This window comes from Acinetobacter sp. UBA6526 (assembly GCF_002434875.1).
Lineage (GTDB): Bacteria > Pseudomonadota > Gammaproteobacteria > Pseudomonadales > Moraxellaceae > Acinetobacter > Acinetobacter venetianus.
Map to the genome: position 1 here is coordinate 1 of NZ_DJLC01000101.1, position 57,671 is coordinate 57,671.

General features: G+C 38.8%; 62 protein-coding genes, 1 tRNA gene and 1 other RNA gene (1 of these 64 running past the window's edge). 27 read left to right on the forward strand and 37 right to left on the reverse strand.

The annotated features are described in order from the left end of the window. Together B4237_RS06390 and B4237_RS06395 are read left to right on the forward strand one after the other, a co-directional pair. Positions 1–474, forward strand: a 474-nt coding sequence (locus B4237_RS06390; protein WP_286942235.1) for an OmpA family protein, incomplete at its 5' end; no start/stop codon positions are given. A gap of 325 nt (positions 475–799) precedes the next feature. Then, positions 800–1,000, forward strand: coding sequence for a hypothetical protein (locus tag B4237_RS06395; RefSeq protein ID WP_023012442.1), 201 nt, complete (start codon positions 800–802; stop codon positions 998–1,000). 39 nt (positions 1,001–1,039) lie between these two features. On the opposite strand, the gene B4237_RS06400 is transcribed toward B4237_RS06395, so the two are convergent. Continuing rightward, on the reverse strand, positions 1,040–1,438 hold the full coding sequence (locus B4237_RS06400) for a MerR family transcriptional regulator (protein ID WP_278596190.1): 399 nt from the start codon (positions 1,436–1,438) through the stop codon (positions 1,040–1,042). 98 nt (positions 1,439–1,536) lie between these two features. Between B4237_RS06400 and B4237_RS06405 the strand changes: the two genes are divergently transcribed. Together B4237_RS06405 and B4237_RS06410 are read left to right on the forward strand one after the other, a co-directional pair. After that, a complete protein-coding gene (locus B4237_RS06405; protein ID WP_286942239.1) occupies positions 1,537–4,254 on the forward strand; it encodes a heavy metal translocating P-type ATPase in 2,718 nt (905 codons plus the stop codon). A gap of 159 nt (positions 4,255–4,413) precedes the next feature. Beyond that, positions 4,414–5,652: a putative solute-binding protein gene (locus tag B4237_RS06410; RefSeq protein WP_278596192.1), complete on the forward strand. Its 1,239-nt coding sequence runs from the start codon at positions 4,414–4,416 to the stop codon at positions 5,650–5,652. 82 nt (positions 5,653–5,734) lie between these two features. Here the strand turns inward: B4237_RS06410 and B4237_RS06415 are convergent, their stop codons facing one another. From B4237_RS06415 to B4237_RS06430, 4 genes are all read right to left on the reverse strand, one after another. Then, a complete protein-coding gene (locus tag B4237_RS06415) occupies positions 5,735–5,974 on the reverse strand; it encodes a hypothetical protein (protein WP_278596193.1) in 240 nt (79 codons plus the stop codon). 231 nt (positions 5,975–6,205) lie between these two features. Then, a non-coding RNA gene (gene ssrS, locus B4237_RS06420) (6S RNA) lies at positions 6,206–6,387 on the reverse strand. 90 nt (positions 6,388–6,477) lie between these two features. Beyond that, on the reverse strand, positions 6,478–6,765 hold the full coding sequence (locus B4237_RS06425; protein WP_019384983.1) for a cell division protein ZapA: 288 nt from the start codon (positions 6,763–6,765) through the stop codon (positions 6,478–6,480). 2 nt (positions 6,766–6,767) lie between these two features. Then, positions 6,768–7,322 carry a hypothetical protein gene (locus B4237_RS06430; RefSeq protein WP_007483593.1) on the reverse strand — a complete coding sequence of 185 codons (555 nt, stop codon included), beginning with the start codon at positions 7,320–7,322 and terminating at the stop codon, positions 6,768–6,770. Positions 7,323–7,388: 66 nt separating this feature from the next. Here B4237_RS06430 and B4237_RS06435 point away from each other — a divergent pair, with 66 nt between their 5' ends. From B4237_RS06435 to B4237_RS06455, 5 genes are all read left to right on the forward strand, one after another. Beyond that, a complete protein-coding gene (locus B4237_RS06435) occupies positions 7,389–8,021 on the forward strand; it encodes a UPF0149 family protein (RefSeq protein ID WP_004880840.1) in 633 nt (210 codons plus the stop codon). A gap of 63 nt (positions 8,022–8,084) precedes the next feature. Then, complete coding sequence (pepP, locus tag B4237_RS06440) at positions 8,085–9,404, forward strand: Xaa-Pro aminopeptidase (RefSeq protein WP_061518859.1); 1,320 nt, start codon at positions 8,085–8,087, stop codon at positions 9,402–9,404. 463 nt (positions 9,405–9,867) lie between these two features. Next, a complete protein-coding gene (gene ubiH, locus B4237_RS06445) occupies positions 9,868–11,079 on the forward strand; it encodes a 2-octaprenyl-6-methoxyphenyl hydroxylase (protein ID WP_278596194.1) in 1,212 nt (403 codons plus the stop codon). Beyond that, entirely contained in the window at positions 11,076–12,308 is a 1,233-nt protein-coding gene (locus B4237_RS06450; RefSeq protein ID WP_278596195.1) for an FAD-dependent monooxygenase, read from the forward strand. Before ubiH ends, B4237_RS06450 begins: the two co-directional genes overlap by 4 nt. 173 nt (positions 12,309–12,481) lie before the next feature. Beyond that, positions 12,482–12,730, forward strand: coding sequence for a hypothetical protein (locus B4237_RS06455; protein ID WP_004880831.1), 249 nt, complete (start codon positions 12,482–12,484; stop codon positions 12,728–12,730). A 32-nt stretch (positions 12,731–12,762) separates the two neighbouring features. Here B4237_RS06455 and B4237_RS06460 read toward each other — a convergent pair whose 3' ends face one another. Beyond that, entirely contained in the window at positions 12,763–13,212 is a 450-nt protein-coding gene (locus B4237_RS06460; protein ID WP_007483587.1) for a MerR family transcriptional regulator, read from the reverse strand. 61 nt (positions 13,213–13,273) lie between these two features. Here B4237_RS06460 and B4237_RS06465 point away from each other — a divergent pair, with 61 nt between their 5' ends. Further along, entirely contained in the window at positions 13,274–13,915 is a 642-nt protein-coding gene (locus B4237_RS06465; protein WP_023012433.1) for a cation transporter, read from the forward strand. Positions 13,916–13,929: 14 nt separating this feature from the next. On the opposite strand, the gene B4237_RS06470 is transcribed toward B4237_RS06465, so the two are convergent. Both B4237_RS06470 and rsmI read right to left on the reverse strand, forming a co-directional pair. Next, positions 13,930–14,304 carry a hemin receptor gene (locus tag B4237_RS06470; RefSeq protein ID WP_278596196.1) on the reverse strand — a complete coding sequence of 125 codons (375 nt, stop codon included), beginning with the start codon at positions 14,302–14,304 and terminating at the stop codon, positions 13,930–13,932. A gap of 22 nt (positions 14,305–14,326) precedes the next feature. After that, positions 14,327–15,169: a 16S rRNA (cytidine(1402)-2'-O)-methyltransferase gene (rsmI, locus tag B4237_RS06475; protein ID WP_004880821.1), complete on the reverse strand. Its 843-nt coding sequence runs from the start codon at positions 15,167–15,169 to the stop codon at positions 14,327–14,329. A gap of 16 nt (positions 15,170–15,185) precedes the next feature. On the opposite strand from rsmI, the gene B4237_RS06480 reads away from it, so the two are divergent. The 4 genes from B4237_RS06480 to B4237_RS06495 are packed head-to-tail and all read left to right on the forward strand — an operon-like array spanning position 15,186 to position 18,195. Next, positions 15,186–16,127: a penicillin-binding protein activator gene (locus B4237_RS06480; RefSeq protein ID WP_278596198.1), complete on the forward strand. Its 942-nt coding sequence runs from the start codon at positions 15,186–15,188 to the stop codon at positions 16,125–16,127. A gap of 6 nt (positions 16,128–16,133) precedes the next feature. Further along, the gene (locus B4237_RS06485) at positions 16,134–16,550 is read left to right on the forward strand and encodes a YraN family protein (RefSeq protein ID WP_007483580.1); all 417 of its coding nucleotides are present in this window, start codon (positions 16,134–16,136) and stop codon (positions 16,548–16,550) included. A gap of 58 nt (positions 16,551–16,608) precedes the next feature. After that, entirely contained in the window at positions 16,609–17,319 is a 711-nt protein-coding gene (locus B4237_RS06490; RefSeq protein WP_004880814.1) for a BON domain-containing protein, read from the forward strand. A 3-nt stretch (positions 17,320–17,322) separates the two neighbouring features. Next, positions 17,323–18,195, forward strand: a complete 873-nt coding sequence (locus tag B4237_RS06495) for an alpha/beta hydrolase (RefSeq protein WP_019384972.1) — start codon at positions 17,323–17,325, stop codon at positions 18,193–18,195. A gap of 19 nt (positions 18,196–18,214) precedes the next feature. On the opposite strand, the gene nudC is transcribed toward B4237_RS06495, so the two are convergent. From nudC to dnaQ, 3 genes are all read right to left on the reverse strand, one after another. Next, on the reverse strand, positions 18,215–18,967 hold the full coding sequence (nudC, locus tag B4237_RS06500) for an NAD(+) diphosphatase (RefSeq protein ID WP_019384971.1): 753 nt from the start codon (positions 18,965–18,967) through the stop codon (positions 18,215–18,217). Then, complete coding sequence (locus tag B4237_RS06505; protein WP_004880808.1) at positions 18,967–20,613, reverse strand: hypothetical protein; 1,647 nt, start codon at positions 20,611–20,613, stop codon at positions 18,967–18,969. The genes nudC and B4237_RS06505 overlap by 1 nt, the downstream gene beginning before the upstream one ends. Before the next feature lie 128 nt (positions 20,614–20,741). Next, positions 20,742–22,097, reverse strand: a complete 1,356-nt coding sequence (dnaQ, locus tag B4237_RS06510) for a DNA polymerase III subunit epsilon (protein ID WP_278596199.1) — start codon at positions 22,095–22,097, stop codon at positions 20,742–20,744. Between the two features lie 284 nt (positions 22,098–22,381). Here dnaQ and B4237_RS06515 point away from each other — a divergent pair, with 284 nt between their 5' ends. The 7 genes from B4237_RS06515 (at position 22,382) to B4237_RS06545 (ending at position 33,231) form a co-directional block, all read left to right on the forward strand. Next, positions 22,382–25,624: a LysM peptidoglycan-binding domain-containing protein gene (locus B4237_RS06515; RefSeq protein WP_278596200.1), complete on the forward strand. Its 3,243-nt coding sequence runs from the start codon at positions 22,382–22,384 to the stop codon at positions 25,622–25,624. A 7-nt stretch (positions 25,625–25,631) separates the two neighbouring features. Beyond that, positions 25,632–27,473 (forward strand): extracellular solute-binding protein, encoded by a 1,842-nt coding sequence (locus B4237_RS06520; protein ID WP_278596201.1) that lies wholly within the window; start codon positions 25,632–25,634, stop codon positions 27,471–27,473. Positions 27,474–27,537: 64 nt separating this feature from the next. Then, a complete protein-coding gene (locus tag B4237_RS06525; RefSeq protein ID WP_278596202.1) occupies positions 27,538–28,608 on the forward strand; it encodes a microcin C ABC transporter permease YejB in 1,071 nt (356 codons plus the stop codon). Next, a complete protein-coding gene (locus B4237_RS06530; RefSeq protein ID WP_278596203.1) occupies positions 28,608–29,618 on the forward strand; it encodes an ABC transporter permease in 1,011 nt (336 codons plus the stop codon). Before B4237_RS06525 ends, B4237_RS06530 begins: the two co-directional genes overlap by 1 nt. Then, on the forward strand, positions 29,596–31,179 hold the full coding sequence (locus B4237_RS06535) for a dipeptide ABC transporter ATP-binding protein (protein ID WP_278596206.1): 1,584 nt from the start codon (positions 29,596–29,598) through the stop codon (positions 31,177–31,179). The genes B4237_RS06530 and B4237_RS06535 overlap by 23 nt, the downstream gene beginning before the upstream one ends. A 111-nt stretch (positions 31,180–31,290) precedes the next feature. Beyond that, positions 31,291–32,535, forward strand: a complete 1,245-nt coding sequence (locus B4237_RS06540) for an NADH:flavin oxidoreductase/NADH oxidase family protein (RefSeq protein WP_278596204.1) — start codon at positions 31,291–31,293, stop codon at positions 32,533–32,535. 147 nt (positions 32,536–32,682) lie between these two features. Then, positions 32,683–33,231 carry a DUF2726 domain-containing protein gene (locus B4237_RS06545; protein WP_278596205.1) on the forward strand — a complete coding sequence of 183 codons (549 nt, stop codon included), beginning with the start codon at positions 32,683–32,685 and terminating at the stop codon, positions 33,229–33,231. A gap of 64 nt (positions 33,232–33,295) precedes the next feature. Here B4237_RS06545 and B4237_RS06550 read toward each other — a convergent pair. From B4237_RS06550 to pyrC, 3 genes are all read right to left on the reverse strand, one after another. After that, positions 33,296–33,371: transfer RNA gene (locus B4237_RS06550), tRNA-Glu, on the reverse strand. A 19-nt stretch (positions 33,372–33,390) separates the two neighbouring features. Beyond that, positions 33,391–34,056, reverse strand: coding sequence for a ribonuclease T (gene rnt, locus B4237_RS06555; RefSeq protein ID WP_026094137.1), 666 nt, complete (start codon positions 34,054–34,056; stop codon positions 33,391–33,393). Continuing rightward, positions 34,041–35,075 (reverse strand): dihydroorotase, encoded by a 1,035-nt coding sequence (gene pyrC / locus B4237_RS06560; RefSeq protein WP_019384961.1) that lies wholly within the window; start codon positions 35,073–35,075, stop codon positions 34,041–34,043. Before pyrC ends, rnt begins: the two co-directional genes overlap by 16 nt. Positions 35,076–35,237: 162 nt before the next feature. On the opposite strand from pyrC, the gene B4237_RS06565 reads away from it, so the two are divergent. Further along, a complete protein-coding gene (locus B4237_RS06565; protein WP_278595582.1) occupies positions 35,238–36,500 on the forward strand; it encodes a diguanylate cyclase in 1,263 nt (420 codons plus the stop codon). A gap of 50 nt (positions 36,501–36,550) precedes the next feature. On the opposite strand, the gene B4237_RS06570 is transcribed toward B4237_RS06565, so the two are convergent. Continuing rightward, positions 36,551–37,777 carry a L,D-transpeptidase family protein gene (locus tag B4237_RS06570; RefSeq protein WP_004880784.1) on the reverse strand — a complete coding sequence of 409 codons (1,227 nt, stop codon included), beginning with the start codon at positions 37,775–37,777 and terminating at the stop codon, positions 36,551–36,553. A 194-nt stretch (positions 37,778–37,971) separates the two neighbouring features. Here B4237_RS06570 and hemE point away from each other — a divergent pair, with 194 nt between their 5' ends. From hemE to B4237_RS06590, 4 genes are all read left to right on the forward strand, one after another. Beyond that, on the forward strand, positions 37,972–39,045 hold the full coding sequence (hemE, locus tag B4237_RS06575) for a uroporphyrinogen decarboxylase (protein ID WP_278595583.1): 1,074 nt from the start codon (positions 37,972–37,974) through the stop codon (positions 39,043–39,045). Positions 39,046–39,086: 41 nt separating this feature from the next. Next, positions 39,087–39,881 carry a DUF817 family protein gene (locus B4237_RS06580; RefSeq protein WP_278595584.1) on the forward strand — a complete coding sequence of 265 codons (795 nt, stop codon included), beginning with the start codon at positions 39,087–39,089 and terminating at the stop codon, positions 39,879–39,881. A gap of 179 nt (positions 39,882–40,060) precedes the next feature. Beyond that, on the forward strand, positions 40,061–40,531 hold the full coding sequence (locus B4237_RS06585) for a DUF3015 family protein (RefSeq protein WP_007482736.1): 471 nt from the start codon (positions 40,061–40,063) through the stop codon (positions 40,529–40,531). 148 nt (positions 40,532–40,679) lie between these two features. Then, positions 40,680–42,560: a DUF4105 domain-containing protein gene (locus tag B4237_RS06590; RefSeq protein WP_278595585.1), complete on the forward strand. Its 1,881-nt coding sequence runs from the start codon at positions 40,680–40,682 to the stop codon at positions 42,558–42,560. 100 nt (positions 42,561–42,660) lie between these two features. Here B4237_RS06590 and B4237_RS06595 read toward each other — a convergent pair whose 3' ends face one another. The 6 genes from B4237_RS06595 to trpD all read right to left on the reverse strand — a co-directional run bounded on the left by B4237_RS06595 (position 42,661) and on the right by trpD (position 47,138). Beyond that, positions 42,661–43,026: a cupin domain-containing protein gene (locus B4237_RS06595; RefSeq protein WP_278595586.1), complete on the reverse strand. Its 366-nt coding sequence runs from the start codon at positions 43,024–43,026 to the stop codon at positions 42,661–42,663. Positions 43,027–43,177: 151 nt separating this feature from the next. Beyond that, positions 43,178–43,726 (reverse strand): GTP cyclohydrolase I FolE, encoded by a 549-nt coding sequence (folE, locus tag B4237_RS06600; RefSeq protein WP_019384954.1) that lies wholly within the window; start codon positions 43,724–43,726, stop codon positions 43,178–43,180. Positions 43,727–43,816: 90 nt separating this feature from the next. Then, on the reverse strand, positions 43,817–44,506 hold the full coding sequence (locus tag B4237_RS06605) for a Smr/MutS family protein (protein ID WP_278595587.1): 690 nt from the start codon (positions 44,504–44,506) through the stop codon (positions 43,817–43,819). 154 nt (positions 44,507–44,660) lie between these two features. After that, positions 44,661–45,137 (reverse strand): GNAT family N-acetyltransferase, encoded by a 477-nt coding sequence (locus B4237_RS06610; protein WP_278595588.1) that lies wholly within the window; start codon positions 45,135–45,137, stop codon positions 44,661–44,663. A gap of 141 nt (positions 45,138–45,278) precedes the next feature. After that, positions 45,279–46,079 carry an indole-3-glycerol phosphate synthase TrpC gene (gene trpC / locus B4237_RS06615; protein WP_278595589.1) on the reverse strand — a complete coding sequence of 267 codons (801 nt, stop codon included), beginning with the start codon at positions 46,077–46,079 and terminating at the stop codon, positions 45,279–45,281. A 9-nt stretch (positions 46,080–46,088) separates the two neighbouring features. Beyond that, positions 46,089–47,138, reverse strand: coding sequence for an anthranilate phosphoribosyltransferase (trpD, locus tag B4237_RS06620; RefSeq protein WP_278595594.1), 1,050 nt, complete (start codon positions 47,136–47,138; stop codon positions 46,089–46,091). 264 nt (positions 47,139–47,402) lie between these two features. Between trpD and B4237_RS06625 the strand changes: the two genes are divergently transcribed. Further along, complete coding sequence (locus tag B4237_RS06625; RefSeq protein WP_278595590.1) at positions 47,403–48,197, forward strand: MOSC domain-containing protein; 795 nt, start codon at positions 47,403–47,405, stop codon at positions 48,195–48,197. A 73-nt stretch (positions 48,198–48,270) separates the two neighbouring features. Here B4237_RS06625 and B4237_RS06630 read toward each other — a convergent pair whose 3' ends face one another. From B4237_RS06630 to B4237_RS06705, 16 genes are all read right to left on the reverse strand, one after another. Further along, positions 48,271–49,632, reverse strand: coding sequence for an L-cystine transporter (locus B4237_RS06630; protein ID WP_286942260.1), 1,362 nt, complete (start codon positions 49,630–49,632; stop codon positions 48,271–48,273). A gap of 332 nt (positions 49,633–49,964) precedes the next feature. Then, positions 49,965–50,549 carry an anthranilate synthase component II gene (locus tag B4237_RS06635; RefSeq protein ID WP_004880761.1) on the reverse strand — a complete coding sequence of 195 codons (585 nt, stop codon included), beginning with the start codon at positions 50,547–50,549 and terminating at the stop codon, positions 49,965–49,967. Positions 50,550–50,665: 116 nt separating this feature from the next. Then, the gene (locus B4237_RS06640) at positions 50,666–50,932 is read right to left on the reverse strand and encodes a hypothetical protein (protein WP_278595592.1); all 267 of its coding nucleotides are present in this window, start codon (positions 50,930–50,932) and stop codon (positions 50,666–50,668) included. Positions 50,933–50,934: 2 nt separating this feature from the next. After that, positions 50,935–51,573, reverse strand: coding sequence for a hypothetical protein (locus B4237_RS06645; protein ID WP_286942286.1), 639 nt, complete (start codon positions 51,571–51,573; stop codon positions 50,935–50,937). Continuing rightward, positions 51,570–51,962 (reverse strand): hypothetical protein, encoded by a 393-nt coding sequence (locus tag B4237_RS06650; RefSeq protein WP_286942287.1) that lies wholly within the window; start codon positions 51,960–51,962, stop codon positions 51,570–51,572. The genes B4237_RS06645 and B4237_RS06650 overlap by 4 nt, the downstream gene beginning before the upstream one ends. Continuing rightward, a complete protein-coding gene (locus B4237_RS06655; RefSeq protein WP_286942290.1) occupies positions 51,955–52,308 on the reverse strand; it encodes a hypothetical protein in 354 nt (117 codons plus the stop codon). The genes B4237_RS06650 and B4237_RS06655 overlap by 8 nt, the downstream gene beginning before the upstream one ends. A gap of 9 nt (positions 52,309–52,317) precedes the next feature. Beyond that, positions 52,318–52,542 (reverse strand): hypothetical protein, encoded by a 225-nt coding sequence (locus B4237_RS06660; RefSeq protein ID WP_286942293.1) that lies wholly within the window; start codon positions 52,540–52,542, stop codon positions 52,318–52,320. Beyond that, complete coding sequence (locus B4237_RS06665; RefSeq protein WP_286942296.1) at positions 52,542–52,766, reverse strand: hypothetical protein; 225 nt, start codon at positions 52,764–52,766, stop codon at positions 52,542–52,544. The genes B4237_RS06660 and B4237_RS06665 overlap by 1 nt, the downstream gene beginning before the upstream one ends. A 58-nt stretch (positions 52,767–52,824) precedes the next feature. Further along, entirely contained in the window at positions 52,825–53,484 is a 660-nt protein-coding gene (locus B4237_RS06670) for a hypothetical protein (protein WP_286942298.1), read from the reverse strand. Further along, a complete protein-coding gene (locus tag B4237_RS06675; RefSeq protein ID WP_286942300.1) occupies positions 53,484–54,356 on the reverse strand; it encodes a recombinase RecT in 873 nt (290 codons plus the stop codon). The genes B4237_RS06670 and B4237_RS06675 overlap by 1 nt, the downstream gene beginning before the upstream one ends. Positions 54,357–54,425: 69 nt before the next feature. Further along, the gene (locus tag B4237_RS06680) at positions 54,426–54,605 is read right to left on the reverse strand and encodes a hypothetical protein (protein ID WP_061524796.1); all 180 of its coding nucleotides are present in this window, start codon (positions 54,603–54,605) and stop codon (positions 54,426–54,428) included. Beyond that, positions 54,602–55,423, reverse strand: coding sequence for a hypothetical protein (locus B4237_RS06685; protein WP_286942303.1), 822 nt, complete (start codon positions 55,421–55,423; stop codon positions 54,602–54,604). The genes B4237_RS06680 and B4237_RS06685 overlap by 4 nt, the downstream gene beginning before the upstream one ends. A 107-nt stretch (positions 55,424–55,530) precedes the next feature. Beyond that, positions 55,531–55,749 (reverse strand): DUF551 domain-containing protein, encoded by a 219-nt coding sequence (locus tag B4237_RS06690; protein ID WP_286942305.1) that lies wholly within the window; start codon positions 55,747–55,749, stop codon positions 55,531–55,533. Positions 55,750–55,768: 19 nt separating this feature from the next. Continuing rightward, positions 55,769–56,149: a hypothetical protein gene (locus B4237_RS06695; protein WP_286942308.1), complete on the reverse strand. Its 381-nt coding sequence runs from the start codon at positions 56,147–56,149 to the stop codon at positions 55,769–55,771. A 217-nt stretch (positions 56,150–56,366) separates the two neighbouring features. Continuing rightward, entirely contained in the window at positions 56,367–56,927 is a 561-nt protein-coding gene (locus B4237_RS06700) for a hypothetical protein (RefSeq protein WP_286942310.1), read from the reverse strand. Positions 56,928–56,947: 20 nt separating this feature from the next. Beyond that, a protein-coding gene (locus B4237_RS06705) for a hypothetical protein (protein WP_286942312.1) crosses the window boundary here: on the reverse strand, positions 56,948–57,671 show its 3' portion. 308 nt of this gene lie beyond the right edge of the window; only the last 724 of its 1,032 coding nucleotides appear in the window; its start codon lies off the right edge, out of view — the gene reads right to left on this strand; the stop codon is at positions 56,948–56,950.

Here is a 57,671-nt window from a genome sequence, read left to right on the forward strand (position 1 = left end):
GTAGACTTTGATAAAAAAAATCTATCTGAGCGCTTATCCTGGAAAGGAGAGGCTTGTGAGGGTTTAATGGCTTGGGGTGCAAACAATCAAGTACCAAATGATGCAAATTTAACTGGAGCAAGATCAGGAAGCGTGTTCTTTGCATTTGATCGCTCAAATGTAAATGCAATCGAACAAGGTTCAAGTTCTGTGGCGGCAATTGCCGAGCGAATTAAGCAAAGCAATTCAACAGGTACGATTACAGTTGCAGGTTTTGCTGATCCATTGGGTAAATTTTCATATAACCATCAACTTTCAGCACAGCGAGCGAATACAGTAGCGAAGCTTTTGGTAAATGAAGGTATTGATGTAAATCGTATTCAAATCCAAGCCAATAGCCAAACTGATTTATACCAACAATGTGCGGGTAACAAAGCTAATAATCGTCTTGTTGGCTGTTTAGCTCCAAATCGACGTGTGAATGTCAGTTGGTAATTTACTTGTCTTGAAAAGGCTACCGTGAGGTAGCCTTTTTTATATCTAAATCTCATGGGGTTTGCTTTTGAGAACAATATTTTAAATTTAATTGCATTTTGTCCGCTAATTTAAAAAATATGTGAACTGTTAGACAATAACGATGTTTTTGATTAAAAATTAAACTAAAATACGCTTTTATGAAATAGCATGTTTCGATGTCAATTTCATGTATTTCAATAATTAAAGAAAGTATCTCATCAGTAGAGTGAATGAATCATTTCTCTCGACTCCAAAAGCTGATTAACGATGCTTCATTTTTATAGCGGCTTTCAAGGGGAAAGATATGTTGGACTCAAAAAACTTAGTTGTATTGGATCAAATGCTTGTCTTAACTAAAGAGGGTAAAAACGATTTGGTTTATGAAAATAATACTTTGCTCAAAGTAAAGATGTTTTCAAATCATCATATTGTTGTAGAGGATGATCAGCAGACGAGCTTTCTTTTAAAACGCCAAGATGAAAATATCATTTGGTCTTTTATTTAAATATATATCATATATCAAGAGCACCTTAATTCAAAAAAATTAGGTGCTCGTACTTGCTTGCTGCTTTAAATCCATCAGAATCGGGCAACATTCATTTTCAGTGGTTTTACACTCATCTAACCATGTTGAAAGACGTAGTTTGAGTCCTTGTAACTCTTGAATACGTTCATCAATTTTATTTAATCGCTGTTCGATGACATGACGTACTTCTACTCGATCTTCTAAATTTAAGGTTAATAACTCCTTAATTTCATTCAGTTGCAATCCAGCATCTTTGGCTTTTTGAATAAAGCTTAATGTTTCCAAATCTTGTTGATGATAATAGCGATAACTTAGGGTGCTTTCAGGAATTCGCATTAAGCCAATCCGCTGATAATAACGAATGGTTTCAACATTGATATTGCAGGATTTTGCCAATTTTCCAATAGTAAGATTCATGTGTTTGTGCCTCATCAATTGCCAAAATAATGCTTGACTCTGTACCTAGGTACAGACTTTATGCTAAACCTATCCAAAAAGAAAAGATAGGTGTTGTTGTGGAACATCAAAAAACGTCATCATGCTGCTCTGGCAAAAAAACAGCAATTGTGTATGAATATATTGATCCAGTATGTGGTATGCAAGTTGCTGAAACATCAGCGTATTATTTTGACTACCAAGATATCCGATATCTATTTTGCTCAGCAGGTTGTCAACAGAAATTTAGTGCGCAGCCTGATGCTTATTTGAAAGCAAATCAAACTGACAAAACGTCATCTTCTTGCTGTGCTGAGGAAAAACCACAGAAACAATCAAGTTGTTGCGGAACGTCAAAAGAACAGCCTGTTGTTGCACCTGTGGAAAAATCTTCTTGTTGTGAACCGAAGCCAAGTGAGAAAAAGAAAAGCTCATGTTGCGGAGGTGAAAAAAAGCCACAAATAGCGCAACCTGAAGTAAAAAAATCTAGCTGTTGTGGTGGTGGACATACACATCAAGTTGTTGATGGAGATACAGAGATTGATCCAGTTTGTGGGATGTCAGTTAAAACCACGACTGATCTAAAAACAACCTATCAGGATAAGACTTATTATTTCTGTAATCCATCTTGTTTGGATAAATTTAAGAATGATCCTGAGTTTTATCTTATTCCACCTGATCAGCGTCCTGTACCTGAAGGTGCAATGGATATGGATTATACCTGTCCAATGGACCCTGAAATTGTGCAGAAGGGACCTGGTACGTGCCCAATTTGTGGTATGGCGCTTGAGCCAATGCAACCTACTTTAGATGATGGGCCGAATCCTGAATTAGTTGATTTTAGTAAGCGCTTTTGGACGACATTGCCACTTAGTTTGTTGGTCATGATCTTGGCAATGGGTTCGCATATTCATGCTTTTATTTCTCCGCATATTCAACCGTGGATCGAATTGATTTTAAGTTTGCCTGTAGTGTTATGGGCAGGTTATCCAATTTTACAGCGCTGCTGGGTGTCTTATAAAACTGGACATCTCAATATGTGGAGTTTGATTGGTGTCGGTGTACTCGCTGCATTTATTTATAGTGTGGTTGCAACGATTTTCCCATCACTCATTCCAGTTGAAGCTAAAACTGGACATGGTGTCGCTGTTTATTATGAAGCAGCCTGTATGATCGTTTCATTGAGTTTACTCGGGCAAATTCTAGAGCTTAAAGCGCGTTCACAAACTGCAAACTCATTAAAAGCACTGTTACGCTTACAACCAGCCAAAGCCAAACTTGTTCAAAATGATCAAGTTAAAGAAGTCGATATTGCCATGATTAAACAAGGCGATATTTTACAGATTTCTTCTGGGGAGCAGATTCCATTGGATGGTCTTGTAGTTGATGGCAAAACCTATGTTGATGAATCGATGATGACAGGTGAACCTGTTCCAGTAAAAAAGGAAAAGGACGATCAAGTGATTGGCGGTACGATTAATCAACAAGGTTCGATTCATATTAAAACTACGGCAGTTGGTACCAATACAACACTCGCCAAAATGATTCAGACGGTAGCTGATGCGCAACGCTCCAAAGCGCCTTTACAGCGTATTGCCGATGTTGTGGCGAAGTATTTTGTGATTGCTGTATTAAGTATTAGTGTGTTGACTTTTATCGCTTGGATGGTTTTTGGTAAAGCCCAATTTGATTTGGCATTGATGTGTGCTGTTGCTGTACTGATTATTGCCTGTCCGTGTGCTTTGGGTTTGGCAACACCAATGTCTGTGATGGCGACAACGGGGCGTGCCGCACAGAAAGGGGTACTATTTAAAGATGCAGAAGCAATTGAATCTTTGAGCAAGGTGAATACCTTAATCATTGATAAAACAGGAACATTGACTGAGGGTAAGCCGAGCTTAAAAGAGATTCAACCGTTATCAAATGTGTATAGCCAAAGTCAGATCGAGTTGTGGATTGCATCAATCGAGCAATATTCGACTCATCCTATTGCCCAGACGCTCACTAAACTTGTTGATTCAGATCAATTGTTGAATGTTTCTGATTTTGAAGATGTTACGGGCTTTGGTGTAAAAGGCACGATAGAAGGTAAGGCACTCTATATAGGTAGCCAAAAATTAGTTGAACAGCTCGGTTTGACGTTTAGTAGCGAAAAGTTGATCCAAGAGCTAGACCAAAAACGATCTCAAGGTGATGTCATTAGTTTCCTAATGTCTGAACAAGAATTGATTGCTTATGTGTCGATTCATGATGCGATTAAGGAAAATGCCAAAGCCGTAATTGATCAACTTCATGCAGATGGGATTGACGTGATCATGGCGACAGGTGACCATGAAAAAAATGCACAGATGGTTGCAGCTGCACTGGGTATTCAACAGGTATTTGGCAATTGTGATCCGAAGCAGAAGCTTGAAATTGTGAAGCAAGCACAGTCACAAGGTAAAGTGGTTGCAATGGCAGGAGATGGTATCAATGATGCACCCGCACTTGCTCAAGCCAATGTCGGCATTGCAATGGGCACAGGAACAGATATTGCCAAACAAACTGCACAAGTGACGTTGGTGAAAGGCGATATACAAGGCGTAGCGCACGCTTTACATATGGCAAAACTTGGTGTGAAAAACATGAAGCAGAACCTTGCGTTCTCATTTGTTTATAATGGATTAGGTGTGCCAGTTGCCGCAGGTTTATTCTATCCACTCACGGGTTTATTACTTACGCCAATGTTTGCTGCGGTCGCAATGTCATTAAGTTCGTTATCTGTGGTAGTCAATGCACTGCGATTGAATAAATCATAATCCTTTTTGTTTTAGCTCTATTCTCATAAATTGAGAGTAGAGCCACGTTTATTTTGACTCAATTGACATCATCAAAATGAAACCAGTCAATTCTATTTTTATGCTTTATCCTTAACGTGAATAAAAACTATTGGGAAATAGCTAAGGATGGAATGGCAAATGAAAAATAATAAATTTACAAGGTTGGTTAAACCTTTAGTGACTTCTTGTGTGATTGCATCAAGTTTAATGGTAATAAATGTTGGGCATGCAGCACCCGCAGAAAAATTAGATTTAACTCTTTCTACCTATTCGCAGAATAAAATCAAAAAACTGCTTAATGATCCGAAGGTTTGGGATCAAATTCCCAAGCAAGTGACATTATGTGTGTATTCCCCAAGTGGCGAACATGGTGAGGCATTTGAGCAGGCGACTAGCTATTTAACAGAGATTCCTCGTATTGTGCGAATTGCAAAGCAGTATGGCGTGAATATGAATGTGACACGTCCATCTAATCTTCAAATGAATTTGAGTTTTGATTATCCGAAACTCAAAAAAACAGCGTCTACTTTGGTGACTTTAAAAGTTTATACCAATGAAAGTGTGTTAACTGAAGACTTCCGTAGCAAACGTTGTGATGGCGCAGGTATCAGTAATTTAAGAGCGAAACAGTTTAATAAGTTTGTTGGCAGTATCGATGCAATTGGTGCGGTGCAGACCTATAAACAATTAACTGCTGTGATTCAAACTTTAGCCAACCCAAAGTTTGATGAAAAAATGGTTAATAAGGATTTTGAGGTTGTCGGTGTAGTGCCATTAGGTGGTGCGTATATTATGGTGGGAGATCGTAATATCAATACACTGGCAAAGGCAGCAGGCAAGAAGATTGCGGTTTTACAATTCGATGAAACTCAAAAGAAACTGGTTCAAAATGTTGGTGCGCAGCCTGTTGCAGTCGACTTATTAACAGTCGGGCCAAAATTCAATAATAAAGAAGTTGATATTATGGCCGCGCCAGCAATCCTGTTTGAACCGATGGAACTGCATCGAGGTATGACTGACAAATCAGGTAAAGTTGTTGGTGGAATTATTAAGTTTCCAGTCATTCAGGTCACTGGAACCTTAATTATGCATCGCAATAAGTTTCCTGCTGGGATGGGATCAATCGCCCGTGAAATCATTTCAAAACAATTAACACCAGCATTTAACTTTGTAGATAAGCTTGAAGGCCGCATCCCTGATAAATATTGGATGACCTTAAATGAAAGCGATAAGCCGGGTTATGTGCGTTTAATGCGTGAGGCGCGTATTCAAATGACCAAAGAAGGTTATTATGATCCAGATATGATGAAGCTACTTAAACAGATTCGTTGTTCGCAAGATCCTACGAATTATGAGTGTGCTTTAAAAGATGAGTGAGTGATATAAATGCTTTAAAATATAATGAAAGATACCAGTATATTGATCTAGCAATATAAAGCACCTGATGGTGCTTTATTTTTTATTTGAGTTTGATGTTTTTCTCTAATGTTATTATTTCTCTTTTTTGGAGTAATACTGTTTCTTTAAGATCTTCAAGTTGAATTTGAAGTCGTGCTATATCTCTCTGTTTCTCTTGGAGTTTATTAATTTTCCCTTTTAGCTCTAAATGATTATTTTCTATAATAAAAACAAGTTTCTTCTTCTCTTGTTTTGTATGCCATAGTAGAAAAAAGAATACAAGTGAAATGGATAAAGCCAATATTACAACTCCCTATCAAACAGAAGAGAATAGCATAAGGTAAATTAATACCTGTTCGTTTCTAGCCGATATTTCTTCATTTTATCAATCATATATTGGTGGGGGAGTATGGCTAAGTTTTGATTTTTATGAAAAAATTTAAAATAGGTTTAAATTTAGGGCAGTTAAAAAGACATTTTTGAGGAAATTCAAACTTTATAGTTTTATAGGAGATTATTTTTATAATAAATAAATTGCTCCAGAGATGCCGCTGCATGGTCGTTACCCTGAACCCGATGAGTTCAAGGTGGAGGTGACGCATATTTAACGGGTTTCCTACTCAAGGTAGGCATACACTCAAAATATACAGAACACATCCATAAATTTAAGTATCGGCAGGGGACTAGACGTACTGGCGAACACCCTAGAGACAGTTTTAGTATAACTGATCTTTACACGATGGCAATGTTTGCAGGCCACATATCTGTAAAGATACTTACTAATTGATGGGGCTTTGTGCAATTTTACTCAACAGTTTGTTCAACATCTTCCAAAATGGTTTGAAGTAAGTGTTCGCAGTGTTCATATTCTTGCAAAGACTTATTCAAACTGAACACTTCTTGAGCCATTTGTAGAGCAACCATGATCACAAGTTTGTTGTGTTCAACACGCGGTGCATTACGACGCATATCATGAAACTTTTGATTTAGTAATTCTGCAGCACGCTCTAACTCTTCACGCTTGTCTTCAGTTGTATTGAGACGAAAAGTTTGTTCAATTAAACGTAGCTCAACAACGATCGCTTCACTCATGATCAAATCTCCTCTTGTGTTTCAGCATTCGGGTGAGCAAGTTGCTGAATTTCTTGTGCGTGTTGATCTTGAGCGGTGCCTAAAATGGCAAGACGTTGAATGATGGCTTCAACCTTAGATTTTGCCAATTCATTCTTTTGCAATAATCGATCACGATCCTGCTGTAAGTCTTGGATTTCTTGCTGACTGTGTCTTTGTTGTGCTTGTAATTTTTCTTTATTAACACGTAAATCATTACGCTCAGCCAAGATTTCTTGGAAACGATTTTTAAGATCAGTGGTACTTTTTTCTAAACGGCTGTAACGTTCAGCTAAAGTTGTCGCATCAGTATTCAGTTGTTTAAATTGATCTTGTAACTGAGTCAGTTGTTCAGTTAAGTTATCAACTTCTTCCTGCTTTTGCGTGATGATGCTATTTTTTTGCACGATTTGTGCATGATGATCAGTTTCAGCTAATTGTTTAGCCTCAGTGAGCGATGTATTTTCTCGCTCAAAATGGTGTAAGCGCGTTTTTAAAACACCAATATGCGCTTGTAGACGCTGTAATTGTTCTAACATAACGAAGGTCGCACAGAGTTGCAATCAAAGGTAATATATACAGCAGTATAGAGATTGGATAAACGAATGCAAGACGATATTTCAGGTTGGACGGAATGGAATGCCCATTTTGATGGGATTGAAGAAATTTCAAGTCCAAGTGAGTTACACGGTTTACTAACAGGTATAGTTTGTGTGACACAAGCACCGACCTCTGATGAATGGTCACAAATCTTAAACACCTTAAATGTGCCTGTTTTACAACCAGAAGCACTCGAAAGTTTAACTGACGAAGCTGAAGACGTGGCACATGCTCTGTCAGATGATGAACTTGATTATCTACCAATGCTTCCAGATGATAGCCATTTACTTGTAGATCGTGTTCAAGCATTAGCTGACTGGTGCGCAGGTGTTGTGCTTGGTTTCGGTTTGGCTTCTGGTCATATTCGAGGTGAAGAACAAGAACTGATTGAACATTTACAAGATGTTGCAGCGGTTGAGTTTGAAGACTCGGATAATGATGAAGAAGGTGAAGAAAGCTATCAGGAATTGTATGAGTTTGTACGTTTAATTCCTGTGAGCTTGTCAATTGGCCGTACCAAGATTCCTGTAAGTGAAAGTTCTTTGTTGAAAAATTTTCATGCAAAAAGCAGAAATCAAGATGCGCCTGTTGATCCCCAAACGGTCGTAGAAATGTTTACCCCACATCGTCCGAGTTAAGACGGTTTTAAATCTCCCTAAATCCCTCTTTATAAAAGAGGGACTTTCTAGCTGTAGGATAATATGAAACTAAGTCAAGCCGATTTCAAACAACGCCGTGATCTTCTCGCACAGAAAATAGGAAATAACAGTATCGCTATTATTGCGACTCGAGCAGAAATGTATCGTAATCGTGATGCTGATTATAAATATCGAGCGGACAGTAGTTTTTATTATCTAACTGGATTTGCAGAGCCAGAAGCGGTTGCGATCATTGAAACCTTTGACGAAGGAAAAGATTATAGCTATAGCTTATTCTGCCGTGAACGTAACCGTGAAATGGAAATCTGGAATGGCTATCGTGCTGGGATTGATGGTGCGATTGATATTTATGATGCTGATGAAGCTTATGCAATTGATTTGCTTGATGAAGAAATTATCGACAAGCTATTAAACAAACAACGCCTTTATTATCGTATCGGACAAACTTCAGAGTTTGATGCGCGAGTAAGCCAATGGATTCAAAAAGCGGATGCACAACAGCGCCGTGGTGGTGCAGCGCCCGCAGAAGTGGTTCAATTGGATCGTATTGTTGATGAGATGCGTTTGAAAAAATCGGCACAAGAAATTGAGTTGATGCAGATTGCATCGAATATCAGTGCTGAAGCGCATACCCGTGCAATGCAAAGTGTAAAACCAGAGATGATGGAATACGCGCTTGAAGCAGAACTGAATTATATCTTTGGTAAAAATGGTTGCGTGCCTGCTTATAATAGCATTGTAGGCGGTGGTGAAAATGCCTGTATTTTGCACTATGTTGAAAATAATAAGCTGTTAAAAAATGGCGATTTAGTTTTGATTGATGCGGCTTGTGAATATGAGTTCTATGCGTCAGATATTACCCGTACATTCCCAGTCAATGGTAAGTTTAGTCCTGAACAGAAGGCACTTTATAATATTGTTTTAGATGCACAAATTGCAGCGATTGATGCAACCCGTATCGGCAATCATTATAAATATCCACATGAAGTTGCAGTAAAGATATTAACTCAAGGTTTAGTTGATCTTGGTTTATTGAACGGTGAGGTGGATGAGTTGGTGGAAAGCGAAGCATTCCGTCAATTCTTTATGCATGGTACAGGGCATTGGCTCGGTATGGATGTACATGACGTCGGTGCTTATAAAACTGGCGAGGACTGGCGTGCTTATGAAGCAGGTATGGTGGTGACTGTTGAACCCGGTTTATATGTTGCACCTGATGATGAAACAGTAGATGCGAAATGGCGCGGTATCGGCATTCGTATCGAAGACGATATTGTTGTGACTGAAAATGGTCCATTGGTTCTAACCAAAAATGTGGTGAAAACTGTTGAAGAAATTGAAAGCTTGATGGCGAGTAATTAAAGTAAAATTGAGAAAAAGGCTTATCAATAGATAGGCCTTTTTATTTAGTTTGATAATCCAGACAACTTTTGAATATATTTTAAAAACATAGACCAAACAAAGTACAAATTCCCTTCCTGATTTGAGTTAGAGTAAGATAGGCTAGGGTCTATTGATAGTTCACCTTACGAGCTAAAGCTCTCATTGCGACAGTGGACATTTTTTAGGTGATACAAGGCATGGCTTATGCAATTTAGTCATTCTAAACAAATAAGCCATAACGCCGTAGCGACAAAAAATGTCCCTGTCCCGTAGGGTTATGGCAAAAACTTCCTTAAACTTTGTTATGAAACTTGACAAGGGGATGGTCATTGCCTACGTTTCATGCCTCGTTTAAGTTGTTTTAGCCTATAACGCAACGCATAGATGAATTATCAATAGACCCTTAACATCAAGTCATGAAAAACTGATAAGGAATAATATTATGCAGCAACAAGTCATCATTGTCGGTGGAGGTATGGTTGGACTCAGCCTTGCTCTAATGTTGGCAAAATCTAATATCGCAGTAAAGCTATTAGAAGCTGTGAAATATCCAAACTATGATGATGAAAATGTTGCCCCTTATCATTCCAGTTTTGATGCGCGTAACACCGCATTGTCACGCCGTAGCGTACAGACTTACCAAAAATTAGGTTTGTGGGAAGCCTTACAGCAACATGCCACCCCAATTCTACAAGTACATATCACAGAGCAGGGTAGCTTTGGTAAAGCACGACTTGTCGCAGAGCAAGAAAAAGTAGAAAGCTTTGGACAGGTGATTGAAAATGCTTGGCTTGGTCGTGTTTTGCTCACTCAAGTTCGCCAACAACCGCTGATTGAATTAATTGATGGCGTACAAGTCACCTCATTGACACAAGATGATGATGCGGTACACATTGAAGCCATGCGTAATGGCGAATATATTCATTCCCTAAAGTCTAAATTGGTCATTGCTGCCGATGGTCGTGATTCATTCTGTCGCCAAGCGATCGGTGTGGGTGTAGATGAGCATGACTATGACCAAGTCGCCATCGTGACCACAGTTCAAACTTCTAAGCCACATCAACAAGTCGGCTTTGAGCGCTTTAGTGCGTTGGGACCGTTAGCACTGTTGCCGTTGCCGGGTGAATACCGCCGTTCAGTGGTGTGGCCTGTGAAAAAAGGCACTGAGGCAGAATGGTTAGGTGAAGAAAATGATCAACATTTCCTTGATGCTTTACAGGAAACTTATGGTGATCGTGCAGGAAAGTTTGAAAAAACAGGCAAGCGCTTTAGCTATCCATTGTCTCAAGTCTTAGCTGATAAACAAGCAGTAGGGCGTGTGGTGCTGATGGGTAATGCGGCACATACCATTCACCCAGTTGCGGGGCAAGGCTTCAATTTATGCTTACGTGATGCAGATGTATTGGTGCGTTATTTGATGGAGCAATTGGCGAAATCAGATGATATTGGCAACCCAGATAATTTACTCGCTTATGAACAAGCACGTTTAACTGATCAACAACGTGTGATTAAGTTCTGTGATTCTGTGGTACGTGGTTTTAGTAATCAGAATCCAATTCTAAAATTATTACGAAATACTGGGTTGATTGCATTTGATGTGATCCCTGGAATTAAGCCTTTGGTTGCCAATTATGCGATGGGACTAAAAGCATGAGTGAAATGTTAGATGTTGTGATCGTTGGTGGTGGCTTGGTCGGTGGTCTAACGGCATTACTGCTTGCTCAGGGTGGCGTTCAAGCGACAGTATTGGATGCTGCGCCTGTGTTAGATCAAGAGAAAACTTTAGCTGTGATGAATCCGCGTGTATTGGCACTGAGTCAGGCAACCATTCATTTATTGAAAACAGTTGATGTCTGGAATGATTTAGCCCGCCAAATGCCCTATTCAGGTATGCAAGTCTGGAACAAGAATGGTTATGGTGAAATCAATTTTGGCCATGCCTCAGAACAGCAACCTCAATCAGATCAGGCTCTAGGTTCAATGGTCGAGCCAAGTGTTTTGAATGTAGCGATTCAGCAAAAAATGCTGCAACAACTTAAAGACTATCGCACCCAAGTCAAAGTCATTCGGATCGAACAGATTCCACAAGGTTGGTCGATTCAACTTGCTGATGGCACAATTATTAAAACCAAGTTATTGATCGGTGCGGATGGCGCCAACTCATTTGTACGTGAGCAGGCGTATATTGATCTCGATGTGTTGGATTATAAACAAGCCGCGATCAGTTGCGCGATCAAAACGTCGCAACCCAATCAATATGTCGCTCGTCAAATTTTCCTCCCTACAGGCCCATTGGCGTATTTACCAATGGCGAGTCTGGATGTACAGGAAAATGGTTATTGGCAGTCGATTGTCTGGACTTTACCTGATGATTATGCTGATGAGTATTCAGCACTAACTGATCAAGATTTTATGCGATTGCTCACTCAGGAAAGCTTACAAATGTTAGGTGAAGTTGTTGATGTTCGCTCTAGAGCGCAATTTCCACTTAAAGCACGCGCGGCGCAACGCTATATTAAATCAGGCTTGGCATTGATTGGTGATGCTGCACATGTGATTCATCCTTTAGCTGGACAAGGCGTGAATATTGGTTGTCTCGATGCTGCTGTGTTGTGTGATGTATTACTGCACGATTTACAACGTGGAGTGTGGGCTAACGAGCAAACTTTGTTGCGTTATGAGCATCAGCGTAAAGGTCAAAATGATGCGATGATGCACAGTATGTCGGCGATTGGCTGGTTGGAAAGCTCGGAATTATTTCCATTTGTATGGGCAAGAAATTTTGGCTTAAAACAGGTTGAACAGTTCGATTGGTTTAAGGATCGTTTTATGCAACAGGCCAATGGCTTAGGTGCATTGAAGCAGACACGTTACGCTTGCTAAAAAATAGTAGATATTTTTTAAACAATCATTTATAAATCAGAGTGAATTTGGTCGTAAAAAATACGATTTAACAAACATTATGCTTTGCGAAATGAGAAGAGCTTGCTAAATTTCACCAAGTTCTGATGACCAAATAGCGATGATGAGAATTTAGTCATTGTGGGGAGAGTAATATGACGGAAATGAATGATTACGACGAAAATACAGAAGATTCTGCTGTAGACGATGAAGAGGCGAAAGCAGCCGAAAGTGGTGCAGATAATGAAGAGTCTAGTGCGAATGACGCTGATCTTGCTGAAGCTGAGACATTAACCGTGACTGCAAAGCAGAAACAACGTCAAGCTTTAGAAGATGAAGTGGCTGCATTTCTTGCGCGCGGTGGACGCATTACCGAAGTGCCACCAGATGAACATCAAGATTAAGTCAAATGTCGAATAAAGACATCAAAAAAGCATCACGATTGTGGTGCTTTTTTTTGCTGATGTGATTCATGTTCACATTCATGTGGTTGATGTAATTCTTTGAGAATGCCACATTGCTCAATCGTTCTGTGTTGAGAACATTGCTGTTTAAGATGAGTTAGGTCTTGCTGTAGATGTTGAAGATTTTTAATTTTTTGAGCAACATCTTTGAGATATTGATCAACAAGTTGATCGACTTCAATACAGGTTTGACTTGGGTTTTCTGCTAAATCTTTGAGCTTTTGAATATCCTGTAAAGTAATGCCCAATTCACGACAATGTTTTAGAAATAATAATTCTGAAAGCATTTGCTCGGAATAATAACGATAATTTCCTTCTGTTCGCTTTGCCTTTTCTAATAATCCAATTTTTTCATAATATCGAATGGTATCAACAGAAACGCCTGATTTTTTAGCGAGTTGCCCAATTGTAAAATTAATCATACTTGACTCTGGAGTTACTCAAGGGTTTTTAATAACTATAAAAGATAATGTGAGAAAAGTCATGGCGGGATGCGGATGTAATACAACGACTGCACCAACACAAAAGATTAGTCCAAAATTTAGAAAGGCATTGTGGATCGCTTTGGTTCTTAATGCCGCAATGTTCTTCGTAGAAATGATCGGGGGATCACATGCACGTTCGGTATCTTTGTGGGCAGATGCACTCGATTTTGCTGGGGATGCAGCCAACTATGCTATTTCCTTGGCAGTGTTGTCGATGACGCTGTATTGGAGAGCAACAGCAGCTTTGCTAAAAGGAATTACCATGACCGCATTTGGTGTGTTTGTGATTGCAAAAGTGATCTGGTCATGGTGGTTAGGTTTAACACCTGAACCGATGTTGATGGGAGCTATTGGAGTTCTTGCATTGATTGTAAATGTCAGCGTGGCATTGTTGCTTTATGCTTTCCGTGATGGTGATTCAAACATGCGTTCGGTGTGGCTATGCAGTCGTAATGATGCGATTGCGAATATTGCAGTCATTATTGCTGCCGTTGGAGTGTTTGGTACTGGAACAATGTTCCCTGATTTATTGGTTGCTTTTATTATTGCTTATTTGGGTGTTTCTTCAGGTTTGAGTGTGATTAAACAGGCGAGAGCTGAAAGAAAAATTGATCAAAGTAAGCTTATGTCAAAAGCTTAGCAACGTTGAAAAAATTACTGGAGTCTCCGTGCGATATGATTTAGGTAGTATTCAATATCAATTTTTCTATAACCCAATAACTGACCGATTCTGCGTTCGATTGTGGGTTGAAAACCTTTTTGTAGTAAAGACTGCTCTAGTATCGATAGCAATCCATTAAGATGAGATTTTGGAGCATTCTTATAAATTAAACAAAACGTTATAGTTTTATTCGCATGTTGTGTTGGGAATGTCTTCATAATCTTTTTTAAATTGTCTGAATTTAAATGGGATAAGAACTCATCTGGAACTTCCTCATAAAAAAGGGCAATAAGCTTTTCACCCGAAAGTAGTAGCTCAAGTTCTCTACCTTCGTGTGGGCCTAAGGTTGGCGGAAGCTCTATTGCCATTTAAAGAGTCTCTTATGGTGTTTTAATTATCGTTTTGCGTTAATTCCAAAGCACGCTGATACGCCACTTTCTTTTTAATACCTGTCAAATCAGCAGCCAATTGCGACGCAGCTTTCACTGATAAATCTTGCAATAAGCGTTTTAATAATTCATCTAGTTTGTCTTGCTCCAAGTCTTTTTCAGCAGATGCACCACCAACCACAACTACAATTTCACCTTTTTCTTGATTGTGATCATTTTCAATAAAAGTTACTAACTCTTTTAGCGTCATCTTTTTGATGGTTTCAAAGGTCTTTGTGATTTCACGAGCAAAACCAACAGGACGGTCTTCGCCAAAGACTTGAACCATATCTTGAATACAAGCCAAGATACGATGTGGTGCTTCATAGAAAATCAATGTTTGTGTTTCATCTTTTAGTTTTTCGAGTTGGCCAATACGTTGAGATGCTTTAGATGGTAAGAAGCCTTCAAAGCTAAAACGATCACTTGGTAAACCAACTGCACTCAAAGCAGCGATTGCAGCACATGCGCCTGGTACAGGAATCACTCGAATTCCATGTTGTTGTGCTGCGCGAACTAACTTAAAACCGGGGTCGCTGATTAGCGGTGTACCCGCATCACTAATTAATGCAACATTTTCACCATTTAGCATTTTTTGGAGAAGTTGATCAATTTTGTTACTTTCGTTGTGATCATGACACGCTGTTAACGGAGTTGAGATATTATAGTGCTTAAATAACTGAGCAGACTGACGAGTGTCTTCTGCGGCAACTACCGAAACCGACTTTAAAATATCAATTGCACGAAAGGTCATGTCATCTAAGTGCCCAATCGGGGTTGCTACAACAAATAATTGAGCACTCATATAAGGTAACTCCATAATGTACTTGAAAAAATATTGGTTGCTACTGTGTTTAGCAGCATCTATCAGTCCAGCTTATGCGGACGTCTTGGTGATTCTACCCGAATCTGGTGCAATGGCGCGAGCTGGTGACAGCATCAAACGTGGTTTCTTGAGCGCTTATACAGCATCTGGTAGCAAAGAAAAGCTGATTTTTGTTGATTCCACAACCAATAGTATGGATAGCATTATCAAGAAAAAAACAAACAATAAGACAAAATTAATTGTTGGACCATTGGCTAGACCGCATATTGAACAAATGATGGAATTGAGTCCTAAAGTTCCTGTTTTGGCGCTCAATGATGTTAACAAAGAAGCTAATCATATGTGGCAATTTAGTTTAGCCAAACAGGATGATGCGGCTACGCTCAATCGATTGCTCAAGAAAGATAAAATTAAGAAATTATATGTTTTACGTCAGTCTGGTTTAGAGTCTGCAACTGAACTTTTTATGATGGCATTGATGACAGAGTTCGGTGATGGTATTGAGTTTATCAATGAACAACCTAAAAAGTTATCTAGAAAAGAAGGTTTGCTGCTATTAGGCAATCACAATTGGATAGAGCAGTTAGGGCAATTACCCGAGCGAAATATTTACGCGACCCCGATTAGCATTGAACAAGGACGGTCAATCCCGTTAGGTTTGAGTTTTTGCGATACGCCAGCGTTGTATAATGGACAATGGGCCGATTTGATCGAAGCATATAAAGAGCAACCAGAAAATATGGCATTTCAGCGCTTACTGGCATTTGGCGGAGATGCGTGGACGATTACGGAACAATTCCTTAAACATTCAGATGATGAGCATTTTTCATTTTCAGGTCGCACAGGGCTAATAGAAATCAACAATACTAAAATACGCCGTCAGCCAGCATGTTATCAACAGCAGAAAAATGGTATTCAGACTCTCAAACTAAGTTAAAGCATTATGCAGAAAAAGAAAAATGAGCTAGGGCAATGGGCGGAACAATGCGCCCTGACTTTTTTACAAACACATCAATGTGAATATATAAGCCGAAATTATCATTCCCGATATGGTGAAATTGACTTAATTGTAAAACGAAAAAATGAGCTGATCTTTGTTGAGGTAAAGGCAAGGTCCGCAGGAAGTTATGCAGCGGCGTGTGAGGTTATAACGTCTTCTCAGAGACGTAAAATCATAAAAACAGCACAACTCTTTTTACAAGAAAACCCTGATTATTATGATTATGATTGCCGTTTTGATGTGATTTGTTTTGATTTTCCACAGAAAATTGCAAAAACAGTACAACCAGACTTTTCAAAATTGAAGTATGATCAGCAATGGATTGAACATGCGTTTACTTTAGATGAAGTCAATATCTGAACTTTTTTAAGATAAATGCCCAAGATTGAACAAGTTTGTAGATAGGGAGTCTTGCCAAGTGTTGAAACGTTTAACGATTACGTTACTTTGCGCTGCAAGTTTATCGGGATGTGCGAGTTTTATTTCAGGTGGTACAGGGACTTCTCCTGTGGGAACCAACAGCGGAGAGCGTAGTCTAGGGCAGGTTTTTATTGACTCCTCGATTAAGCGTACTGCGAACATTAATTTGTATAAATTAGATCATCGTTTTAAACAATCTCGAATCAATATCGAAAGTTTTCATAGCAATGTGTTGCTGACAGGTCAGGTGCCTGATCCGTATTTAAAACAGTTGGCTGAAGATAATGTTCGTGCGATGAGTGATGTCAAAGCAGTCCATAACTACATTACAGTTGGCGACAAAGTTGGCTATAACACGATTATGCAAGATGCAACAGTGACTGCGAATACACGTGGTTTGTTGATGAAAGCGCCCGTTGTTTCTGATAGTAAAGTGCTTGTTCATACTGAAAATGGCGTGCTTTATGTGATGGGTCGTCTAAATACTGCTGAAATAAGAGATTTAGATGATGTCTTACAAAAAGTTGGTAATGTGAGTAAAATTGTTACACTGATTGATAACATTGATCAGTCTTCTGGAACTATGGCGAGTTCGACAGCTGCAACACCTATGGTGGGAACTGCATCGACACAACCTTTAGTTGAGACTCCAGTTGCGATTGATCCTGATCAGGCTGAACCTGCGACTATTACTCCGACCACACCTTAATTTATGAAGCAACTTATTCAACAAGTACAAGAAAATGTTATACGGGCGAAAAATTTCTATCAGGAATTTCGCCTGTATGATTTAGCAAGTTATTCAATCAATTATCTGACACCCAAAGATACTTATGAAAAGGAAGAGCATCTTGCATATGGATTAAAAGCAAGAAATCGTCTTGATCTTTATCGTACTAAGAACCCGAAGAAGCAAAGACCACTGATTATTTTTGTACATGGTGGTTCATGGCAACATGGCAATAAAAGAGACTATTTGTTTATTGGGGAGTCATTCGCTCGCGAAGGCTTTGATGTTGCCGTCATTAATTATCAACTTGCACCAGAAAATATTTTTCCTGCATTCATTGATGATTTATCCCAAGCGATACATTATTTAAATCAAAATCAGAAAAAGCTTAATATTTCGACTGAGAATATTATCTTGATGGGGCATTCGGCAGGTGCGTTTAATGTCATGTCTGTTGTTTACTCAGCACAATCTCAACAGTTTAAATACACAGAGAATATTAAGGCAATAGTTGGTTTAGCTGGGCCTTATCACTTTGACTATAAAGATGATCCATTGTCTGAACATGCATTTGATCAACACATTCCTTATCAGCAAGTGATGCCATATTATTTTGTAAATCCAAATAAGATTAAGCATTATTTATTGATGGCTGAAAACGATCAACTAGTGGGGAATCACAATAGTTTTGATCTTGATAAAGCATTAAGAGAAAAGGGCAACCATAGTCACGTTATGGTGATTCCAAAAACAGGACATATTACTATTGTTGCAACCCTAGCGAGCTTTGTAAGTCATTACTTTAAAACGAAGCGCACTATTTTGCATTTTTTAGAAGAAGCATTAGAAGATTAAATTAAAAAAAGCATCTTATTTAAGATGCTTTTTTACTTTCTACCATTTGCGTAATCATGGCATGTGCGATACTGCCTTTGAATGGAATTTCTGGAAGTTGATCGAATTTAAAAAATTGTGCATCGCTAATTTCTTCAAGTTGCAATTCAATATCTCCAGATTCATATTCAGCATGAAAGGCGATCATTAAATTGCTTGGAAAAGGCCAAGGTTGGCTTGATAGATAGCGAACATTTTTGAGTTTTAATCCAACCTCTTCGAATGCTTCGCGTTGTACAGCTTCTTCTAAAGTTTCACCTACTTCTACAAATCCAGCAATTAAGCCGTACATATTGCTTTTGTTGTGTGCAGACTTAGCCAGCAAGATTTCATCATCGCCTTTGGTAATGATCGTAATAATACAAGGCTGTACACGTGGATATTGATGATATGCACAAGCAGGGCAGATCATGGCATATTCACGCGGGTGGATTTCAGTAGCATGACCACAATGGCTACAGAATTTATGATTGCGACGCCATTCAAGCAATTGAATTGCTCGGCTCGCTTGTAAAAACTCTGTATTTGACCATGTTTGAATCAGTTCGCGGATGGGTACGAGTTGATACCCATCAGGAATGATTTCATCTTCTAGCAAATCACGAGCGATCACTTGATCGCTATGATGTATGGGAAGGTCACTTGCTATTTTTTCGACTTGTGGTAGTTGAAATTTTTCGTCTACTAACAGTTTTTGATGTTGAAAAATATAAGCAAGTGATAGTTGAGTCATTATGCCGCTACGCTTTGTAATTGTTGACTGTTTGATAATGCCACATCAAACATAGATTGCAATACTGGTTGCTTGTTCTTCAAGTTATCAACGAGTAAATCTAAGCCAGCAACAACATTTAGCATACAATTGATTTGCTCAGCATCGAATCCTTCATTTTGTGAAAGACGGTATTGAGCAAAATGTGCAGCACCTAATAATGCAGTCTGTTGGGCAGAACTACCTAAGAATAACGCAGCACCAGCCAATTGATTAAAATATTCTGGCAGTGCTTCTAAGCTATGCGCTGCTGGATCTTGAACGTATAAACTGAGTGTTTGGGTTAATGTTTCAATCAACGTCTTCGTTTCAGTTAATAGTGCTTTATGTGCTTCATCTAGTCGATCTAGAGAAATCTGCATATTATTTACACGTAGCTGTAAACGGCTAGAGGTGTAGTTGCGCTCTAAAATACCAATAGAGTTCATTGAAGCCAGAATACTATTCATCAATTGTTGAACAGAGGTTGCATCAGTAAGCGTATTTGGCTGACTTAACTTTTCTGCTTGTTGAGTCAATTCATTCGCTGCTTCATTCAGGTTGAGCACTTTGAACACATTTGAAAGCTGTTTGAGCTTTTCTTGTAATTCCTGTGTTTTCTCGGCTGACATGTTTTGGTGATTGTATTCAATTTCATTACGAATTTGAGCCATTTCATTGGTCATTAGCTGGCTAATTGTATGAATAGTTTCGTAATCAGGACCATATAGATGGCGACTCAAAACTTGTAGTTGCGTATCGCTCAATAGTTCATCGCCGATATTCAATTGTTCACGAATATGTTGTGATAAATCATCTTCTTGGCTGATACAAATACTTAGAATGTCTGCAAGATCAACAAGGTTACTTTGGAATGCCGTAGGCTGAGCCAAGAATTGACCAATATTAGTTTCAATTTTAATTAAAGTGCGCAGACGTGCTTCAGTAATTAATAAATCTTCAATATGACCTAGACCAACGCTGACAAGTTGCCAATATTGTTGGCTAGGTAAATCAGCCGCCAGACCTGCCATGTACACTGCAACCAGTTTAATACCTTGTAAATCTAAAGGTGATTCAGCTTGTTTGATCAACTTGTTCAAACATAGTTTATAGAGTTGGTGAATGTATTGTGATTGCTCAAGGCTTGGAGCTTGAGGCAGATTGAAGTTCGGTGTGATGCAGTCCAGTAATGGTTGGATGCTTTGACCTTCTTGTGTAATTGGTTTGCCTAAAGCTTTTTCTAAGCGGTTCAGCGTATCGAGTAAGAATTGTGGAACTTTAACTTCACGAAGACAAATAAACTCAATGTAACGCTTTAACATTGTTGTGCCTTCACTTAAAGCAACAACATCACCAGTATTGATTTGCTCTGGTTGAGCCATGATTTTTCTCATGAGCTCAGCTGAGTATTGGGTAATTTGCGAGAGATGTGGCATATCAATCAAGGCAAGAACTTGTGTACATTGCTCGAATTGATTGAGTGCATCATCAATACCAAAAGGGAGGGCTTGTTCTTCGGCAAGCGTATTAACTGCTGTCTCTACTAATTTAATCGAGTTGTCGATCTCATTTTTTATTATTAGTAATGCCGTGGGGTCGAAGTGAATCGAGGTTTGGTAAGACATGTGACCTACACCTTTCCTGAGTTGTTATATCCATGAGCCTCCTAATTAGAGGAGGCTTAAATCTTTAATAGTTAATATAACGTAAGTTTTAAAACTTGAGATACAAAAAAACACATGGATTGGGAAATTTATTTTGCAAAAAAGCAAGGCTTTCCATGTTTTTCTTCGAATTGTTTGACCCACGTCTCATGTTGGTTGATTTCATCGTCATTCGGATAAATCACTGGTAAATCGACTTCGATTCTTTGGCGTGAGGTTTTGTTTTGACCTTCCTCTGATTCAGACAGTGCGTCCATATCAAAAGAAACCTGCCCACCTGTCATTGCAAGGTAAACATCTGCCAAAATTTCAGCATCGAGTAACGCACCGTGAAAAGTACGATCTCGTGCAGGAATTTCATAACGACGCACCAGCGCATCTAATGAGTTTTTCTGTCCGGGGTGTTTGTTTTTTGCAAGGGCTAGGGTATCAGTAACGTCACATACATCTGAAAGTAAAGGCAGACCTACACGTTTAAACTCCATGTCTAAGAAGTTCATATCGAAGGTTGCATTGTGTGCAATGATTTCAGCGCCTTTTAAATATGCGAAAAGTGTATCTGCGATTTCAGCATATTTGGGTTTATCAACTAGAAATTCATCTGTAATACCGTGGACATCGACAGAATCGCCAACAGGTTTTTCTGGGTTGATATAGATATGGATCGAGCTACCTGTTAGTTTGCGATTGATCATTTCAATCGCGCCAACTTCAATGATTCGATCACTATCTTGATAATAAAAACCTGTCGTTTCGGTATCTAGAATTAGTTGGCGAGGACCCTGCAGATTAAGTTTTGCTTCGGTTATCACTACATGAGGATGTGAGTTGCTCACTGGTATTGCATTTTCAGTAATTACGTCTGAGACATCATCACTGGATTCTTCAGCAATAATTTCCTCTGGCTCTTCCTCGATTTCTTCAGACTCAGTTCCTATATCCAGACCAAAAGGATCATTAAGTAACCAGTCTGATTCAGGCTTTTTTGTATCAGCGTTAGCCTGTGTTGTCATTTTCATTTGTTGAGCCGTTTGTTCAGCACCTTGATTTGCCAGTTGGTCAGCCATTTCATTGCCCGCATGACCAGCGTGACCTTTTATCCAATTCCATTCAATATTTCGATTGGCACAAACTGCATCTAGTTTTTGCCATAAGTCTGGGTTTTTAACATCTTTCCAGTTTTTCTTTTTCCAGCCATGAATCCATTCAGTAATCCCTTGTTTCACATAGTTGGAGTCAGTCCAAATAATTAGATGAGCATCTGCTGGACAAAATGAAACACCCTCGATTGCCGCAGTGAGTTCCATCCGATTATTGGTTGTCTCAGGTTCACCACCACAAATTTTATGTTCACCTTGTTCGGTAATGATATACGCACCCCAACCACCTAATCCGGGATTGCCTTTACATGCGCCATCAACATAAAGTGTGATTGTTTGAGACATAAATGAACCTAAAAAATGAATTTGAACTGTGTTACAAGAATAAGGGCGATCGAATAAAAGCAAAGTTTTATTTGAGTGTACTCATTTAAAAGTGTAGCACTCCCTTATGACAACTTGTATTGTAAAGCTAAATTCGGTTTCTGAGCGTTACAAAACTCATATTTTTAAATTTCTTGTAACATTTCCATGCAAATCACGTTAAATTATTGCCTTGTCTAAGTGACATGCTTTACTACAATGGCAAATCGAAGAAATAAACTAGCGTGAGTTGACTGGAAGTTTTTATGTATAAATCGACCACATTGGTGTGGCAAGCATCGGCTACATCATTTTTTAAAATTACTGTACTTACTTCTGCTTTAGCTGCGCTAGGAATTACGACGGGCTGTTCATCGACGCCACAATCATCAAAGACCTCATCTTCAAAGCAAATGGGTTCTGGATTCTTAGATGCAAACAGTTTAGATTCGCTTGAAGATTTACTCTCTGCAACAGATATGCGTGCTGTAGAGGGAGATCGTTTATTAGTTCTTAAACATGGTGATGTGTGGAAACGTATGACCGTTGGATTCAAGATGGACTTGAATCATTGGGATTCTCGTATTGAAGCACAGCGTGGTTGGTTTATTTCTCGTCAACCGTATTTAGATCGTTTAAGTGCGCGTGCCAGTCGTTATTTATATCACACAGTAAAAGAAGCTGAACGCCGTGGTATGCCAACAGAGTTGGCATTGCTTCCAGTCATCGAAAGTTCTTATGACCCAGCGGCAACCAGCAGCGCTGCTGCAGCAGGTTTATGGCAGTTTATTCCAAGCACAGGTCGTATCTATGGTTTACAACAAACCAGTTTGTATGATGGTCGCCGTGATGTTGTAGAGTCAACTCGTGCCGCTTATGAATTCTTAGGTAGTCTATATAATCAATTTGGTTCGTGGGAGCTTGCACTTGCAGCATACAATGCAGGTCCGGGTCGTATCCAACAAGCGATTAACCGCAACAAAGCAGCAGGTCTGCCAACAGATTATTGGTCACTACGCTTACCACAAGAAACCATGAACTACGTGCCTCGCTTCTTGGCTGTAGCGCAAATTATCAAAAATCCAAGTGCTTATGGGGTAGCCTTACCGCCAATTGCGAATAGACCACACTTTCGTGAAATTAATCTGTCTGCGCCTTTATCGCTTAACCAAATTGCTTCTATAACAGGTTTGAGCCGTGCAGAGTTGTATGCATTGAACCCTGCTTATCGTGGTGAGATGGTTGATCCAACAAGCCCAATGCGTATCTTGATTCCAGCGGATTTAAGTCCATCAATTGACGCTAAGTTGCGTTCAGGAAAAGCTAGCTCTGGTAGTTTCTTAGCCAGCAACAATAACCCGCCAGCGATGAACAATAATGTCAGTACATCGACAACCATTCGAACAACGACAAGCTCTAGTTCAGGTCAAACAATTACGCCATCAACCAAGACTCCACCTAATTTAACAGCGAGTACATCTCGACCAACGACAACGACAACGACGTCAAATAGCCGAATTACAACACCAAAAGGTTCGGATGCCTTAGCTTCATTTGCAGCGGCGGCTAATGTACCAAGTGCACCGCGGATTCCTGTTGCGATTACTCCTGCGCCAAATGTACAACCTGTAAAGGTTGAACCACCGATTTCGAGTAAAGAGCGTGAGCAGATTATTGCAGCCGTAAAAGAAGAGGGTAAAAAGGAAACTGTTGCTCAAGTTTTAGAACCACAAGCAACTCAAGCTGAGAAAGACCAAGTTGTTGCTGAAATTAAAGCGATTGCGCCGAAAGGAACTGAAATTGTTGATCCATTTGATGGCAAAATTAAGTTAACAGCGATTCAAACAAGCCAATCTGTTGCTGATGAAAAAGGTCAAGAAGTTACCAAAGGCTTCGCTTATCCTAAGAACTTAGTAGAAGATACTACTACAGCAAACAGTGATGACGCTAAGCGAAATCAAGGCAAACCGTATATTAAAACGGATACCGATGTCGTTGTCGTTGCGCCGAAGGGTAAACGTTCAACGTATGTTGTTCTTCCAGGCGATACCTTAGCCGTTATTGCACAAAAAAATGGTGTGAACTGGCGTGACATTGCAAAGTGGAACCAAATTGATCCAACAGGCACTTTATTTGTTGGAACCAGCTTGTATCTTTACGATGCAAAACCTCAACCAGAGGCTGCTAAGGTTGCTGAAAAACCAGAGAGCTATGTGGTGCAGTCTGGTGATAGTTTGACTTCGTTAGCATCCCGTTTTGATTTAAGCCTAAAACAGCTAGCAGACTACAACAACCTCTCTGTTACAGATGGCTTATTTGTAGGTCAAAAGCTTACTTTGAAAGAGCCTAAAGGTAGTTCGCAACAATCTACACGCAATACTGACAATAAAGTGACGAATAAAGTTGCAACTAAAACGTATACGGTGAAGCGTGGAGAATACTTAAAACTAATTGCAGATCGATATGCATTGTCTAATCAAGAACTGGCTGATCTCACCCCTAATCTAAGTGCGACAAGCAGCCTATTAGTCGGGCAAAAAATTAATGTGCCTGTAAATGAAGTCAATCAAAGTGATGATGTTTCAGACACCAAAACCTCAGTAAAATATGACAACGTTACGGCTTCTACCAGCTATAAAACAGAGAGCTATACGGTACAACGTGGTGATACATTAACAAGTATTGCGGCACAGTCAAAAATTACTTTAGATGAGTTAGCAGATTTAAATAATATCAAGGTGAACAGTGGTTTGCGCTTTGGACAAAGCTTGAAAATCCCTGCAACAGTAAAAACACCTGAAACTTACGTCGTTCAATCAGGTGATAGCCTGATCGCGATTGCAAATAAATACGACCTACAGTTAAGTGATTTGGCCGATCTGAATGGTTTAGAACGAAATTCTGGTGTTCGTATTGGACAGCGTTTGAAATTGACAGGTGATGCGCCAGCAAAAACAGCATCAAATAGTAAATCAAATCAGAAAGAAGAAAGTGCCCCAGATATTTATACCGTAAAGTCTGGTGATACCTTGAGCAACATTGCAAGCCGTTATTATTTACAGTTGGATTATGTTGCTGCTTTAAATGGTTTATCTCGTAACAGTAGCATCCGTGTTGGGCAAAAGCTTAAGTTGTCAGGTGACGTACCAAGCAATGAGTCTGCCAAAGCTGATGATACGAGAAGTGTGTCGAAAACGGCTTTAAGCAAAAACACTGAGAAATACACAGTTAAGTCTGGTGAATCGCTCAATAGTATTGCGAGTCGTTTAGGTATGTCTGGTCGTGAGCTAGCAGATCTAAATGGTGTACGTCCAAACACGGGCTTACAACTGGGTCAAAGTATTGTGATTCCAAAATTAGTAACTGAATACAAAGTTAAGCGTGGTGACACCTTGATTGGTTTGGCAAGTAAATTTGGTTTAGATACGAGTGCACTTGCTGAATTGAATGACTTTAAACCAAGTACTCAGTTACGAATTGGTGATGTGATTAAAGTACCAAACTTATAATTGATCTATGATTCGATCTATTCTTTATAAAAAGCTTAGTCTATTTTATGGACTAAGCTTTTTTACTCAGATTGTGTGTGCAGCTGTACAAACAACACCATATCTCGCCATGCATGTGCAGCCCAAGTATGCAAAGCTACAGGTCATGCCATATGCCAATCCACAAGCACCTAAAGGTGGGGTATTGAGTCAGTCGAGCCTTGGTACTTTTGATAACTTGAATAGTATGAATGGCAAAGGCAGCTCGACAGAAGGGGTAAATTATCTATTTGATACTTTGATGGATCGCTCTTTGGATGAGCCGAGGGTAATGTATCCATTACTCGCAGAAAAAGTGAGTTATGACCCTGATCATTTGAAATATATTATTTTCTATTTGAATCCCAAGGCACGCTTTAATAATGGTCAACCACTCACGGCTGAAGACGTAAAATTTACATTTGATACTTATCAAACCAAGGCAAATCTCGGTTTGCAAATGTATTTGTCTGATTTGGCGACAACAAAAGTATTATCTAAGCATCAAGTCAAATTTATTTTTAAGTCCGACAACAATGTTGAAATGCCATTGATTGTGGCGAGCTTGCCGATCTATTCAAAACAAGATTGGATCAACAGAGATTTTAGTCGCGTGACTTTGCAGCCAATTGTGGGTTCAGGGCCTTATGTGATTGATCGAATTGATGCAGGACGAAGTATTAGTTATAAACGCAGTCCGCATTATTGGGCAAAAGATTTGGCTGTAAATAAAGGTCGCTATAATTTTGATCGACTCAAATATGTGTATTATCGAAATTTAGATGTCAGCTTTGAGGGTTTTAAGTCTCGACAATTTACCTTATACGAAGAGAAAAATATCCGTAATTGGATGACCGCTTATCATTTTCCTGCGGTGCAATCTGGTTCAATTAAAAAGTATAAAGCCCATCTTCATACGCCTTTAGATATTCAAAGTTTAGTCTTTAATACCAGACGTGCCCCCCTAAACGACATCCATTTACGTCAGGCATTAACTTATGCCTACGACTTTGAATGGCAAAACAAGGCACTATTTTTCAATCAAAATCGTCGCTTACAAAGCTATTTTGATAATACGGATTTAGCCGCAAAAGGTCGACCAAGTGCTGCTGAGTTGAGTGTGTTAAAGCCTTATATGGACCAACTCAATCCAATCATGCGGCAAGGTGTAGTACAGGATTGGCATTATCCTGTGTCTGATGCTAGTGGTTTTAATCGTCGAAACTTATTGACTGCACAAAAGCTTTTAAAAGATGCGGGCTATCAAATTCGAAAGAATAGGTTATATGATCGTCAAGGTAAGCTGGTTCAGATCGAGTTGTTGATGCAGCAAGAAAATCAGCCAAGAGAGTTGATGCCATTTGTTCGTAATTTGAATCGACTTGGTATCCAAGTCAATCTAAGACAGGTAGATGTACCGCAATATATGGAGCGGATTCGTCGACATGATTTTGATATGATGGTGTTTAATATGCCTCAAACGCTTACGCCAGGTAAGGAGCAAGCACAGTTTTGGGGAAGCGTCGCGGCAGATGAAGCCAATAACTATAATTATTCAGGGATTAAAAATCCTGTGATTGATCGCATGATCGAGAAAATTGTTGCTGCAAAAAGTCGTGAAGAAGTGGTTTTATATACGCGTGTGCTCGATCGTTTATTACGTGCCGGTTACTACCAAATTTTAACTTATGGCAAGCCTGAGCGTTGGTTTGCTTATTGGAATATTTACCAGCAGCCTGTGATTAAGCCGAAGCTATCTGTGGGGTGGGAATATTGGTGGATTAACGCTGAGAAAGCCAAGAAATTGAATCAGTCCGTTCAAAAGCATTGATTAGAATGATTATGAACAGTGTTCTAAAATTTTGATCAAATAACGTATTAAGGGATTCTCTTTAATGATGAACTATATTCTGAAAAGAATGTTATTGATGATCCCAACATTATTTTTCATTTTGTTGATCAACTTTATGATTGTTCAGGTTGCACCTGGTGGACCTGTCGAGCAAGCCATTCAGCAAATCCAAAATGTACAAGTTCTAGGCACAGTGGGAAATAATAGTTCTCATTTAAGTGATTTAGCGCAGTATCAAGGTGCGCGTGGACTCAGTCCTGAAATGCTTGAGAAAATTAAAGTGCAGTATGGATTTGATCGACCTGCACATGAACGTTTTTGGTTAATGCTTAAAGGTTATTTGAGTTTTGATTTTGGAACGAGCTTTTTTAAAGATAAGCCTGTGACGCAACTGCTCTATGAAAAACTCCCAGTTACGCTGTCTTTAGGACTATGGAGTACTTTTTTAATTTATTTGATTGCAATTCCACTTGGAATTAAAAAAGCCAAAAATAATGGTTTTCTGTTTGATCAATCGACGTCGTTGTTACTCGCAGTAAGTTATGCCATACCATCTTTTGTCTTTGCGATTTTACTGATTGTTTTCTTCGCAGGTGGGAGCTATTTACAGTGGTTTCCGTTACAAGGATTGGTTTCCGAAAATTTTGCTCAACTCAGTTTCTTTGCCAAAATTAAAGATTATTTATGGCATATGTGTTTGCCAATCTTAAGCATGGTTTTGGGAAGCTTTGCTGCGCGTGCTTATTTAATGAAGTATTCATTTGTTGAAGAATTAAAAAAACCTTATGTCCTGACTGCGCGATCAAAAGGCTTGAATGAACATCAAGTATTGTATGGGCATGTTTTCCGAAATGCGATTTTAATTGTGGTTGCAGCTTTGCCCGAAACTTTAGTGGGACTTTTCTTTGTCGGTAATCTGTTTATTGAAATCATTTTTAATTTAGATGGGATTGGTTTACTTGGTTTTGAGGCAATTACCCAACGGGATTATCCTGTGGTTTTTGGAACGTTGTTTATCTTTACCTTGTTTGGACTCATTTTAAGATTAATTGGAGATTTACTCTATCAATTGATTGATCCTCGGATTGATTTTGAGTCAAGAGGTGGAAAGTGATGTCACCATTGATGCGCGGACGACTACAACGTTTTAAACAGAACAAACTTGGTTTTGGCTGTTTTATTGTATTTATCGTGATTTTTGTCCTGTCACTTACCGCTGAGCTGATTGCAAATGACAAGCCATTACTGGTGCGCTATCAACAATCTTTTTATTTTCCAATTATTCAAGATTTTCCTGAAACGACCTTTGGTGGTGAGTTTGAAACAACGACAGACTATCAAGATCCTGTGGTTAAACAGCTTATCCAAGCGCAGGGGTGGATGATTTCTCCTCCAGTTGCATTTGCCTATCAGACACCAAATTTATCATTGGCAGTGCCTGTTCCATCACCGCCGACGGCACAAAATTGGTTGGGCACGGATGATCAAGGTCGTGATGTCTTTGCACGTATTTTGTATGGTTTACGAGTTTCTCTTTTATTTGGTTTGGCATTAACCTTGTGTTCTGCGGTATTCGGAATTATTGCAGGGGCAATTCAAGGTTATTACGGTGGTTGGATTGATTTGATCGGTCAACGTATTTTGGAGGTTTGGGGCGGTTTACCCATGCTTTTCATTGTGATGATTCTGGTCAGCTTCTTTAGTCCAAGTGTGTATTGGTTATTTGTGATTATGCTGCTGTTTGGCTGGACTGAGTTGGTTGGATTGGTTCGTGCTGAGTTTTTACGCGCACGCCATTTGGATTATGTGCGTGCTGCACAAGCTGTAGGTTTACGTGATTATCAAATTATTTTTAAACATATCTTACCGAATGCTGTAAGTTCCAGTTTATCGCAAATTCCTTTTATGTTGACGGCTAATATTGTGGCTTTGACTGCATTGGATTTTTTGGGTTATGGCTTACCACTAGATGCAGCGTCATTGGGTGAATTATTATTACAAGGCAAAAATAATTTAGATGCGCCGTGGTTGGTGCTATCAGGATTTTTTAGCTTAGCACTGGTACTTTCTTTATTAATTTATATTGGGGAGGCTGCACGTGATGCATTTGACCCAAGACAATAATCAGGCTGTATTGAAAGTAGAAAAACTCAGTATTTGTAATGAGCTAGGACAGCCACTCGTAAGCGATCTTAGCTTTGACCTGTTTCCTGCAGAGACACTTGCGCTTGTCGGTGAAAGTGGTTCAGGTAAATCCGTAAGCATGTTGGCTTTGTTGGGGTTATTACCTCAAACATTGAGCATCAGCGGTTCAGTGCAACTTGAGGGCGCTGATTTATATCAATTGAATAGCATGCAATTACAGCAGATACGTGGCAAAAAAATTGCGATGATTTTTCAAGAGCCGATGACAGCACTGAATCCATTACATCAAGTTGAAAAAATTGTGGGTGAAAGCTTGATCTTAGCGGGTCAATCTAAAGCTGAAGCTCGACAAAAAGTACTGTGTTTATTGCAAGATGTTGGGATAGAAAACGCAGAACAAATTTTAAAACGTTATCCACATGAGCTGTCAGGTGGGCAACGCCAGCGTGTGATGATTGCGATGGCATTAGCATTAGCACCTGATATTTTAATTGCTGATGAGCCGACAACTGCTTTGGATGTGATGTTGCAAGCTCAAATTCTTGATCTGTTAAAGCAAATCCAACAGCAACGTCAAATGTGCATGATTTTGATTAGCCATGATCTAAATTTGGTGAAACGATATGCCGATCATGTTCTGGTCTTAAATCAAGGTCATACAGCAGAGCAGGACACAGTTGAAGAAATTTTTACCCATCCTAAAACCGCGTATACCCGTCATTTACTGGATCATGATTTTGGTCAAGCTTTTAGTTTAGATGCAACTAAAATGTTATTGGCTTTAAACCATGTCTCAGTAAAGTACCCAATCAAACGTGGCTTGTTTAACCAAATTAAAAGTTTTCAGCTCGCTGTGGATTCTATCAACTTAGACCTTATGCAAGGAGAAGCACTCGGAATCGTAGGGGAAAGTGGATCAGGAAAATCGTCTTTGGCTTTAGCGATTGCACGATTAATCAAAAGTGAAGGTGAAATCCATTTTGAGAAGATTCAACTCAATCAATTAAACCAAAATCAATTACGTTCTATCCGAACTGACTTACAAATTGTATTTCAGGATCCTATGAGTAGTTTGAACCCAAGGATGAATGTTGAGCAGCTTATTGCGGAAGGATTAAATTTGCGTGCGATTGAGAAATCGCAGATCGCGTTAGAAATTGAACAAGTTTTAGAAAAAGTAGAATTGTCTGTTGAGGATAAACATAAATATCCACATGAACTTTCTGGTGGGCAACGACAGCGCGTTGCATTGGCTCGAGCTTTGGTTTTACAGCCTAAACTCATCATTTTAGATGAACCCACATCAGCACTTGATCGGTCGACGCAAAGGGCTATGATTCAACTGCTACGTCGGTTACAGCAACAAGATATAATTAGCTATTTGTTCATCAGTCATGACTTACAAGTCATTAAAGCGCTTTGTCAAAAAATAATGGTAATGCAGCATGGCAAAGTATTGGAATATCAAGACACCGTACGATTATTCTCATCTCCTCAAACTGAATATACGCGTCAGCTGATTTCTGCGAGCGAATATTAGCATTGTAATTAAATTGACATATGTTATTGTCAGTTTATCGGAAGATATCTTGACACCAACAATAATCAGATTAAATTAGAGTAAATACTCTAATTGTAGCAGAGGATGACCATGAGTCAGATTGCAGACAGTATCCAAATTCGCAATACCACATTTAAAAATCGCATTATCAAAGGGGCAATGAGTGAGGCGCTCGCCAATCACGAAGGGCAGCCAAATGAGTTGCATATTGGTTTGTATGAGGCTTGGGCGAAAGGTGGTTTAGGTTGTGCGATCACAGGCAATGTCATGGTGAATATTGCTGCTAAAAATGAACCGGGTGTGGTGGCGATTGAAACCGAACGTGATTTAGCTAAATTGCAACAATGGGCCGCAGTTGGTAAGAAATACGGTATGGTGCAACTTATTCAGTTGTCTCATCCAGGACGTCAATGTCCGAAAGGGTTAAACAAAGAAACAGTTGCACCATCTGCTGTCCCTTTTAGTCCAATGCTTGCAACCATGTTTGGCACACCGCGTGAACTAACACATGATGAAATCCTCGATATTATCCAACGTTTTGCAACAGCCGCAGCCGTTTGTGAAAAGGCAGGCTTTGAAGGTGTGCAGTTACATGGTGCACATGGCTACTTGATCAGCCAATTTTTGTCGCCATTGACCAATAAGCGTACTGATCAATGGGGTGGTTCAATTGAAAACCGTACGCGTTTCTTATTGGAAATTTATAAAGCAGTTCGTGCTGCGACCTCAGAAAACTTCATCATTTCAGTAAAATTAAACTCTGCTGATTTCCAACGTGGTGGAATCACTGAAGATGATGTGATTACCGTGTTTAAAAGCATTGATGAGGCGGGGATTGATATTATCGAAATCTCTGGTGGTACTTATGAAGCACCTGCAATGGCTGGAGCAAAGGCCGAGTCACGCAAGGCGAGTACGATTGCACGAGAAGCGTATTTCCTTGAGTTCGCTGAAAAGATTCGTCAGCATGTATCATGCAAATTGATGGTGACAGGTGGCTTCCGTACTGTTGCTGGTATGAATGCCGCGCTTGAAAGCGGTGCATGTGATTTCATTGGTATTGCTCGTCCACTTGCTGTGGAAACGGATTTAACTGATCGTTTAATTGCAGGCAATGACGTACGTTATGCAGTGAACCAGATTAAAACAGGAATTCCTTTTGTTGATAAAATGGCAATCATGGAAATCATTTGGTATGCGGCACAATTTAAGGCGATTGGTCAGGGTAAGAAACCAAATCCAAAATTATCACCTCTAATTGTGTTCTTAAATTATGCGAAAGGAAATATTAAAGCGGTTGTCAAAGGGCGTGTTAATTCTCGAAAGTCAGCATAATATTTTAAGGACGCTTCGGCGTCCTTTTTATTTCTAATAAAAATAAAAAATCACTCATACCCTATAGAATATGTTGCTGATAAAGTCGTTTGAGCTTAGAGTTTCAATAACTTCATTTACAATAATTTTTATAAGTAGGGGAAATAGATGACCATGATTATTATTTTGATTGCTGTTTTTGCAGTCATTTTATTCTTTTTAGCGAATGCGAATAAGGCTAAAGGTGGTAGAGGTGAGCGCAACCCAATCAAAGGTAAACGTATCATCACAATGAATGAACAACCAACTTTTTTAAGATTACGAGAAGCTTTGCCTGAGCATATTGTTTTAGCACAAGTTGCTTTTAGTGCATTTATGACAGCAAAAGGATATGCAACACGTAATTTATTTAATCGTAAAGTTGCTGATTTTGTTGTCTTAGATAAACAATTTAATGTAGTTGCGATTGTTGAACTCGATGATGCTTCACATAAAGATAAGGAAGAAAAAGATGCTGACCGAGATGCATTAATTGCTGAGGCTGGTTATCGTGTGATCCGTTATAAAAGAACGCCTGACCTAGAGCAAGTACAAAAAGATTTCGGAATTATTAAAGTTGCTGAACTCGTTGAAGAACCTTTAGCTGAACCAAAAACACATTTAGTATCAGATGCATTTATTATTGAAACAGATACCAATGAGCAAAAAATATCTTAAATTTTATTTTGATACTCACGATAAAAAAGCCACTGTCTGAAAGATGCAGTGGCTTTTTTGAATTTGGCGTCCCTACGGGGATTCGAACCCCGGTTACCGCCGTGAAAGGGCGATGTCCTAGGCCTCTAGACGATAGGGACTTCTTGAGGTGGGTGTATATTAGGGTTCTGTCACCAAAGTGTCAAGAAGGTGAGGAGACAGTTTGTTCAAAATATAGCAAAACAGTTCAGCTGTCTTCTGAGTATCATACAAAGCAGAGTGCGCTTCTTTACCGTCGAACTCAATACCAGCTTGAATACATGCGCGAGCTAAGACAGTTTGACCAAACATCACTGCACTCAGTGTCACTGTATCAAAGACTGAAAAGCTGTGAAATGGATTCTGATTTTTTGTACCAGAACGTGCAATCGCAGCTTGTAAGAAACCTAAGTCAAAGTGAGCATTGTGACCCACTAATACCGCATGCGTACAATGCTGGGCCTTACGAACTTCATTCAATGACTTAAATATACGGCGTAATGCTGTTCGCTCATCTTCAGCCATTGCGATTCGCATTGGGTTAGATGGATCGATACCAATAAAATCTAAAGAACGACGATCTAAATTTGCGCCTTCAAATGGATTGATATGTGCATGAAATGAAGGGCCTGGAACAAATTGTCCTTGTTCATCATAGACAATCGGAATACAAGCAATTTCGAGTAAAGCATCGGTTTGCGAATTGAAACCTGCTGTTTCAACATCGACAACAACAGGTAAAAATCCACGAAAACGCTGACCAATGACAGGAGCTTTGTTTTCTTCTTGGGTCACACTTTTCTCCATTGCAGTGTTTTACCTGCATGAAGTGGAATAATTTTTTGACCATCAAGATAGTCAAGCGATTCTGCTACTGTATTATCTTCTTTAACTAGAGTAATTGTAGACGTATTACGTGGTAAACCATAGAAGTCTGCACCAAACATGCTTGCAAAACCTTCTAAGCGTTCAATTTTACCCACTTGATCAAATGCTTGTGCATAAAGCTCAATTGCATTTGGTGCGCTATAACAGCCTGCACAACCACATGCATTTTCTTTGGCATTTTGCGAATGTGGCGCACTATCTGTACCCAAGAAGAATTTTGGATTACCACTTGTTGCAACTTCCAACAACGTTGTTTGATGCGTTTGACGTTTTAAAATTGGCAGGCAGTAGAAATGCGGTTTAACACCACCGACCAATAAATCATTACGATTGAAAAGTAAATGTTGCGGTGTGATTGTTGCAGCAACATTACGATCTTGTTCAAGAACAAAGTTAGCTGCATCACTGGTTGTAATATGTTCTAAAACAACTTTTAGTTTTGGAAATTGCTTTAACAGTGGAGATAAAATTTCATCAAGGAAGCGTTTTTCACGATCGAAAATATCGACATGATTATGAGTGACTTCACCATGCAAGAGTAATGGAACTTGATGTTCTTCTAATTGTTCGATGACGGCATATACTTTACGAATATCACTCACGCCATTATCCGAATTGGTTGTTGCGCCAGCAGGATAAAGTTTGATGGCATTAACAAATTCAGATTCTTTAATTTTACGAACTTCATCAGGTGAGGTGAAGTCAGTAAAGTAAAGTACCATGCGCGGATCGAAATGAAGACCTTCAGGTACGTGAGTTAGAATACGTTCACGGTAAGCTAAAGCTTCTTCTACCGTTTTTACAGGTGGAACTAGATTTGGCATACAGATTGCGCGTGCAAATTGTTTAGCTAAATCAGGTACAGTACGCTCTAAGGCTAAACCATCACGCAGGTGAGCGTGCCAATCATCTGGTTGTAAAAGGGTAATCGTGTTCAAGGTGCACTTCAAACTTAAAAATAATACAAATAATAATGCATAAAGTGTGAAAATGGTAACTACAATTACGGATAAGTGGTTAATCAAAGTGCACGACAAAATGACAAATTGTGTTATTTTTATGCGGCACAAGAATACAGCATTATAAGAAGAGTTAGAGGGATGGAAAATCAGTATGATCTTGAACAGTTAAGGCGGTCGAAAGAAGAGTTAGAGCAGCTTGTTTTTCAACATTTTAAAGGGAAGAAAACACAAAAGACTTTACCGTCTCAACTAGAAAATGAGTTCTGGCAATTTAATATTGATAGAACGCGGATTAATGCAATCCAATTTTTTGGTCAGGGTGTGATTACTTATACGATTTTTGTTCTCCTCATATTGCCTTCAAACTTTCTAGTTATCCGTTCTAGTCCCAATTTTATTGCCGATTTTGTTTATAGTATTTTGAGCCTACTCATAGTAGGCGGTGCATTATTTTTATTTTGGGTATTTGCTCGTTTTCGCAGGCTCAATAAACTATTTTATCCTGCTGTTTGTTGCATCGTATTTTCTACGATCGTTTTTCCATCGTTATTTATGATGAGTATCACCAATGTTGTCCTGCAAAATCAGGCAATGGTGATGATTGCCTTTTTATATATGTTGGGATTTATCCTAAGTGGCATTCGACCAACACATATGTTATGGCTAGGTTCAATTGCTGCGATTAGTATTTTAGTCTCTTTATATTTATTAGAAATACCATGCGATTTTTTAATGTTGGGGCGGACATTTATTGGCAGTTTACTTTTAGGTTTTTCTATTAGTGTGATGCTGACATCTAAAGAACGAAAGTTGTTTTTAAAAACCAAAATTTCAGAAATAGATGAAAGGATTTTGCGTTTACAGGCTTCTGAGTTACTTCATTTAAGCCAGCATGATGAATTAACCAAAGTGTCGAATCGACGTACTTTCGAAGAGATGTTTAGTTATTATTATGACTTGGCATGTCGTGAAACCAAGTCAATGTCTGTGCTTTTTATCGATATTGATTATTTTAAAAACTATAACGATTTCTATGGTCATCAGATGGGTGATCAAGTAATTTCAGCAATTGCGAAAACAATTAAAAGTTCCATTCGACATATGGACTTTATTGCACGCTATGGTGGAGAAGAGTTTGTTGTTTTATTACCCGAAACATCCGCACAAGGCGCTTATGCCGTTGCAACCAATATCTATAAAGCCATTGATCGGCTTATGATTCCACATGAAAAATCTTTAGTATCCAATCATGTGACTATTAGTCTAGGAATTACGGTATTTAATGGTAATTCCAAAATTAGCCAAGATGTGCTTATTCATACTGCCGACAAAGCGTTGTATCGCGCTAAACAATTGGGTCGGAATCAAATCTATTATCAACCCTTACCGATCGTGGAATAAAAAACCGAATATAAATTATATTCGGTTTTTATGTCGCTCGATTGTCAAAATCATTCTAAGAATTTAACTGTAACACCTGAACGGACTTTAGCACCTAAATCATTTGCATCCCAGTTGGTTAAACGGATACAACCATGTGATGCCGTCTTAGAAATTAAAGATGGGTTTGGTGTGCCATGAATACCAAATGATTTTTTACTTAAACCAATCCAGATATTGCCGACTGGAGCATTTGGACCTGGTGGTAATGAGAGGGGTTTAAGATTCTTGCCTTGTACAAAGTTAGAAGGTGAGTAGCTATACCAAGGGTTTTTAGCAACACCTGTTACTTTATAGGTTCCTGTTGGTGATGGTGTGTCTGTGCTGCCAATCGTTGCAGGAAATGAGGCAATCATTTGATTTTGGCTGTTGAACAAATAAAGCTGTCTAGCGCCTTTGTGTGCAACGATTAAGTGAATGTCTTCAGGTAAATCGTTGCGAACATTCGCAACAACGATTTTTTCACCCACTTTTTTAAAGTTCGCGCGAGGGTTAAGTTGTTTTAGGAAATTTTCATCCATATGGAATTTTTCGCCTAACATTTCTGTTACGCGAGTGTAATAAAGACCTTTCATTTTTGCTTGTAAAGCATAGTCAGAAGGAATTGAATCTGCATATGGCCCTTTTAGGTCATCTTCAGTAATGGTGTACTCAACATAAGCAGGTTTAGTCTGCTTTGCGACCAATGCATCCCATGTTTCTTTGGTTAATTCACCTGTTGGTGTAATGCCATTCATTTGTTGGAATGAAGCAATCGCTTTTAAGGTGTTTTTACCACTTGAACCATCAATCGCACCTGGTGAAGCGTGCGCATTATTTAGCATAACATGGGCGCGGGCATAGGCTGGATGCTTACCTCTTGGTAAACCTTCAGGCCATTCTGCATTATTAATCGCATCCATTTTCCATGACGTTGGAATTTCTGGTGGTAAAGCTGCTGCTGTAGTCTCTGGAGCTTTGTCTAGGTTCTGAGATACGACAGATGCAGTATTTACTTGTGGCTGTGAAGCTGGTTGAGCCACAACAGCAGAAGCTGGGCTTGTATTCATCACAGGTTGTGAAGCTGGTTGAGCTACAACACTTGATGCTGCACGATCAATTGCCAAAGGATCTATTGGATCTTGGACTGGTGCTGAGATTATTTTTGGATTTAAAGGTTGCTCAGTTGTTGGAGCAGCGAAAGCAACATTAGCAATAATACAACTTAAACTCATAGCGAGTAATGAGCGAACAAACATGTAATTCAACCTTAAGAATTATTCATATTGAGATATAAGATGTTGCAAGTATTACAGAAAATAAGCTGAGTTACAGTAGCTGTTTTGTGTCAAAGCGAAATTTTTAGCCCAAGGCAGATTTTTTGTATGGAATTATAATTTCTAGGCTAACTTTGCTATCATGCGCGCTACATGAAAGAATTTAGAGATTGGTAATGACAACGTTGAAAAATGATCGTTTTTTACGAGCTTTATTACGTGAACCTGTTGATACAACACCCGTGTGGATGATGCGTCAGGCAGGTCGTTACTTACCAGAATATCGTGAAACTCGTGCTCAAGCAGGTGATTTCCTTTCTTTGTGTAAAAATACTGATTTTGCTTGCGAAGTGACTTTACAGCCATTACGCCGTTATGAACTTGATGCCGCAATTCTTTTTTCAGATATTTTAACAGTTCCTGATGCTTTAGGTTTAGGTTTATATTTTGAAACAGGCGAAGGGCCAAAGTTTCATAAAACAGTCCGTACTGGACAAGATGTTGCAAATTTGCCTAAGTTAAATGCGAAGTCGGATCTAGCATATGTCATGAATGCAGTTTCGACCATTCGATCTGCTTTAAATGGCCAAGTACCTTTAATTGGTTTTTCTGGTAGCCCTTGGACACTTGCAACATATATGGTTGAAGGTGGTTCAAGTAAAGAGTTCCGTTTTACTAAGCATATGATGTATGCACAGCCAGAAGTATTGCATGCATTATTAGATCATCTTGCAGATTCCGTGATTGATTATCTGAATGCACAAATTGATGCTGGAGCACAAGCAATCCAAATTTTTGATAGCTGGGGTGGTGCATTAGCACATCGAGAATATGTTGAATTCTCACTCAATTATATGAAGAAAATTATTGCAGGTCTTCAACGTGAAAAAGATGGTCGTCGTATTCCAATTATTGTCTTTACCAAAGGTGGTGGACAATGGCTAGAAGCGATGGTGGGTACTGGCGCCGATGCTTTTGGGGTGGATTGGACCACGCCATTATATACAGCGAGAGATGTGATTGCTGGTCGCGCAGCATTACAAGGTAATCTCGATCCAGCAGTACTGTATGGTTCAGCAGCATCCATTGAAAAATCAGTAAAAGCAATGCTCGATGATGCCTATGCGAATGGTGAAAAAACAGGTTATGTTGCTAACTTAGGGCATGGTATTACGCAATGGGTTGATCCTGCTCAGCCGAAAATCTTTGTCGATACTGTTCATGAATATAGTGCGAAATATTTAGGTTGATTTTAAATCTCTAATCAATATCTGATGTTAGGATCAATCTTGTGCAGTTGATTGTTTTACCGCTACATTTTATCGCTAAGGCAGCTTCGGCTGCCTTATTTGGATTATTACTTTTAATTGCTTTTGCATTAACAGCACCGATGGGAAGCAATGAGTATTTTGGTTTCTTCCGTTATGATTATCTGCTTTTTTATGCTTTGATCATTCAAGCTTGTCTGATCTATTTGAAGTTCGAGTCATGGGCAGAAGCAAAAGTTATTGCTTTATTTCATATCATGGCGATGGGGATGGAGATTTTTCTCACACATCCAGCAATTGCTTCTTGGCAGTATCCGCAACCTGCTGTATTTAAATTACTTACAGTGCCACTTTTTGCTGGGTTTATGTATTCGGCTGTAGGTAGCTTTTTTGCGCGGTCTCTTAGATTATACCAAGTTGCATTTGAGAACTTACCAAGATTCAGCAATATGCTGTGTCTCGCTGTTTTATCTTATTTAAATTTCATGACTAAGTTTTTTATTCCAGATATTCGTATTGCATTATTTATCTGGAGTATCATCATTTTTTGGAAAACAAAACTACATTTTCAGCTTCAGCAGAAGCATTTTAAAATTCCAATGTTACCTGTTTTGTTATTGTTGGCTTTCTTGATTTGGATCGCAGAAAATATTAGTACATTTTATAAAATATGGTTGTATCCAAGCCAAGTTGATGCATGGCATATGGTGGGGTGGGGCAAGTTAGGTTCATGGTATTTATTATTACTATTAAGTCTGGTATTGGTACTTAAAATTCTAGGTAATCGCAATGAAAGTGGAAAGTGGCAGTTAAAATAAACTGTATTTTTAGATGAATATGATGATTACGAAGCTCGGTTTATAAATATTTCAACTTTATTTCAAAATCTATTTGCTAAAAAGGAATAACCTCGTTATTTTAATTCTTGTGTAAAAATATTGCACATTAAAATAGTGATAAAGAATAGTTAAAATAATTGATACTGGAGATCTTTCCTATGTTAAAAAAAATTGCATTGGCCGCTTTATTGGCAGCTGGTTCAACTGTAGCAATGGCAGATAATGATGTTGGTTGTGGTGTTGGTACACAAGTTTGGGCAGGTAAAAAAGGTGTTGCACCTAAAATTCTTGCTGCAACAACTAACGGTATTTTTACAAACCAATTATTAGGGATCACTTTTGGTACTTTAGGATGCCGTCAAGGTGGTACAGTGACTGCTCAAGTGGTGACATTTACCAATGAAAATGCGGAAGCTCTAGCGCGTGATATGGCTGTTGGTCAAGGTGAAAGCTTGAACGTTCTTGCTGAGCTTATGCAGATTAAAGCTCAAGATAAAGCACGTTTCTTCGCAGTTTCAAAAGCAAATTTTGCTGAAATTTACTCAAGCAAAAATCAAAATACACTTCAAGTTTTAGACTCTTTACAAAGCGTTATGGCAAAAGATGCTGTATTGAAAGCTTATGTCTAATCTTTGATACTTTGAAACCCTGTCATTTGGCAGGGTTTTCTTATATTCAATAGACTACTTTTATCTTCTTTACTGGATTTGGATCAGAGATAGGTGAGAGCAGAGGTCTGTTGTTCGTTTTATAATTCTTAAAAATGTTTGTTGCTGAATGAAATTTGTTACTTGTATTGTCGCTTCTATATTCTGTCAAGCTGCTTATGCTCTAGCTCCATCTGATATTCAAAACTATATAAATCTCGCTGAACAAAAAAAATTGGATCAAGACATGACTTGGCAACGATTGATGTATGCTGATCAATCACAAACAAGTGAGGTAAATTATGACGGCTATTTTTATGCGATTGATGGTAAAACCGATATAAAAAATGAGCTTCATGCAGATATTCAAGCTTTGTTTCAACAAACCGAAAATAATCATTCTATTCGTTGTAAATTTCCTGCACGTAGCCGCTGGTTGATCGAGCAGTTGCAAATCCCAACTCAACAACTTCCCAATGTGAACTGCGATGAGTTTGATACGTGGATTAATCAGATCAAGCCATATAAAGCGACCTTGATTTATGCAACTGACTTTATGGGCAATCCAAGTTCGATGTTTGGGCATACACTTTTGCGATTAGACCCCAAAGATCAGAAACAGCTTAATTTAGTTTCTTATGCTGTGAATTATGCTGCTACTGTAAATGGTCAAGATAATTGGTCATATGCTTGGAAAGGGCTAACTGGACAGTATCCTGGTGAATATTCTTTGATGCCTTATTATCGAAAGGTCAAGGAATATGGTGATTTTGAAAGTCGTGATTTGTGGGAGTATGAACTCAACTTAACTTCTGAGGAAACACGCTTCTTGGTGGAACATATTTGGGAAATGCAGCGTGTGAGTTTTCCTTATTATTTTGTCAGTGATAACTGTGCTTATCGATTGTTAGGACTGATTGATTTGGTTCGACCACAGCTAAATTTAAAAAAACAGTTTCATTATGCTGCGATTCCAATTGAGACCTTAAAAGCAGTTGATGATCAGAACTTAGTGAAAGATATCGTTTATCGTCCAGCACTTGAAACTCAATTGCTTTCACAGGCGAAGCAACATGGGACACATTTGGCTAAAGTTGCGCACAAAGTTGCTTTGCTACCATCAGATCAAATTCAAGCTGTTCTAAGTACTTATAACATTCAAGATCAAGCTAAAATTTTAGAGATGGCATACGATGACTTATATTTGCAATTTGTCAGTCGCGTTGTTGAAACAGAAATTGCTCAACCGCGATTACGACAATTATTAGCATTGCGTAGTCAAATAGAAGTTGATAAACAACGTCAAGCACCGACTCGCCCGAAAATACAACCTGTTGAAGGACATCATGCGCGTAATATCTCAGTCAATGTAGGGGAGTCACAAGGCAAGGCATTTGTTGAGTTAGGACATCGCCAAGCCTACCATGATTTGATTGATCCTCAAGGTGGCTATCGCTTAGGTACGCAGCTTTTATTTTTAGATGGAAGTGTTCAATATCGAGATGATCAGCTCAAACTTGAGCATTTGGATTTACTTTCTGTGAATTCTTATAATCCGATTCAACCCTTTAAATCACCAATCAGCTGGGGCTTTAATTTTGGCTGGAAGCAAGAAGCAGTCTATGATGGACAATTTAGTGAAGATCAGCAGCATGGTGTAATGAACTTAAACATGCAGGCGGGTTATAGTTTGGCAGATTATGATCGCCGTCATCTATGTTACGTCCAGTTACAGAGTCATGTGCAAGGTGGAAAAAACTTAGATAAAGGTTGGCGTATTGGCGCAGGGCCAACAGTAGGTTGTATGAATCGATGGACAGGTCGAATCAATAGTGTCTTACAAGTTGAATTGCCGTATTGGCAAGATCAAAATCAGTGGAATCTGAAACTGGGTTCTCAATTTCAATATAGTTTTGACTCAAATAATGCCATGCGATTGAGTTGGGACTTTGAGCAACAAGATCATAAGGAGTGGAATAAAGTCGGTTTAGGTTATATTCTTTTTTTCTAGATATTAGACTTCTCTTAGAGAGTTCATCGTTTCTAATGGACTGTGTTCATAAGGGGTAATAAAGAAGCCTAATCATGTTCTATTTAAATAAAAGAGAATATCAAGCCTCAACCACGACATAATATTTCTTTACAGCCTCAACGACTTCAAATGTACCGACAAAAGCAGGTGGAATGATACCCGCTTGACCTGCTGATATTTCAACAAAAGACTTGTTGTCAGTATCATGCAAGCGAACAATTCCTTCGATGACTTGGAAAAACTCTTGTTTGTTGTCAGCAAATACAATATTCCACGCACCCACTTCGCATTGCCAAATGCCACAACTCATATTGGGATGTTCATAGAGGCTGTGTGTCAAACGTTGCGGGTTGCCTTGTACGAGTCGATCAGGTCGAGGATAGTCTATCGCTGCATTCGTCTGCTCTAAACTAGATGGATCGAGTAATAATGCTGTAGCTGTCATATTTCATGATGGGCGTGTTTAAATTAAGCTAATTATAAAGCATCTTTATACGTCTCAGTTAAGCTTACTAAAATGACAAAATGAATTTGATTAAGAAAAATTAGAAATAAAAAAAGCCTCAATTGAATTGAGGCTTTAAGTACCATATTGCTTAGTAGCTTTCTGGCACAGCACTTAAAAATTCACGACGGGCATCTTTATCAGTCTTAAAATCACCAACAAAAGAAACGGTACGAGTCGTAGATTCTTGTTTACCTACGCCACGCATCATCATGCACATATGCGCTGAGTCGATGACGACTGCAACGCCACGTGCTTTCGTTACATCAGCAACAGCTTCGGCAATTTGCTGGGTTAGATTTTCTTGAATCTGCAAGCGGCGAGCAAACATTTCTGTAATACGGGCAAATTTAGATAGGCCTAAAACTTGACCTTCTGGTAAATAAGCAATGTGTACACGACCATAAAAAGGGAGTAGGTGATGTTCACAAAGTGAATAAAATTCAATATTTTTAACCAATACCATTTCATGGTTATCGGATGGGAAAACCGCACTATTTGTAACTTCTTCAAGCGTTTTACTATAACCAGAAGTTAAAAAAGAAAAAGCTTTAGCCGCACGCATAGGTGTATCTTTGAGGCCTGGGCGATTCAAATCTTCACCAACGGCAGTTAAGATGTTTGCGTACGATTGCTGCATAGACATAACAATGTTCACTTAGGTGGGTTGAACAAAACGGGAATTGTATCAGAAAACGATTCAAAAACTTACTTTTGAGTCAAATGCCGATTATTGTTTGTACTTTGGATTCTTTTCTGCTCGTTTTAATAGGACTAAAACAGCACCAGTGCCGCCTTGATTTTCAGGCGCACTGACAAAAGCAAGAACATCGCGATGTTGTCTGAGCCAGCCATTTACATAGGTTTTTAAAATTGCTTCTGGGCCTTTACCATGAACAATTTTAATGACGTTTTGATTTTCATCTTTGGCCATTTGAATGATTTGTAAAACTGCAGCGCGCGCTTGTTCAACTGTACAACCATGCAAATCGACTGCTTCGAACCAACGAATTTTACCAGCTTTCAAATCTTCAAATACTTTGTGTTGTAGGGTCGCAATGCGATAGCTCAATGCTGCTTGACTGGCAACAGGATTTAAAATGGCTTGCGTATCTGAAATTTCAGTAAGTTCTTGCTCAGCACCACCTTCTGCCGCAGCACGCTTTGCTAAGGTTTGGGCATCGACTTTTTTGCTACGTTTGACTTTGGTATCGGCTATATTTTTATTGTCGATCGGTTTGACCCCAAGAAGGGCTTTTTTAAAAAGTTCTGTATCTTCCAATTCTTCAGCAGCAGCTTTAGTCTTTTCTGATTCGGCTTGCTTCGCAATCGCGCTGGATTGTGGATTAGAGATTTGCTTTTTAAAGGCTTTCAGTAAATTAAACTGATCTTTAGAAAGCGAAGAATCATGTTTACTCATAATGTTAGAAAAATAGGCAAGATACGAGAGAAGTGTAAAATTATAGTCTGAATCCGTGATGATTTGAACTGCCTTGCGTTCATACAATCTTTGCTAGGAGAGCTGAATAATTAGCGATAAATAACAATTCATTATCTAAAAGAAAAATCGTAGTTTATATTGATGGCTTATATAGTCTATATTTTATAAAACGTTCACCACTCAATATAACTTCACCCTCTAATTCAAATCCTAATAAATAAATTCCTTTTAAATTTTTTCTTGTTGGTGGGAGTAAAATAGTAACGGATTCGAAGCCCATTTCATTAAATGCTCTTTTTATAATTTCATTAAAAATTTGTTTTCCTAATCCCCAGTATTGAGGGTGTAATACTAGAGCTAAGTCGGCATCTCCATCTTCATATTGTAAGCCACCCCAACCTGCAAACTTATCATTGACTAAAAAGGCCCAAGGACCATAACCATGTTCTTGCCATTGTTTTTCTTTTCCCTTTACCCAAGCTATGCATTGTTGTTCATCAAACTGGGTGCCATCAGCTAAAGGCATTTGTTTGAGTACTCGATCATTTGTATTTAATGCGATAATGTCCGCAATCTTAATATGGCTTAGACGGCAAAATTGAATATTCAATATTTATTCCTAAAATATAAATGGGACTCATTATAAGTTGTCATTTATTGCTATACATCATTATTTTTCCAAGAAAATAAATTAGGCATAAAAAAGCCCAATGATAAAGAATTGGGCTTTTCATCTATTCTAAATTTAAACCTATTTTGGCTGACCAAACAATTCACCAAATGCCACATCAGGCCTAGGCTGTTTCATAAAGCTCTCGCCAACAAGGAACGTATGAATATCATTGGCTTGCATCATTGCAACATCGTCAGGTGTGGCAATACCACTTTCAGTGACTAACAAGCGAGATGCAGGGAGTAATTTCTTCAAACGAATGGATGTCTCTAAATCAACATCAAAGGTTTTAAGATTACGGTTGTTTACGCCTAAAATACATTGTTCAGAAAGTTTTAAAGCACGTTCTAATTCATATTCATCATGTACTTCAACCAATACATCTAATTGATGTTCAAATGCGGTTTTAGACATTTCTTCTAATTGTTGATCGGACAAGCAAGCCACGATTAATAAAATACAATCTGCTTGTAATGCACGTGCTTCGACAACATTGTAAGGATCAACTAAGAAATCTTTACGCAAAGCAGGTAAGGCACAATGTTGACGTGCAATCGCAATATTCTCATCTGCACCTTGGAAGAAATCTACATCTGTTAGGACAGAAAGACACGCTGCACCAGCTAGTTCGTACTGTTGAGCAATTTCAGCAGGATTAAAGTTTGCACGAATCACGCCTTTAGATGGAGAGGCTTTTTTAATCTCAGCAATCACAGCAGGGCGTTTATGTTGTAATGCATTGGCGAAACCACGAACAGGAGTCGCTGCTTTTGCCCATTCTTCAACATCATGCAGATTACGTTGTTTTAAACGTGCTGCAAGTTCCTCATGTTTACGGTCAACAATTTTACCTAAAATGGTATTTTGAATATTGATCATCAGAAGTCCTTAGTCTGCTTGATATTGTTTCAATGTTTTGGTGAATTCAGCCAAGATACTCATTTTTTCAGTGGCTTGACCGCCATAAAGAATATCTTGAGCAAGTTCAACAGCTTGTTTGTAGGTACTAGTAATGCCTGCAACATAAATGCCTGCACCTGCGTTCAGTGCAATCATATTGGCAGCTTTTTCGCCAATCTCTGATTTATCTCGACCGAGTGCATCTTTAATCAGTTTTAAGCTTTCTTCAGAACTATTGACTGTTAGGCCTGATAGAGTTTGAGATTGAATACCAACATCATCTGGACTTAGTGTCCATTCCGTAATTTCGCCATTCTTTAGTTCTGCGACAGCCGTCGGCGCAGCAAGACTAATTTCATCCAAACCATCTTTAGAATGCACAACCAGTACATGTTCTGCACCAAGTTGTTTTAGTACTTCTGCAATTGGGCGGCAAAGTTCATCTGAGAACACACCAATAACAAAACGGTTGACACCAGCAGGGTTGGTGAGTGGGCCGAGCAAATTGAAAATACTACGAATACCTAATTCACGACGTGGGGCAACTGCATATTTCATTGCCTTGTGGTGATTTGGTGCAAATAGAAAACCCACGCCGATTTCACGGATGCAACGTTCAGTTTGATACATATCGAGATCAAGTTGTATTCCCATTTGCTCAAGTACATCAGAAGAGCCAGATTTGCTTGAAACACCACGATTACCGTGTTTAGCAATTGTTGCACCAGCAGCGGCGATCACAAAACTTGAGGCGGTTGAAACATTAAATAAATTTTGTCCATCACCACCCGTTCCGACGATATCGACGAGGTGTGGAATGTCGCTAACATCAATCTTAATTGCAAATTCACGCATGATACGCGCAGCAGCAGTAATTTCATCAATGCTTTCACCTTTCATACGCAGACCCATCATCAGCGCACCGATTTGAGCATCTGTCGCTTCACCTTGCATAATACTGCGCATTACATCTTCCATTTGCGGTTGGGTAAGATGAATGTTTTTAGTAATGTGATTGAGAGCCTGTTGGATATTCATAGTCATGAGTTACAGCATTATGATTGATTAAAAAATTTCAGAATTAAATAGATTGATCGCAATTGGTTCGGTATGACTTGAGTGTGATACATGATCTAAAAGCTAGCCAGTTATGTTATCAGAAAATAATGTAGATTTTATACGCTTTAAATAAAAACTATCTTGTGCTTCAAAATTAGACATATTGCTATATTTTTCAACTATTATAATCAGTGAATAAATAATTTCATCAATACATAATTCTGTCTTTATGGAAACAAGAATATGCAGATCAGCCAGCTTTTTAATTATCCAGTGAAGTCCTGTAAAGGAAATAAACTTTCGACAATGGATATTGATGGTTTTGGTCCTAATTGGGATCGACGTTGGATGATTGTTGATCCTGATGGGCGGTTTATCACCCAAAGGCAAGTCGCAGAAATGGGACAAATTGGTGTTACGGTTTCATCTGATCGCGTATGTTTTGATTATCAGTCAGAGAAGATCGAGCTCAGTATGATCGAAGCGCAAGGTCAGAAGGATGAGCGCTTAGTGACAGTTTGGCAAGATAAACTTTCGGGGAATCGTATCCATCATCCTGTTAATGCTTGGTTGAGCCAGAAACTTGGACGAGAGGCACAGTTGATTTATATGCCGCAAGAGACTGTCCGCCAAGTAGATTTAGAGTACGCACAGTTAGGTGATCGCGTAGGATTTGCGGATGGCTTTCCATTCTTGATTATTAGTGAAGCATCTGTTGAGTTTCTAGCTGAGAAAGTAGGTTATCCGCTAGATGTACAGCGTTTTAGACCCAATATTGTGGTGTCGGGGTGTGATGCATTTGCTGAGGATCAATGGAGACAGATACAAATTGGAGATATTGTCTTTGATCTTGTTAAACAGTGTTCTCGATGTGTGATTCCAACAATTGATTTGAAAACGAGTCAAAAGCAACCAGAAATCATGCAAGCAATGCTCAAATATAGAAAACAGGGTACTAAAGTCATGATGGGGCAGAATGCATTACATCGTGGAGAAGGGCATATTACAATTGGGCAGGAAGTAAAAATTATTCGTTGAGTTTAATTCTTAGTTTTTATGAAAAGCCAATTCATTTCAATGAATTGGCTTTTATATATGGAAATTAGTTTGATTAAGCTATCTCATGGTCTGGATTTCTAACACCTAATAATTGACTTGTTGCTGTTCCTGCCGTCATTGAACCATTGACGTTAAGTGCAGTTCGTCCCATGTCAATTAAAGGTTCAATTGAAATGAGTAATGCCACTAAAGTGACAGGAAGTTCCATAGCCGGCAGTACGATGAGGGCTGCAAAGGTTGCACCGCCGCCAACACCGGCAACACCAATAGAACTGAGCGTTACAATTACAACCAGTTGCGCAATCCAAAGGGGATCTAAAGGATTGATTCCAACCGTAGGTGCGACCATTACGGCAAGCATCGCTGGATATAAACCAGCACAACCATTTTGACCGATCGTTGCACCAAACGAAGCTGAGAAGCTTGCGATTCCTTCAGGTACGCCAAGCTGTTTGGTTTGTGTTTCGATGTTTAATGGAATACTTGCTGCACTGGAACGACTGGTAAAAGCAAAAGTTAAAACAGGAAATACTTTCTTGAAAAAGTCGATCGGATTAACACGAACAAATAATAAAATCACTCCATGAACGATAAACATGATTGCAAGGCCTAAATAGGATGCTGCAACGAATTCACCTAATTTCACAATATCAGCTAGGTTTGCGCTTGCGACCATTTTCGTCATTAATGCCAGTACACCATAAGGCGTAAACTGCATCACTAAACGAACTAAACTGATAATGAGTGCTTGTAATGCCTCAATTCCTTGTCTGATTTTTTCACCATTAACAGCATCTTTTGCCATAAGCTGTAATGCTGCAACGCCTAAGAAAGCAGAGAAAATAACGACGCTAATAATCGCTGTTGGGCGAATGCCTGTTAGATCCGCAAAAGGATTTTGTGGAAAAAGTGACAGCAATAATTGTGGAATATTGAGATCAGAAACTTGACCGATATATTGGCTTTCAATTGTGGCGAGGCGAGCGGCTTCTTTGGTTCCTTGAACAAGACCTTCAGCAGTTAAGCCGAATAGATTGGTCACGCTAATCCCGACTATGGCAGCAATTGCAGTGGTGAATAGCAAGATTCCAATGGTGAGTACACTTATTTTACCAAGAGAAGTTGTTTGATGTAACTTTACAACAGCACTTAAAATCGAAATAAAAATAAGCGGCATGATCACCATTTGTAGGAGCTGAACATAGCCATTTCCGACAATATTAAACCATGCAATAGATTGTTCGATGATGGGGCTATCACCGTAAATGGTTTTTAATGCAAGCCCAAAAACGATACCGACAACCATACCAATCAAAACTTTCTTTGAGAGGCTCCAGTCTTGGCGATAACTAAAAAATAATCCTGCTAAAAGCAAAATAAAAACGAGAATATTCAATAATACGAGAGCATTCACAATAAATGTCCTGATAGATGGCTCAGGGAGGAGGGAGAGTTATTTAAGTTATAAATTCTAGCATTTAAGCAGTTTTTGGCTTAATCATTCCTACTCATAAGCTTAATCATAAAAACTAAAAAGAAGCTTCGTGTAAGTGTTTTACATTACTTTAATTAGTTGAAAGATCTTTTAGTTGTTGAAATTGAATCATTATTTAAAATTTATGTGGATTATATATTTTTCTATCCACCTAATCATTTGGAGAAATAGATTTGAAAAGCAACTTTTAGATGCTCAAAATAATAACAGCCCATCGTTTAGAGGGCTGTATATTTTAAATCTAAACTGACTTATGCATAAATTTCTAAGAAATTTTTAAAGATTTGATGCCCATGTTCACTGAGAATTGATTCAGGGTGGAACTGAACACCTTCCACAGGAAGAGTTTTATGTTTTACACCCATAATTTCTTCAATTGTTCCATCTGCTTGATTGGTCCAACAGGTGACTTCTAGACAATCAGGAAGAGTCTCTTGTTCAATTACAAGTGAATGATAGCGTGTTGCAGAAAAAGGTGACGGTAAATTACTGAAAATACCTTTATCGCTATGGTACATATCTGATAATCGACCATGCATCACAGTTTTGGCGCGAATAATATTGCCACCAAAAGCTTGCCCAATAGACTGATGCCCTAAACATACACCGAGTAGAGGAATCTTACCTGCGAAATGGTTAATTGCAGGAATTGAGATGCCAGCTTCAGTTGGAGAACAAGGGCCAGGTCCAATCACAAGGTATTTGGGCTGCCATCGTTCGATGTCCTCTAATGTAACTTGATCATTACGAACAACTTTTACTTCTTGATTTAACTCGCCAAAATATTGAACGATGTTGTAAGTAAATGAGTCATAATTGTCAATCATTAGAAGCATTTTAGATTCAACCTATTGATTATATTGAATGTATGATTGAGTGTATTGTGGTGTTACTCACATTGTTACTCACTTTAATAAAAGTGGCTGTTATATATAAATTAAAGCCGCTTTGATTAAGCGGCTAATGTATCAGATTTTGATTCCCTTGTGACTACCTCATTCACATATGAATTTAGGTAGTAACTAAATCGACCATCCTTGATGGGTGGAGTAATTTCACCTTGATGAATCCGGTCATAAAACTTTGTTTTCTTCCAATTCAGTCTACGACAAAATTCCTCAATACATACTCGCTCTTCATTGACTCTAGCGAGCTGCTGTTTCATCTGTTTTACTTCTAATAAAATCTCCTGAAGAAGTTCTTGTTCGCTCGTTTGCATCTTCACCCCTCCGTATCCGCTTTTGGTTCTTTTAAAGCAATCTTAGTATCTGCAATAACATCAGCTTCTTGAATCAAAGATAAATAAGCAATTTCACCCATTCGTTCTTTTACAAGTTTTTTAAACTCAATATGAATCATTCTTTCTCTATTATCTGCTAACTCCATGTTTCGCAATTTAACTAAAGACTTGTCTTTGCTTCTTGCAGATTTTAATGATTCAAGCTGTTGAGTTAGATTATTTACTTGCATTTTTAATGCGCTATTTGATGAGTTTTCTTTAGAAAGTGCTTTCTTACGATAATCTTCAAATTGCTCCATAAAAAGATTTTGCTCAGGTGTAGCTTTTGACTTAATCGTGGTTCTTATTGCTAACATAAAAGAAAATAATTTACTTGCATGCTGACCTACAAATTGTCTAGCTCCATCAGGAACATCGCCAAAAGCTCTTAATTGATCAATAGCTAGGGCATATTTGTTTTGCAGCTGCTCAATAGATAGATCGTTTAAATCTTCACGTTTAAACTTTTTACTGTTTTTATTTGGCTCAATCCAGCTAACAGTATTTGCTTTATTATCGAACCGGTTCACAGCATTCGCTTTTTTTAAAGCTTCATCATCACTTAATAGTTTTGAGTTCATTTCCCACCCCTTACTGCATTCACAACATCATCAGACCGACCGAACACACTTTCAAAAGCCTTATCAAATCCACCGCTTGCAATGAATTGGTCAATGCAGTTTTCAGGCTTTTGATGCTTTTCGATATAAATTGAAAGAATGTGATAATAAAGGTCAGCGTTTGAATCACTCACTTCCAAAATAATTCCAGTACCATTATTTACACGCTGTCTTAATGTTGCTTCCAGTTTTTGCACAAAGTCACTATGCAAGTGATGTGACTCACTCGCAATGATGTATAAAGACCCGGTCTGACCTGCATTCAAAACCAAATTAAAAGGCTTGTCCTTGTACAACTCACCGATAATGAAGTTAGCCACAGCAATGTTCGTTTGTTGGATTTCAGTCATTGGCTTGCTCCTGTGCTTCCATGCGCTCAATAATCGCTTGATTCACAAACTCACTGTATAGGCTGTAAGGTAGGTAGGCTTCACCCTCGTAGCACTGGCGCACAGCTTTAATCATGCGCTCACTTGGTACCATTGGCACAACTACAAATCCCTCAGGAACCGCTTGGGCTTTGGCTGCTTGCTCAAACCCATAAAACGCACCATTTACCCATGCTGCCAACCCAACAGGCATACCGTTATTCTTCTCAACATAACAACCTAAGTGCTCGTCAAAGTTAAGATACTCAAGCTTCTCCTCAACATATTTAAGCTTCTCAAATTCAGCTTTTAATTTTTGAATATCCATCACGCCACCTCAACTTGCTAAAGGGTTTTGTTGTAAAAGATTGAAAATCTTGTCGTAAAAAGAAGGGTGAGTTTCAAACACTTCATTTCCAATACGCACGAAAGTTATATCCACAGCCCTTACTAAAATCGCACCATCAAAAATCATAGCCTTTGTTTTATCACCCTCAAAAACAGAAGCGCTTGCTTGTGGATTTGCATCAAGAAACTCTAAAAACTTTTCACCTACTTCCATCACGCCACCCCTAAATGTCCTTTAAACTCAACAAATAACTTGCTTGCCTGTTTGTTTAATCTACCCAAATGATCTATTGATGCACCACGCGGTAAATTTTTGCTTGTGTACGTTGGTATAAACTCAGTGCAAAAACCTTTAGTCACAATGCGATAGCCGAGGTATCTAATCCAAATCAAGAAAGCCACTGACATCCACGGCTCAATACGTTTATTCTTCACCATGTCTCACCCACCATTGCTGCTAAAAAAATCAAAAACATTAATCCAAGTTTGAGTTCGATCATGCTGCGACCCTCGCTTTGATTCGCTCTTGATAAAGCTTTTCGTAATAAGCTTGAGCATGTGGAATTTTGTCTTTGATCTTCTGAATCATTGATTCATCACGTTCATAGCGAACTGTTGTTAAACGTTCTCTAAGATCAATCTTGTCGACCAAATCAATCAATTGCTCTCGATCATCCCAATCGTTTGTAAGCTCAACAGGGCAAGGGAGTAGCCAAAAATCAACCTCTGCAACTTCACAATCGTAAAGCCACATATAGCCTTGCATTTGCCAGTCATAGCCTGCTTTCTTTGCCTTTTCCTGTGCTTCATCTTGGAAAAATGGATGTGTTCCAATATCCCAACAACATTTTGTGTCGATAATTAGCTTTCGCTCTAAATCAAGAACATCACATTCGCCAGTGATAAAGTTGTTCTTAACTCGACCACTGTGTTTTGTAAGCTTACGAAAGCGAACCTTACCCGATAGATCAATTGCAATTTCTTCAAGTGCATTGCCTTTAGCTGTGTATTGATTGCCCTTGAAAGACTTGAACGTTGTCAAATCTTCTTTAACATTTGTTCTGATCTCAGTCTTAGCTGTATCGCTAAGAACTGAGCCTTTAGTTTTAGATTCGCCAACAAGCTTATGCAGGCTTGAGCAGCGGAATAGTTTCATCACTGAGCCTCCACCGCTATACGTTGAGCATCAGTTAGGCTGTAACCATCCAAGATATAAGCCTTGTCGATTGCGCCAACATTCAACTGCTCCAGTGCTGCATTAAACTCATCGTCATTCAATGTTGGTTTTGGTGCTTCTAGGTCTGCAATTGATTCTTGATGGTCGATGTATTCAAACTCGTCTTTATCCACATCACGAATGACTGCCTGATCTGCCATTTGTGCTTTTTGCATATCAATTGAAAGTGGTGCTTGCTTAGATAAAAGCAGCTTTAACACGGTTTTAAGCGCCATTGCTTCAAACTGGTCCTTCCATACACCAAAGCCTTTTTTAGCTGTTTGGCTGTACTTATTGGCGTGCTTCATTACTTCCTCTTTACTCATGTAAAGTTCAGCAGTGAAGCCATTAATTAGCTTGAAAAACGCCACATATCCAATCGGATCACCACTTGGCTTGACCGACCAATCAAACTCATAACCAAGCAGCGGGTTTTCGCTAATCAATTGGCCGTTATAGACTGGCGTTGCAGCAATGCGGCTGAACTGACCAGAGCGTTGTGCCAACTGAATGTAACCTTTGTAACCGAGTTGAAATTGCGCTTCAATCTTGTTTTCCTTGTTGTTTTTAAAAGGAACAATGTAGGCAAAACCAAGATTGTTATTGATTGGCAGATTCAGCGTTGCAGCCATACATGCAGCGCTAAAAATAGTTTGAGGGTCAGCATTTACCAACATCGAGTTGCTGTTCACGATCTGCAATACAGACGTTGCAAAAGCAGGGGCATTCTTGCCAACAAGTTCTTTTAGCTTTTCCTGAACCATTGGCTTTGAGAAAAAGTCTTTTGCGTTATGTTTTACTGGTGTATTCATCTCTATTCTCCGAGCAAATATCTGCACAATTTCCTTAACAAAGGGATAAATTGCGCAGATTTGTTCTCATTAGGCTGCTTTCTTTAAAAGCTGTTCTGTTTTTTGTGCTTCAATCGCATTAACTTTTTCCATCCAGTAGCGATATTCTTCACGATTTATTTGATCGAATTGGTATGCGTACTCAACAGCACCTTCCAATAGAGCAGGGTGTTTAATTGAGATATGGATAAAGTAGTCTTTAGATGTCATCCCTTAATCCCTCCACGCAAAGCTTCGAATGCCTTACTTGCATCTGATGCATTTCTATAAGCGCCAAGCTGCATATAAAGTTCGTCACCATCAGAATCTTCAAATTCAGTAAAGTCGAAGCCTTGTGAATTACTTGTTGCGATGAAGTAGTAGGTTTCACCCAATTTCGGCTCAAAAGGCGCAGGAATCTCTAGTGAAAGCTTTATGGTGCTTGGTTTGAGGCGGAACTGGTGATTTGGTAAATCAAAATCAGTAATCCAAAAGCCATTTTTCTTGTCTTTTAAATCTGTCCAATCTTGATACCATTTATCAAATTCATCTCTAAACTGGACATTTTCACCCTTAGCCCAAGCCAGTTTTGCATCAGCCCCACTAATCAAGCCTTGTTCTATTTCACTAGATTTCTGTTTTGACTTAACTTTTTCCCACATTGCTTGACGCATCTCATGACGCTGCAACTCATCCCATCCTTGTTCACGGAATATGAATGATTTTCCGTTAGAGTCTTTATAAATCTGATCGTCACCTTCGGTTACCCAGTTCGCATCCCTCACATCATTCCGATGCAAAACAACAAGGTCTCGAAGTTTAGGGAGGGTGAGTTCTTTTCCAACCCACCCATCAAGCATTACATCTTCATCCTTGTCGAAATAGCACAAGCAATTTTTCCCTTGGAAATCCTTTGTAAAAAGAAGACCAAGTCTCCATGAAACAACCTCTTTTCCTGAGCCATTCCACTCATACCCCAACTCAAAAAACAACTCCTGAGCTTCTTTACTTTCCGCTTCGTTGTTCACTTTGATTTTGTGGTTATTCATCTCACACACTCCAAATCGCAGGGCAGATCACTTTGTAAAGCAAGATCAGACATGCAAAAAAACCAATAAAGACAAAGAACATAAACGCCGCAAATTCTTTCCAAGGGTCATTCATGGCTGTGCTCCTTTGGTGGCGCAGGGAGTGGCATCCAGTGAGACGTGTATTGAATATGAAGGTAATCATCATCACTCTCGAAGTACCAATATTCTTCACCCTCATACTCTGATAGCTTTGCCGTGTGCATAGTCTCAAAAGTAAAAGGATTAAAAATTAGAACTAAAACATCCTGTTCAGGAAGTTTCTCTTCAACACTAATCCATTCCATATCTATCTCCACGGAGCGCTTAAACGCGCTCTCTTAGTTCTTGTTCGATAATGTCTTTGATCTCTACAACATCGAGACGATCAACGTATGCTTGGATTTCGCCATCTTCATTGAAGACGCGAATGTCTTTGATTTCTTTTACTTCAACATCACGCCAGTTGTGACCTACACCATTGCCGTCATTGAAGTATTCAGCGTCAAACTCAACTTCAATTGCATATTCTTCGTTTGCAGTTAAAAGAGTTGCTTGCTCAGCTTTGACATTGATTTCGTCAAGCTTGAAAGGTGCCATGACATAGACTGGTTCAGGCTTAGCAGATTGAAACGCATAAGCAGCAGTTAATGCACTTACTACGCCTGCAAAGCCGATTGATTTGACTACATTTTCTTTTATGTTCATACTTCATTTACTCACTGAGTAAGCCCTGCATCCGCCAAGATTGTTCAGGGCTTTTTGTTGTCTATGGAGTAAATTAAACCAAAGGTATAAAATAAATGCAACCATAAATTAAACCAAAGGTGAAAATAATTTTGTAATTAGGTTTAAAGTGGTTTAATTGTGTTTTAAATAGACAAAAGAAAACCCACATAGAGTGGGTATGAGTAGCTAGAAAAATCTAATCATCAGGTTTAATTAACTTTTCGAAACTTTTCTTGTTTTCGTTTCTATCACTACGCTGTTGAATATCAGACTTGTAATCACTTAACTCAGTAATTGCTAAAAATGCTGAATACATCCAGAAGAAGCAGGCTACTAAATAGCTAATAATTACTGATAAAGATAAAGATAGTTTTAAAGGTTTGATTACTTCACTATTTTGTTGAGCGAATACACTATAGGCAGTTATTGATAAAGAAATAAGTGTTGCTAACATGATTGTGTATAAAATGTCTGCACATCTTTGATTGATTATACCTTTTAGCGCATTTCTCTCTTTTACACTAATTCCCTTTAAGTCTTTGCTTTCATTTATTTTTTGATAATTTGAAACAAGGTATGCAATAGGTGAAAGTAGGGTGGGCAAGGCAAGAATTTGAGCCCAGCCATTTAGCTTTGTAACAGCATCACCTAATTGATAATCTAAGATCAAATATGAAATAAGGAAAGTGAAACCAAGCAAAAATATAGATATATGCCAATATCTATATATTATTGCTTTTCTTACACTTAAATTCATATATCACCCACATAAAACTTTTAATTGCTATGATTTGCACTCTTTACCAACCATTTATGCATATCATTTTTCAATACGGCCTCATCTATAGCGCCACTATCTGTAAATTGAACTGTGATTTGTCCTGCTACAACTAATTCACCACCTCTGATTGTAGACTTATCACTTAGCTTAATGTAATAGTCTTCAGGATCTAAATGTCGTAGTGATGTAGCCACTTGATCAATTAATTGTTGACCATTCTTAGTGGTTGTATTCTTAAATTTCAGAGTCATCTCAAGACTTAAGTTTGCCTTTTCCAAAGAATCTGAGAATTGCTTTCCTGTTAGGTTTAAACCAAAAAACCTTTTGATTAGGGATGCATCATCTTGGTCCAAAACATGTTTTACACTAGCCACATTTGCATTTGTTGTAAGTGTTGTAGTTCCAGCGTCACTAGAAAAATTTACTGGTAAAACGGGCTTTGTATTGATCGGACTACCTACACTGATTTCTTTAGCCGGACTTTGTGTTATGCGCTCCCTCATTTCATCGGTAATTGAATCATTAAGAATAATTGGTGTGTTTTCAGGAAGGATATTACAACAAGACGTACCCAGAAACCAATTGAGGTACGACTCAAGTTGTCGTGACCTTAATGTGGATGATTGCAGAATTGCAACATGATTTCCAATTACTCCAAAATAAATTATGGAGTCTAGGAATTCTCGTCTTAGTTTCTCGGTCGCCTTTAAATCCTTCCCT

Bases quoted from the DNA above. Each gene is read 5' to 3' on its own strand.
- B4237_RS06395 (WP_023012442.1), top strand. From the start codon at position 800: ATGTTGGACTCAAAAAACTTAGTTGTATTGGATCAAATGCTTGTCTTA.
- B4237_RS06695 (WP_286942308.1), bottom strand. From the start codon at position 56,149: ATGAACATAAAAGAAAATGTAGTCAAATCAATCGGCTTTGCAGGCGTA.
- B4237_RS06400 (WP_278596190.1), bottom strand. From the start codon at position 1,438: ATGAATCTTACTATTGGAAAATTGGCAAAATCCTGCAATATCAATGTT.
- B4237_RS06425 (WP_019384983.1), bottom strand. From the start codon at position 6,765: ATGAGTGAAGCGATCGTTGTTGAGCTACGTTTAATTGAACAAACTTTT.
- B4237_RS06635 (WP_004880761.1), bottom strand. From the start codon at position 50,549: ATGCTTCTAATGATTGACAATTATGACTCATTTACTTACAACATCGTT.
- B4237_RS06515 (WP_278596200.1), top strand. From the start codon at position 22,382: ATGTATAAATCGACCACATTGGTGTGGCAAGCATCGGCTACATCATTT.
- B4237_RS06655 (WP_286942290.1), bottom strand. From the start codon at position 52,308: ATGGATATTCAAAAATTAAAAGCTGAATTTGAGAAGCTTAAATATGTT.
- hemE (WP_278595583.1), top strand. From the start codon at position 37,972: ATGACAACGTTGAAAAATGATCGTTTTTTACGAGCTTTATTACGTGAA.
- B4237_RS06470 (WP_278596196.1), bottom strand. From the start codon at position 14,304: ATGGCAATAGAGCTTCCGCCAACCTTAGGCCCACACGAAGGTAGAGAA.
- rsmI (WP_004880821.1), bottom strand. From the start codon at position 15,169: ATGAGTGCTCAATTATTTGTTGTAGCAACCCCGATTGGGCACTTAGAT.
- B4237_RS06495 (WP_019384972.1), top strand. From the start codon at position 17,323: ATGAAGCAACTTATTCAACAAGTACAAGAAAATGTTATACGGGCGAAA.
- B4237_RS06570 (WP_004880784.1), bottom strand. From the start codon at position 37,777: ATGTTTGTTCGCTCATTACTCGCTATGAGTTTAAGTTGTATTATTGCT.
- B4237_RS06670 (WP_286942298.1), bottom strand. From the start codon at position 53,484: ATGAAACTATTCCGCTGCTCAAGCCTGCATAAGCTTGTTGGCGAATCT.
- nudC (WP_019384971.1), bottom strand. From the start codon at position 18,967: ATGACTCAACTATCACTTGCTTATATTTTTCAACATCAAAAACTGTTA.
- B4237_RS06525 (WP_278596202.1), top strand. From the start codon at position 27,538: ATGATGAACTATATTCTGAAAAGAATGTTATTGATGATCCCAACATTA.
- B4237_RS06680 (WP_061524796.1), bottom strand. From the start codon at position 54,605: ATGACATCTAAAGACTACTTTATCCATATCTCAATTAAACACCCTGCT.
- B4237_RS06545 (WP_278596205.1), top strand. From the start codon at position 32,683: ATGACCATGATTATTATTTTGATTGCTGTTTTTGCAGTCATTTTATTC.
- B4237_RS06455 (WP_004880831.1), top strand. From the start codon at position 12,482: ATGACGGAAATGAATGATTACGACGAAAATACAGAAGATTCTGCTGTA.
- B4237_RS06625 (WP_278595590.1), top strand. From the start codon at position 47,403: ATGCAGATCAGCCAGCTTTTTAATTATCCAGTGAAGTCCTGTAAAGGA.
- trpD (WP_278595594.1), bottom strand. From the start codon at position 47,138: ATGAATATCCAACAGGCTCTCAATCACATTACTAAAAACATTCATCTT.
- B4237_RS06645 (WP_286942286.1), bottom strand. From the start codon at position 51,573: ATGAACTCAAAACTATTAAGTGATGATGAAGCTTTAAAAAAAGCGAAT.
- B4237_RS06535 (WP_278596206.1), top strand. From the start codon at position 29,596: ATGCATTTGACCCAAGACAATAATCAGGCTGTATTGAAAGTAGAAAAA.
- B4237_RS06685 (WP_286942303.1), bottom strand. From the start codon at position 55,423: ATGAATAACCACAAAATCAAAGTGAACAACGAAGCGGAAAGTAAAGAA.
- B4237_RS06675 (WP_286942300.1), bottom strand. From the start codon at position 54,356: ATGAATACACCAGTAAAACATAACGCAAAAGACTTTTTCTCAAAGCCA.
- B4237_RS06450 (WP_278596195.1), top strand. From the start codon at position 11,076: ATGAGTGAAATGTTAGATGTTGTGATCGTTGGTGGTGGCTTGGTCGGT.
- B4237_RS06520 (WP_278596201.1), top strand. From the start codon at position 25,632: ATGATTCGATCTATTCTTTATAAAAAGCTTAGTCTATTTTATGGACTA.
- B4237_RS06660 (WP_286942293.1), bottom strand. From the start codon at position 52,542: ATGGAAGTAGGTGAAAAGTTTTTAGAGTTTCTTGATGCAAATCCACAA.
- B4237_RS06585 (WP_007482736.1), top strand. From the start codon at position 40,061: ATGTTAAAAAAAATTGCATTGGCCGCTTTATTGGCAGCTGGTTCAACT.
- B4237_RS06480 (WP_278596198.1), top strand. From the start codon at position 15,186: ATGTACTTGAAAAAATATTGGTTGCTACTGTGTTTAGCAGCATCTATC.
- B4237_RS06665 (WP_286942296.1), bottom strand. From the start codon at position 52,766: ATGGTGAAGAATAAACGTATTGAGCCGTGGATGTCAGTGGCTTTCTTG.
- B4237_RS06465 (WP_023012433.1), top strand. From the start codon at position 13,274: ATGGCGGGATGCGGATGTAATACAACGACTGCACCAACACAAAAGATT.
- B4237_RS06690 (WP_286942305.1), bottom strand. From the start codon at position 55,749: ATGGAATGGATTAGTGTTGAAGAGAAACTTCCTGAACAGGATGTTTTA.
- B4237_RS06430 (WP_007483593.1), bottom strand. From the start codon at position 7,322: ATGTTAGAACAATTACAGCGTCTACAAGCGCATATTGGTGTTTTAAAA.
- B4237_RS06540 (WP_278596204.1), top strand. From the start codon at position 31,291: ATGAGTCAGATTGCAGACAGTATCCAAATTCGCAATACCACATTTAAA.
- B4237_RS06650 (WP_286942287.1), bottom strand. From the start codon at position 51,962: ATGACTGAAATCCAACAAACGAACATTGCTGTGGCTAACTTCATTATC.
- dnaQ (WP_278596199.1), bottom strand. From the start codon at position 22,097: ATGTCTCAAACAATCACACTTTATGTTGATGGCGCATGTAAAGGCAAT.
- rnt (WP_026094137.1), bottom strand. From the start codon at position 34,056: ATGGAGAAAAGTGTGACCCAAGAAGAAAACAAAGCTCCTGTCATTGGT.
- B4237_RS06565 (WP_278595582.1), top strand. From the start codon at position 35,238: ATGGAAAATCAGTATGATCTTGAACAGTTAAGGCGGTCGAAAGAAGAG.
- pepP (WP_061518859.1), top strand. From the start codon at position 8,085: ATGAAACTAAGTCAAGCCGATTTCAAACAACGCCGTGATCTTCTCGCA.
- B4237_RS06530 (WP_278596203.1), top strand. From the start codon at position 28,608: ATGTCACCATTGATGCGCGGACGACTACAACGTTTTAAACAGAACAAA.
- ubiH (WP_278596194.1), top strand. From the start codon at position 9,868: ATGCAGCAACAAGTCATCATTGTCGGTGGAGGTATGGTTGGACTCAGC.
- B4237_RS06590 (WP_278595585.1), top strand. From the start codon at position 40,680: ATGAAATTTGTTACTTGTATTGTCGCTTCTATATTCTGTCAAGCTGCT.
- B4237_RS06640 (WP_278595592.1), bottom strand. From the start codon at position 50,932: ATGCAAACGAGCGAACAAGAACTTCTTCAGGAGATTTTATTAGAAGTA.
- B4237_RS06435 (WP_004880840.1), top strand. From the start codon at position 7,389: ATGCAAGACGATATTTCAGGTTGGACGGAATGGAATGCCCATTTTGAT.
- B4237_RS06485 (WP_007483580.1), top strand. From the start codon at position 16,134: ATGCAGAAAAAGAAAAATGAGCTAGGGCAATGGGCGGAACAATGCGCC.
- B4237_RS06505 (WP_004880808.1), bottom strand. From the start codon at position 20,613: ATGTCTTACCAAACCTCGATTCACTTCGACCCCACGGCATTACTAATA.
- trpC (WP_278595589.1), bottom strand. From the start codon at position 46,079: ATGATCAATATTCAAAATACCATTTTAGGTAAAATTGTTGACCGTAAA.
- B4237_RS06595 (WP_278595586.1), bottom strand. From the start codon at position 43,026: ATGACAGCTACAGCATTATTACTCGATCCATCTAGTTTAGAGCAGACG.
- folE (WP_019384954.1), bottom strand. From the start codon at position 43,726: ATGCAGCAATCGTACGCAAACATCTTAACTGCCGTTGGTGAAGATTTG.
- B4237_RS06410 (WP_278596192.1), top strand. From the start codon at position 4,414: ATGAAAAATAATAAATTTACAAGGTTGGTTAAACCTTTAGTGACTTCT.
- B4237_RS06605 (WP_278595587.1), bottom strand. From the start codon at position 44,506: ATGAGTAAACATGATTCTTCGCTTTCTAAAGATCAGTTTAATTTACTG.
- B4237_RS06460 (WP_007483587.1), bottom strand. From the start codon at position 13,212: ATGATTAATTTTACAATTGGGCAACTCGCTAAAAAATCAGGCGTTTCT.
- B4237_RS06700 (WP_286942310.1), bottom strand. From the start codon at position 56,927: ATGAATTTAAGTGTAAGAAAAGCAATAATATATAGATATTGGCATATA.